The sequence below is a fragment of the Pseudomonas entomophila genome, assembly GCF_029478665.1.
In the GTDB taxonomy this organism is placed as follows: Bacteria; Pseudomonadota; Gammaproteobacteria; order Pseudomonadales; family Pseudomonadaceae; genus Aquipseudomonas; species Aquipseudomonas entomophila_F.
On the sequence record NZ_JARPQB010000014.1, the window covers coordinates 1 to 57,671 of the forward strand.

At 64.9% G+C, this 57,671-nt stretch carries 44 protein-coding genes, 2 pseudogenes and 1 riboswitch; of the genes and pseudogenes, 15 read left to right on the forward strand and 31 right to left on the reverse strand.

Going from position 1 to position 57,671, the window contains the following annotated elements; genetic code table 11:
- The 9 genes and pseudogenes from P5705_RS09495 to P5705_RS09535 all read right to left on the reverse strand — a co-directional run.
- Nucleotides 1-206: pseudogene (locus tag P5705_RS09495) on the reverse strand (hypothetical protein); the annotation flags it as partial.
- A 175-nt stretch (nucleotides 207-381) separates the two neighbouring features.
- A complete protein-coding gene (parC, locus tag P5705_RS09500; protein ID WP_277460569.1) occupies nucleotides 382-2,637 on the reverse strand; it encodes a DNA topoisomerase IV subunit A in 2,256 nt (751 codons plus the stop codon).
- Nucleotides 2,638-2,647: 10 nt separating this feature from the next.
- Nucleotides 2,648-3,166: a retropepsin-like aspartic protease family protein gene (locus P5705_RS09505; RefSeq protein WP_277460570.1), complete on the reverse strand. Its 519-nt coding sequence runs from the start codon at nucleotides 3,164-3,166 to the stop codon at nucleotides 2,648-2,650.
- Complete coding sequence (locus P5705_RS09510; protein WP_277460571.1) at nucleotides 3,163-4,149, reverse strand: esterase-like activity of phytase family protein; 987 nt, start codon at nucleotides 4,147-4,149, stop codon at nucleotides 3,163-3,165. Before P5705_RS09510 ends, P5705_RS09505 begins: the two co-directional genes overlap by 4 nt.
- Nucleotides 4,146-6,050: a DNA topoisomerase IV subunit B gene (gene parE, locus P5705_RS09515; protein WP_277460573.1), complete on the reverse strand. Its 1,905-nt coding sequence runs from the start codon at nucleotides 6,048-6,050 to the stop codon at nucleotides 4,146-4,148. Before parE ends, P5705_RS09510 begins: the two co-directional genes overlap by 4 nt.
- 33 nt (nucleotides 6,051-6,083) lie before the next feature.
- Complete coding sequence (locus tag P5705_RS09520) at nucleotides 6,084-6,692, reverse strand: YqiA/YcfP family alpha/beta fold hydrolase (RefSeq protein WP_277460574.1); 609 nt, start codon at nucleotides 6,690-6,692, stop codon at nucleotides 6,084-6,086.
- A gap of 196 nt (nucleotides 6,693-6,888) precedes the next feature.
- Entirely contained in the window at nucleotides 6,889-7,692 is an 804-nt protein-coding gene (gene cpdA, locus P5705_RS09525) for a 3',5'-cyclic-AMP phosphodiesterase (RefSeq protein WP_277460576.1), read from the reverse strand.
- Between the two features lie 85 nt (nucleotides 7,693-7,777).
- The gene (locus P5705_RS09530) at nucleotides 7,778-8,230 is read right to left on the reverse strand and encodes a DUF1249 domain-containing protein (RefSeq protein ID WP_011535973.1); all 453 of its coding nucleotides are present in this window, start codon (nucleotides 8,228-8,230) and stop codon (nucleotides 7,778-7,780) included.
- Nucleotides 8,221-8,838 (reverse strand): NUDIX domain-containing protein, encoded by a 618-nt coding sequence (locus P5705_RS09535; protein ID WP_240066954.1) that lies wholly within the window; start codon nucleotides 8,836-8,838, stop codon nucleotides 8,221-8,223. Before P5705_RS09535 ends, P5705_RS09530 begins: the two co-directional genes overlap by 10 nt.
- Nucleotides 8,839-9,023: 185 nt before the next feature.
- On the opposite strand from P5705_RS09535, the gene P5705_RS09540 reads away from it, so the two are divergent.
- Nucleotides 9,024-9,770, forward strand: a complete 747-nt coding sequence (locus P5705_RS09540) for an RsiV family protein (protein ID WP_277460577.1) — start codon at nucleotides 9,024-9,026, stop codon at nucleotides 9,768-9,770.
- Here P5705_RS09540 and cytX read toward each other — a convergent pair.
- Together cytX and thiC are read right to left on the reverse strand one after the other, a co-directional pair.
- Nucleotides 9,739-11,022: a putative hydroxymethylpyrimidine transporter CytX gene (gene cytX / locus P5705_RS09545; RefSeq protein ID WP_277460578.1), complete on the reverse strand. Its 1,284-nt coding sequence runs from the start codon at nucleotides 11,020-11,022 to the stop codon at nucleotides 9,739-9,741. The genes P5705_RS09540 and cytX overlap by 32 nt on opposite strands.
- 148 nt (nucleotides 11,023-11,170) lie before the next feature.
- Entirely contained in the window at nucleotides 11,171-13,051 is a 1,881-nt protein-coding gene (gene thiC / locus P5705_RS09550; protein WP_277460579.1) for a phosphomethylpyrimidine synthase ThiC, read from the reverse strand.
- A 160-nt stretch (nucleotides 13,052-13,211) separates the two neighbouring features.
- Nucleotides 13,212-13,318, reverse strand: a riboswitch (TPP riboswitch).
- Between the two features lie 160 nt (nucleotides 13,319-13,478).
- Here thiC and P5705_RS09555 point away from each other — a divergent pair.
- Nucleotides 13,479-14,915, forward strand: coding sequence for a TolC family outer membrane protein (locus P5705_RS09555; protein WP_011535978.1), 1,437 nt, complete (start codon nucleotides 13,479-13,481; stop codon nucleotides 14,913-14,915).
- A 120-nt stretch (nucleotides 14,916-15,035) separates the two neighbouring features.
- Here P5705_RS09555 and waaA read toward each other — a convergent pair whose 3' ends face one another.
- Nucleotides 15,036-16,307 (reverse strand): lipid IV(A) 3-deoxy-D-manno-octulosonic acid transferase, encoded by a 1,272-nt coding sequence (gene waaA, locus P5705_RS09560; RefSeq protein WP_277460580.1) that lies wholly within the window; start codon nucleotides 16,305-16,307, stop codon nucleotides 15,036-15,038.
- A gap of 38 nt (nucleotides 16,308-16,345) precedes the next feature.
- Nucleotides 16,346-17,236, reverse strand: a complete 891-nt coding sequence (locus tag P5705_RS09565; RefSeq protein ID WP_277460581.1) for a LysR family transcriptional regulator — start codon at nucleotides 17,234-17,236, stop codon at nucleotides 16,346-16,348.
- Between the two features lie 90 nt (nucleotides 17,237-17,326).
- Here P5705_RS09565 and P5705_RS09570 point away from each other — a divergent pair, with 90 nt between their 5' ends.
- The 4 genes from P5705_RS09570 (at nucleotide 17,327) to P5705_RS09585 (ending at nucleotide 20,803) form a co-directional block, all read left to right on the forward strand.
- Complete coding sequence (locus tag P5705_RS09570) at nucleotides 17,327-17,659, forward strand: DMT family transporter (RefSeq protein ID WP_011535981.1); 333 nt, start codon at nucleotides 17,327-17,329, stop codon at nucleotides 17,657-17,659.
- A gap of 153 nt (nucleotides 17,660-17,812) precedes the next feature.
- Nucleotides 17,813-18,988 (forward strand): NAD(P)/FAD-dependent oxidoreductase, encoded by a 1,176-nt coding sequence (locus P5705_RS09575; protein WP_277460583.1) that lies wholly within the window; start codon nucleotides 17,813-17,815, stop codon nucleotides 18,986-18,988.
- The gene (locus tag P5705_RS09580; RefSeq protein WP_277460584.1) at nucleotides 18,985-19,797 is read left to right on the forward strand and encodes an aldo/keto reductase; all 813 of its coding nucleotides are present in this window, start codon (nucleotides 18,985-18,987) and stop codon (nucleotides 19,795-19,797) included. Before P5705_RS09575 ends, P5705_RS09580 begins: the two co-directional genes overlap by 4 nt.
- 37 nt (nucleotides 19,798-19,834) lie before the next feature.
- Nucleotides 19,835-20,803, forward strand: coding sequence for a metal ABC transporter ATPase (locus P5705_RS09585; protein ID WP_277460585.1), 969 nt, complete (start codon nucleotides 19,835-19,837; stop codon nucleotides 20,801-20,803).
- Between the two features lie 88 nt (nucleotides 20,804-20,891).
- Here the strand turns inward: P5705_RS09585 and hldE are convergent, their stop codons facing one another.
- The 3 genes and pseudogenes from hldE to P5705_RS09600 all read right to left on the reverse strand — a co-directional run.
- On the reverse strand, nucleotides 20,892-22,313 hold the full coding sequence (gene hldE, locus P5705_RS09590) for a bifunctional D-glycero-beta-D-manno-heptose-7-phosphate kinase/D-glycero-beta-D-manno-heptose 1-phosphate adenylyltransferase HldE (RefSeq protein ID WP_277460586.1): 1,422 nt from the start codon (nucleotides 22,311-22,313) through the stop codon (nucleotides 20,892-20,894).
- Nucleotides 22,314-22,443: 130 nt separating this feature from the next.
- A complete protein-coding gene (msbA, locus tag P5705_RS09595) occupies nucleotides 22,444-24,252 on the reverse strand; it encodes a lipid A export permease/ATP-binding protein MsbA (protein WP_277460587.1) in 1,809 nt (602 codons plus the stop codon).
- Nucleotides 24,253-24,270: 18 nt separating this feature from the next.
- Nucleotides 24,271-25,442, reverse strand: a pseudogene (locus P5705_RS09600) (O-antigen ligase family protein); the annotation flags it as partial.
- Nucleotides 25,443-25,546: 104 nt separating this feature from the next.
- On the opposite strand from P5705_RS09600, the gene P5705_RS09605 reads away from it, so the two are divergent.
- Entirely contained in the window at nucleotides 25,547-26,152 is a 606-nt protein-coding gene (locus tag P5705_RS09605; RefSeq protein ID WP_277460589.1) for a toluene tolerance protein, read from the forward strand.
- A gap of 3 nt (nucleotides 26,153-26,155) precedes the next feature.
- On the opposite strand, the gene P5705_RS09610 is transcribed toward P5705_RS09605, so the two are convergent.
- From P5705_RS09610 to putP, 9 genes are all read right to left on the reverse strand, one after another.
- Nucleotides 26,156-27,244, reverse strand: coding sequence for a glycosyltransferase (locus P5705_RS09610; protein WP_277460633.1), 1,089 nt, complete (start codon nucleotides 27,242-27,244; stop codon nucleotides 26,156-26,158).
- 47 nt (nucleotides 27,245-27,291) lie between these two features.
- Nucleotides 27,292-28,065 (reverse strand): glycosyltransferase family 2 protein, encoded by a 774-nt coding sequence (locus tag P5705_RS09615; protein WP_277460590.1) that lies wholly within the window; start codon nucleotides 28,063-28,065, stop codon nucleotides 27,292-27,294.
- Between the two features lie 62 nt (nucleotides 28,066-28,127).
- On the reverse strand, nucleotides 28,128-29,084 hold the full coding sequence (locus P5705_RS09620) for a glycosyltransferase (RefSeq protein ID WP_277460591.1): 957 nt from the start codon (nucleotides 29,082-29,084) through the stop codon (nucleotides 28,128-28,130).
- Between the two features lie 16 nt (nucleotides 29,085-29,100).
- Nucleotides 29,101-30,504, reverse strand: coding sequence for a PIG-L deacetylase family protein (locus P5705_RS09625; protein WP_277460592.1), 1,404 nt, complete (start codon nucleotides 30,502-30,504; stop codon nucleotides 29,101-29,103).
- Nucleotides 30,501-31,397, reverse strand: a complete 897-nt coding sequence (locus P5705_RS09630) for an antimicrobial resistance protein Mig-14 (RefSeq protein ID WP_277460593.1) — start codon at nucleotides 31,395-31,397, stop codon at nucleotides 30,501-30,503. Before P5705_RS09630 ends, P5705_RS09625 begins: the two co-directional genes overlap by 4 nt.
- Nucleotides 31,397-32,527, reverse strand: coding sequence for a glycosyltransferase (locus P5705_RS09635; protein ID WP_277460595.1), 1,131 nt, complete (start codon nucleotides 32,525-32,527; stop codon nucleotides 31,397-31,399). Before P5705_RS09635 ends, P5705_RS09630 begins: the two co-directional genes overlap by 1 nt.
- Nucleotides 32,511-34,268, reverse strand: a complete 1,758-nt coding sequence (locus P5705_RS09640; RefSeq protein ID WP_277460596.1) for a carbamoyltransferase family protein — start codon at nucleotides 34,266-34,268, stop codon at nucleotides 32,511-32,513. The genes P5705_RS09635 and P5705_RS09640 overlap by 17 nt, the downstream gene beginning before the upstream one ends.
- Before the next feature lie 237 nt (nucleotides 34,269-34,505).
- A complete protein-coding gene (locus P5705_RS09645; protein WP_277460597.1) occupies nucleotides 34,506-35,342 on the reverse strand; it encodes a 23S rRNA (adenine(2030)-N(6))-methyltransferase RlmJ in 837 nt (278 codons plus the stop codon).
- 152 nt (nucleotides 35,343-35,494) lie between these two features.
- The gene (gene putP, locus P5705_RS09650; protein ID WP_277460598.1) at nucleotides 35,495-36,973 is read right to left on the reverse strand and encodes a sodium/proline symporter PutP; all 1,479 of its coding nucleotides are present in this window, start codon (nucleotides 36,971-36,973) and stop codon (nucleotides 35,495-35,497) included.
- A gap of 362 nt (nucleotides 36,974-37,335) precedes the next feature.
- Here putP and putA point away from each other — a divergent pair, with 362 nt between their 5' ends.
- The 8 genes from putA (at nucleotide 37,336) to yccS (ending at nucleotide 53,061) form a co-directional block, all read left to right on the forward strand.
- Nucleotides 37,336-41,289 (forward strand): trifunctional transcriptional regulator/proline dehydrogenase/L-glutamate gamma-semialdehyde dehydrogenase, encoded by a 3,954-nt coding sequence (gene putA / locus P5705_RS09655; protein ID WP_277460599.1) that lies wholly within the window; start codon nucleotides 37,336-37,338, stop codon nucleotides 41,287-41,289.
- A 475-nt stretch (nucleotides 41,290-41,764) separates the two neighbouring features.
- On the forward strand, nucleotides 41,765-43,561 hold the full coding sequence (locus P5705_RS09660; protein ID WP_277460601.1) for an acyl-CoA dehydrogenase: 1,797 nt from the start codon (nucleotides 41,765-41,767) through the stop codon (nucleotides 43,559-43,561).
- Nucleotides 43,562-43,591: 30 nt separating this feature from the next.
- The gene (locus P5705_RS09665; protein WP_277460602.1) at nucleotides 43,592-45,034 is read left to right on the forward strand and encodes a TldD/PmbA family protein; all 1,443 of its coding nucleotides are present in this window, start codon (nucleotides 43,592-43,594) and stop codon (nucleotides 45,032-45,034) included.
- Nucleotides 45,034-46,365 carry a TldD/PmbA family protein gene (locus P5705_RS09670; RefSeq protein WP_277460603.1) on the forward strand — a complete coding sequence of 444 codons (1,332 nt, stop codon included), beginning with the start codon at nucleotides 45,034-45,036 and terminating at the stop codon, nucleotides 46,363-46,365. Before P5705_RS09665 ends, P5705_RS09670 begins: the two co-directional genes overlap by 1 nt.
- A 106-nt stretch (nucleotides 46,366-46,471) precedes the next feature.
- Nucleotides 46,472-47,899: a multidrug transporter subunit MdtD gene (gene mdtD / locus P5705_RS09675; protein WP_277460604.1), complete on the forward strand. Its 1,428-nt coding sequence runs from the start codon at nucleotides 46,472-46,474 to the stop codon at nucleotides 47,897-47,899.
- A 112-nt stretch (nucleotides 47,900-48,011) separates the two neighbouring features.
- On the forward strand, nucleotides 48,012-49,349 hold the full coding sequence (dbpA, locus tag P5705_RS09680) for an ATP-dependent RNA helicase DbpA (protein ID WP_231845326.1): 1,338 nt from the start codon (nucleotides 48,012-48,014) through the stop codon (nucleotides 49,347-49,349).
- A 136-nt stretch (nucleotides 49,350-49,485) separates the two neighbouring features.
- Entirely contained in the window at nucleotides 49,486-50,667 is a 1,182-nt protein-coding gene (locus P5705_RS09685) for an NAD(P)/FAD-dependent oxidoreductase (RefSeq protein ID WP_277460605.1), read from the forward strand.
- A gap of 210 nt (nucleotides 50,668-50,877) precedes the next feature.
- Nucleotides 50,878-53,061 (forward strand): YccS family putative transporter, encoded by a 2,184-nt coding sequence (yccS, locus tag P5705_RS09690; protein ID WP_277460606.1) that lies wholly within the window; start codon nucleotides 50,878-50,880, stop codon nucleotides 53,059-53,061.
- A 96-nt stretch (nucleotides 53,062-53,157) separates the two neighbouring features.
- Here the strand turns inward: yccS and P5705_RS09695 are convergent, their stop codons facing one another.
- From P5705_RS09695 to P5705_RS09720, 6 genes are all read right to left on the reverse strand, one after another.
- Nucleotides 53,158-53,895 (reverse strand): substrate-binding periplasmic protein, encoded by a 738-nt coding sequence (locus tag P5705_RS09695; protein WP_277460607.1) that lies wholly within the window; start codon nucleotides 53,893-53,895, stop codon nucleotides 53,158-53,160.
- A 105-nt stretch (nucleotides 53,896-54,000) separates the two neighbouring features.
- Complete coding sequence (locus P5705_RS09700) at nucleotides 54,001-54,984, reverse strand: ornithine cyclodeaminase family protein (RefSeq protein ID WP_277460608.1); 984 nt, start codon at nucleotides 54,982-54,984, stop codon at nucleotides 54,001-54,003.
- Nucleotides 54,981-55,958, reverse strand: a complete 978-nt coding sequence (locus tag P5705_RS09705) for a threonine/serine dehydratase (RefSeq protein ID WP_277460609.1) — start codon at nucleotides 55,956-55,958, stop codon at nucleotides 54,981-54,983. Before P5705_RS09705 ends, P5705_RS09700 begins: the two co-directional genes overlap by 4 nt.
- Before the next feature lie 117 nt (nucleotides 55,959-56,075).
- A complete protein-coding gene (locus P5705_RS09710; RefSeq protein WP_277460610.1) occupies nucleotides 56,076-56,705 on the reverse strand; it encodes a helix-turn-helix transcriptional regulator in 630 nt (209 codons plus the stop codon).
- Between the two features lie 148 nt (nucleotides 56,706-56,853).
- Nucleotides 56,854-57,156 (reverse strand): winged helix-turn-helix domain-containing protein, encoded by a 303-nt coding sequence (locus tag P5705_RS09715; RefSeq protein ID WP_277460611.1) that lies wholly within the window; start codon nucleotides 57,154-57,156, stop codon nucleotides 56,854-56,856.
- Nucleotides 57,157-57,170: 14 nt separating this feature from the next.
- A complete protein-coding gene (locus P5705_RS09720; protein WP_277460612.1) occupies nucleotides 57,171-57,671 on the reverse strand; it encodes a M48 metallopeptidase family protein in 501 nt (166 codons plus the stop codon).

Sequence of the window (57,671 nt, forward strand, 5' to 3'; positions counted from 1 at the left end):
GCCTGGCGTTGCAGGAAAGTCTCGCGTTGCAGGTAGTCGGCCACCGAAACAGGGCCAAGCACCACCGCCATGCCCGCCGCCTGGGAGGGCTGGGCGGGATCACCGCTGTCGAGCTGGTACAGGGCGACTGGCTGGTGCATGCTGCACCCGCTCAGGCCCAGCAGGCCAGTCATCAGCAGCGCAAATGGAAGGCGCAGAAATTTCATTCATCCCATCCAGGCGGTCGTCACCAGACGGACCGCAGTGATACTCATGTAGATTCATACGGGCACTCGGCCACGCCGGCGCCACAAGCGCACTATCATCCGCGAAATGGCCTCCAGACTCCAGCATTTCCGCCTGAAGCGGCGCCGAAAGCGCCGCAGCAGACAGCCCATTCACTCAGGCGGGTGTCTCCACCATCAAGCCATCCACGCGCTGGAAGCCACGTGGCAATTTGCTACCACGACGGCCACGCTCACCCTTGTAGTGTTCGAGATCATCCGGTTTCAGGGAAAGGGTACGCTTGCCAGCTTGCAACACAAGGGTCGACCCCTCGCTGATTACCGCGAGATCGGAGACGAACTCTTCGCGGCTGGCCACCCGATCCCCCGGCACGCCGATGATCTTGTTGCCCTTGCCCTTGCCCAGTTGCGGCAGGTCGGCGACCTTGAATACCAACAGGCGGCCTTCGGTGGTGACGGCTGCCAGCCAGTCCTGTTCGCGGCTGGCCACCGGGCGTGGGGTCATGACCTTGGCACCGTTGGGCAGGCTGAGCAGGCCCTTGCCGGCCTTGTTCTTGGCCTGCAGGTCCTCGCCCTTGACCACGAAGCCGTAACCGGCGTCGGAGGCCACTACATACAAGGCGTCATCCTCAGGCAACAGCACGCACTCGAAGGTGGCGCCCGGCGGCGGGGTCAGGCGACCGGTCAACGGTTCGCCCTGGCCACGGGCCGACGGCAGGCTATGGGCAGCCAGCGAATAGCTGCGGCCGGTGGAGTCGATCAGCACGGCGAATTGATTCGAACGGCCAGCAGCAGCGGCCTTGAAGCCGTCGCCCGCCTTGTACGAGAGCCCGGTGGCGTCGATGTCGTGGCCCTTGGCGCAACGCACCCAGCCCTTCTCCGAGAGCACCACGGTGACCGGTTCGGTCGGCATCAGCTCGTTTTCCGACAAGGCCTTGGCCTCGGCGCGCTCGACGATCGGCGAGCGGCGGTCATCGCCATAGGTTTCGGCGTCTTCGAGCAGTTCGCTGCGCACCAGCTTGCGCAGCTTGGCGTCGCTGCCCAGCAGGGTGGTCAGGCGCTTCTGCTCCTTGAGCAGCTCGTCCTGTTCACCACGGATCTTCATTTCTTCCAGGCGGGCCAGCTGACGCAGGCGAGTCTCGAGGATGTAGTCGGCCTGGATCTCGGTAAGGCCGAAGCGGGCGATCAGCGCCTGCTTGGGGTGTTCCTCGGTACGGATGATGTGAATCACTTCATCCAGGTTGAGGAACGCGGTGAGCAAACCTTCCAAGAGGTGCAGGCGTTTCTCGACCTTGTCCAGACGGTGTTGCAGGCGGCGGCGAACGGTACCGATCCGGTACTCCAGCCACTCCAGCAGCAGCGCGCGCAGGTTCTTCAACTGCGGACGGCCATCGAGGCCGATGATGTTGACGTTGACCCGGTAGGTGCTCTCCAGGTCGGTGGTGGCGAACAGGTGCTGCATCAGTTCGGCGGCATCCACGCGGTTGGAACGCGGGATGATCACGATACGGCAGGGATTCTCGTGATCCGACTCATCACGCAGGTCGGCGACCATCGGCAGCTTCTTGGCCTGCATCTGCGCGGCGATCTGCTCAAGCACCTTGGCCCCGGAAACCTGGTGCGGCAACGCGGTGACGATGATGTCGCCATCCTCGACGCGGTAAACGGCGCGCATGCGGATCGAGCCTTTACCGGTCTCGTAGAGCTTGAGGATGTCGGCGCGCGGGGTGACGATCTCGGCTTCGGTCGGATAGTCCGGGCCCTGGATGTGCTCGCACAACTGCTCGATGGTGGCCTTGGGCTCGTCGAGCAGGCGCACGCAGGCGCTGGCCACTTCGCGCAGGTTGTGCGGCGGTACGTCGGTGGCCATGCCCACGGCGATACCGGTGGTGCCGTTGAGCAGGATGTTGGGGAGCCGCGCCGGCAGTACCGCAGGCTCCTGCAGGGTGCCGTCGAAGTTGGGTACCCAGTCGACCGTGCCCTGGCCTACCTCGCTGAGCAGCACTTCGGAATAGCGCGACAGGCGTGCCTCGGTGTAACGCATGGCGGCGAACGACTTGGGATCGTCCGGCGCACCCCAGTTGCCCTGGCCGTCGACCAGGGTGTAGCGGTAGCTGAACGGCTGGGCCATCAGCACCATGGCCTCGTAGCACGCCGAATCGCCGTGGGGGTGGAACTTGCCGAGCACATCACCGACGGTACGCGCCGACTTCTTGTGCTTGGAATCGGCGTCGAGGCCCAATTCGCTCATGGCATAGACGATGCGGCGCTGGACCGGCTTGAGGCCGTCGCCGATATGCGGCAGGGCGCGGTCCATGATCACGTACATGGAGTAGTTGAGGTAGGCCTGTTCGGTGAAGTCCGCCAGGGAACGGCGTTCGACGCCTTCGAGACTGTCCAGTAAGTCGCTCATGCGAGCCTCGTCATTTCAGGTTCTGGCGCAGCAGCATGGTGCCGCCGCGCTGGGTGAATTCAAGTTGTTTCAGGGCACTCATGCCCAGCAGCACGGCCTGCCCGTCCAGGCCGGGCACCACCAGCGCGCGCACGTCGCGCAGGTGGATGTCGCCCAGCTGCAAGCTGTTGAGCCGTGTGCGGTAGCCTTCGGTGCGACCGTTGGCCGTGCTCAACTGCACTGGCGGGCCACGATCCAGGTCCAGGTCGCGGGCCAACGCCTCGGGGATTGCCACGTCGGTGGCGCCGGTGTCGAGCATGAAATGCACCACCCGGCCGTTGATAGCACCGTCGGCGACGAAATGGCCCTGGCCATTGCTCAGCAGGCGCACTTCGATGAAGCCGTCGCCCTGCTCGCTTTGCACCACGGCATTGGGGTTCTGCTGGCGCTCCTCCCATTGGCCGAAAAAGCGCGTGGCGAGGAACATCGCCGCCGCCCAGGCGACGATCATCAGCACCCTGCCCGCGCGCTTGCCCGGTGGCTGGTTCATGGGTTGGCGCTCCAGCCGCCGGCCGGCGCATCGAAGCGCCAGACGATCGGCCGCGCTTCACCATCCACACGGGGGCGATCATTGTTGTCGACACCGATCCAGGCACCGCGCTTGTCGATCACCAGCGCCTCGGCCAGGCCGTAGGGCTGCGTGTAGCGCCGCGCCTCGACCAAGGCATCGGCGGCGAATGACCAGCAGCGTTCGACCTCACCTGTTTCAGTATCGCGGCGGCAAATCCGGTAGGCGTTGCGTTCGAGGGTGAACAGCTTGCCCTCGAACCAGGCCAGGTCGGCAAAGTCTCGCGATACCGGGCGAGCTTCGGGGAACTGCGACGGTTGCATCTCGACGCCGGCTTCACTGAGCAGCACGCAACTGCGCCCGCAGGTCCATACCGATTGCTGGCGCTGTACGGCAAGCAGGCCGCGACGTTCGCGCTCGGCGGCCAGCCACAGGCGGTCGCCCGCCGGGTTGATCGCCAGCCCTTCGAACAGTGCGTTGAAGTGCAGCAGCATGCCGCTGCCCCGTGCCTGGCGGACCATGGCCTGGTCGATCCTGAGCCAGTTCGGCTCGCCGTCGACCGGCAATTGCAGCACGGCGGCATGGGCCTCGCTGACCACATAGAGGTTGCCGGCCTGGTCGCAGGTAATGCCCTCGAGGTCCAGAGAGCCACCGCGGATATACGATGCCGCCCAGTTGCGCGACTTCAACCCCCATGGCAGGCCGGTGTCCGGCACGTCCGGCGGGGTGAAGACCAGTGGCTGGGCGCTCCAGGTCGCATTGTCCTGGTCCAGCCGATAGATGCGCTCGTCATCCCGGTCGGAGACCGCCCACAACGCGCCGCGGCACCAGGCCAGGCCCGAGAGGTTGCCGCCGCGCATGCCATCGACGGCGTGCTCACTGGTGAGCTTGAGCTCCGGCCAGTTGCCCGCCTGGGCCTGCAGGGCGAACAACGCCAGGCAGGTTGCCAGGAGCAGACGAATCAAACCATGACCTCGGCCAGGTTGCCCTTGGCCTCCAGCCAGCTCTTGCGGTCACCGGCGCGCTTCTTGGCCAGCAGCTTGTCCATCAGCTCGCAGGTGGCCTGCACGTCGTCCAGCGTGAGCTGGACCAGGCGACGGGTGTTCGGGTCCATGGTGGTCTCGCGCAGCTGCGGCGGGTTCATCTCACCCAGGCCCTTGAATCGGGTGACCTGGGGCTTGCCGCGCTTCTTCTCGGCGACCAGGCGGTCGAGGATGCCATCGCGCTCGGCGTCGTCCAGGGCATAGTAGATCTCCTTGCCCAGGTCGATGCGGTACAGCGGTGGCATGGCCACATAGACGTGGCCGGCCTCGACCAACGGGCGGAAATGCTGGACGAACAGCGCGCACAGCAACGTGGCGATGTGCAGGCCGTCGGAGTCGGCGTCGGCGAGGATGCAGACCTTGCCGTAGCGCAGTTGCGAGAGATCGGTGGCGCCTGGGTCGACGCCGATGGCCACGGCGATGTTGTGCACTTCCTGGCTGGCCAGGACTTCGCCGCCATCGACTTCCCAGGTGTTGAGGATCTTGCCGCGCAGCGGCAGGATCGCCTGGAACTCCTTGTCCCGGGCCTGCTTGGCGGAGCCACCGGCCGAGTCGCCCTCGACCAGGAACAGTTCGGCGCGCATCGGGTCCTGCCCGGCGCAGTCTGCCAGCTTGCCAGGCAGCGCCGGGCCCTGGGTGATGCGTTTGCGCTCGACCTTCTTGCTCGCCTTCAGGCGACGGCCGGCGTTGCTGATGGCCAACTCCGCCAGTTGCATGCCCAGCTCGGGGTGGGCATTGAGCCACAGGCTGAAGGCGTCCTTGACCACGCCGGAGACGAATGCCGCCGCCTCGCGGGACGACAGGCGCTCCTTGGTCTGGCCGGAGAACTGCGGCTCCTGCATCTTCATCGACAGCACGAAGCTGATGCGTTCCCAGACGTCCTCGGGCGCCAGCTTCACCCCGCGCGGCAGCAGGTTGCGGAACTCGCAGAACTCGCGCATTGCATCCAGCAGGCCCTGGCGCAGGCCGTTGACGTGGGTGCCGCCTTGCGCGGTGGGGATCAGGTTGACGTAGCTTTCCTGGATGCTGTCGCCACCTTCGGGCAGCCACAGCAGGGCCCAGTCGACGGCCTCCTTGTTACCGGCCAGGCTGCCGCAGAACGGCTCGTCGGGCAGGCGCGGGAACTCGCTGACCGAGTCGACGAGATACGAACGCAGGCCATCCTCGTAATGCCACTCGACCTTCTCGCCGGTGCCCTTGTCCTCGAAGCTGATGGACAGCCCCGGACACAGCACGGCCTTGGCCTTGAGCACATGCTTGAGGCGGCTGATGGAGAACTTCGGCGAGTCGAAGTACTTCGGATCGGGGGTGAAGTACACGCTGGTACCGGTATTGCGCTTGCCAACGCTGCCGACCACCTCCAGCTCGCTGGCCTTGAAGCCGTCGGCAAAGGTCATCTGGTACTCGTTACCGTCGCGTTTGACCCGCACGCGGACCTGGCTCGACAAGGCGTTGACCACCGAGATGCCGACACCGTGCAGACCGCCAGAGAACTGGTAGTTCTTGTTGGAGAACTTGCCGCCGGCGTGCAGCTTGGTGAGGATCAGCTCGACACCGGAAACGCCCTCCTCGGGGTGGATGTCCACCGGCATGCCGCGGCCGTCATCGCTGACTTCCAGCGAGTGGTCGGCGTGGAGAATGACCTGCACCGAACGGGCATGACCGGCCAGGGCTTCGTCGACACTGTTGTCGATGACTTCCTGGGCCAGGTGGTTGGGCCGGCTGGTGTCGGTGTACATGCCCGGCCGCTTGCGGACCGGGTCAAGGCCCGAGAGGACTTCGATGGCGTCTGCGTTATAGGCGCTAGCGCTGGGATTGGCCATGGGGTCTCGTCGTCAGTCAGGTGAATACAAAAGTCAAAATACAGAAAAATCCAGCGCCGCATACTGCCCACGGGCAATACCGGCGAAGGCCAGCAAGGCCGGGAGCTGTTCGGCGAAGCCCTGGTAACTGTGGTCGCCGCCGGCCTGGATGCGCAGGGCGCAGGCGCGGTAATAGCGCTCGGCCTGGCGATAGTCCAGTGTTTCATCGGCGGTCTGCAACCACACTTGATAGCGGCTGGCGTCCTGTGGGGGCGGCACTTCCAGTTCCGCCAGCGCGTCCACATGATCGTGGGTCAGCTCCCAGGCCTCGTCGGTATAGAGGTTGCGCTGGGTGCCGAGGTGGCCGTCGAACAGGCGATGCGGCGCGACCGCCGGGTTGACCAGCAAGGCCTTGAGCCCGTGGCGCTCGGCCAGATGGGTGGCATAGTAGCCGCCGAGGGAGCTGCCGACCAGCAGCGGCGCGCCCAGCTCACCGATGGCTGCCTCCAGCTGGGCGATAGCCTGGCGCGGGTGGTGGTGCAGCGCCGGGACGCGCAGTTGGCCAGACAGGCCGAGCTGCTGCATCACCGCCTCGAGCTGACGGGCTTTCTTCGACAGCGGCGAGCTGTTGAAGCCATGGATATAGAGGATGGAACCCGACATGCTGCCCCCGGACGCAAAGATGCGCAGTGTAGCGCGTTCGAAGGGCATTGGCGCAGCGCCTGGATTTTCGCGACAAAGGCTGCAAATGGTGCATCACGCTTCTGTAGGCGCGGGTTTACCCGCGAACACCGACGCTGCCGGTGCCAAGCACCGCGGTGCCTGCTTCGCGGGTAAACCCGCTCCTACAAGCAGCCGCTCAGTACCCCGGGCTGTCGAAGTCCAGCTTCACCTCGAAATCGAGCGCCCGTTCCACCCCGGTTTCCAACCGTCCGTCGTCATGCAACCGCAGCCAGCGATACCCCGGCTGCTCCTCGCTCACCTTGAAATCCTCGCTGCGGGGCGCGAACTGGATACAGGTCGAGGGTGTGGCGAGGTAACGGACGCCATCACGCAGCTCATCCCACTCCTGATGGATATGCCCCCAGAGCAAGGCTTTCACCTGTGGGTAGCGCTTGAGTCGCTGCAACAGTTCATCGGCATTGCGCAAACCGATCGGTGCGATCCAGGCGCAACCGATATCCACCGGCTGGTGATGGCAGCACACCAGGCAATGGCGTTCACCCGCGCCGGCCAGCGCCTGGTCCAGCACGGCCAGTTGATCGTCCGCCAACAACCCGAACGTGGCGCCGACCACCGCCGAATCGAGCATGACGATGCGCCATTGGCCAATGTCAGTTACCGCCTGCACCAGCTCTGGCGCCACGGTCTGCATGACCTGGGCTTCGTCATGGTTGCCTGGCAGCCAGCGCGAAGGTGCGCCGAACACTGCCGTCATTTGGCGGAAAGCGTCGTAGGAGGCCTCGCTGGCATCCTGGGACAGGTCGCCCGTGCATAGCAGCAAGTCAATGCGCGGCTGCTCGCGCAGGACCTGGCCGACCACATGCCCAAGGCTGTCGCGAGTAATGAGGCCCAGCAGGCTGCCTGCCGGATCGGCGAACAGGTGAGCGTCGGTCAGTTGCACCACGTGAACGGGTGACGGAGGCGAAAGTGGTTGCGGCAACGGCCGTCTCCTCGAACGGATTCAGCACGGATTATGGCGGGGGATCGGTTCCGAGCAAACACTCGGAACCGACCTGCATCACATTTCAGCGCACCGCTTCCAGTTCATGGCCGCAAGCCAGGCAGTGGCTCAGCCACTCACCGAGGAACAGGTTGAGCTGGGCTTTTTCGTCCGGCTGGTGCATCGCCGTGTTGGGGTACGGGTAGATGCTGCGCAGGCGGCGGGTGTGCTCGGCGCTGACCACTTCCGCCATGCGCGCGTCGTGATAGACCTGCACTTCCAGCGCCGGCACGGGCAGCCACGGCAGGCTGTGTTCCTGGCGCACCCGCAGCGTGGTGGTGTAGGGGCAGGCCAGCACCACGTCGAGCACCAGCACACCGAGCATCTGGTCACCCTGCGTCATGCCGATGCGCCGCGAACTTTGCGTGGTGCGCATGTCCGGCAGCAGGCGCATCAGGCGGGCATAGTTGGCCTCGCAGGCAGTCTGCAGCCCGACCAGGTCGACCCGATAGCGCTCGCGCAGCAGGTTCACTTCCACATACCTCGGACTTCGTCGCGGTTCAACGCCAGCCATTGCAACCCGATGATCGCGGCAGCGTTGCAGATCTTGCCATCACGCACGGCCTGCAGCGCATCCTCGAAAGACCAGACGCGAACACGGATGTCTTCGCTTTCTTCTTCCAGGCCATGCAGGCCACCCGCGCCCTCGCTGCTGCAACGACCGAGGAACAGGTGGACAAACTCATCGCTGCCGCCCGGGGACGGGAAGTAACGGGTCATCGGCCACAGTGCGCTGAAGACCAATCCGGCCTCTTCCTCGGCCTCGCGATGGGCGACCTCTTCGGGTTGCTCGTCCTTGTCGATCAGGCCGGCCACCATCTCGATCAGCCAGGGGTTGTCGACCTTGCCCAAAGCGCCGACCCGGAACTGCTCGATCAGCACCACTTCGTCGCGTTGTGGATCATACGGCAGCACACAGACGGCATCGTGCCGCACGAACAGCTCGCGGGTGAACTCACGGCTCATGCCGCCAGCAAACAGTTCATGACGCAGATGCAGCTTGTCCAGCTTGTAGAAGCCCTTGAACAACTGCTCGCGCCGGGCAATCTCAACCTGGGTGGGCACCGAATTCAACGTGTCCGTCATGCAAACTCCTCATTACCTCGTTTACCGCATCGCGCAATCCTACTCTGCGCGCCACGCGGTTTCACCCCTTTCCGCCGACCGTTCGGGCAGCCGGGACAGGCGCGCCACTCTCTGTTAGCTTAGTGGCGAACTGAAGGCCGCGCAGGCGGTCCAAGGCCGATCATCACCGTTGTGCAAGGATCAACATGAGGCTAGTCAAACTGACTTGCGTGGCCGCCCTGGCCCTGGCGCTCGGCGCCTGCCAGAGCCTGTTCACGCCCAATTACCGGGCTCCGCTGGAGGTCAAGCGCGACGCCTGGGAACACCTCAAGCCCGGCTGCAGCGAAAGCGACTGCCCGCTGGTCAACATCGACGTGGTGCACTTCCCGGCCCTGCCCAAGCTCGATGCCATCGTCGAAAAGCGCCTGTTGCAACTGACCGAAGACAACCAGCGCGGCACCCCGCCGACCTCGCTGCAGATGTACGAACAGCAGTACCTGGCCAAGGCCGACAAACGCAACAGCAGCTACCTGCAAGCCAAGGTACGCGAACAGCATGACGGCCTGGTGATCATCGAGCTGTCCAGCTACCTCGACAGCGGCGGTGCCCACGGCATGCCCGGGCGCGGCTTCATCAACTACTCGCGCAAGCTGGACAAGGTGCTGACGCTGCAGGACATGCTGGTGCCCGGCCAGGAAGCGACCTTCTGGAAGACCGCCGAGGAATCCCACCGCGCCTGGCTGATCAGCACCGGCATGGACAAGGACCCGGAGTTCGTCAAGACCTGGCCGTTCAAGCAGTCGCCGCACATCGCCCTGACCTACGGCGCGGTGGTGATCAAGTACGAGGTCTACGCCATCGCCCCGTACTCCATGGGCCACGTCGAGCTGAAGATCCCCTACCCGCGCCTCAACGGCGTGATCAAGCCCGAGCTGTTTCCCGGCCGCGGCTGAGCGCTAGCAGCAAGTGCAGCCCCCCTGCCAGCAGCAGTGCCGGCAGGGTCGCCCCCAGTTCCGGCGCCGCGTTCGCCATCAGGTGATAGGCCGCCACCCCCAACGCCCAGGCCAGCAGCGCCTGCCAGTGCACCCCCTCCACCACTGCTGGCAGGCGGCGGCGACGGACCACGAAGTGGTCCACCAGCACCACGCCGAACAATGGCGCGAACACCGAGCCGATCAGCAGCAGGAAGTTCTGGTACTGGGCCAGTGGCGCCAGCAGGGCGATCAGGGTACACAGTACGCCGATGGCCAGGGCCAGGTGCTCGACCTTGAGCTTGATCAACAGCCCGGTGGAAACCGCAGCGGAATGAATGTCGGCGAAGGCGTTCTCCGACTCGTCCAGCAAAATCAGCAGCAGCGGAATACCCAGCCCGGCGCCTGCCAGCGCCAACAGCAGCGCATTCACCTCACCGCTCGGCGCGAAGGCCAGGGTGTAGGCCACGCCCAGGCTCATCAGCCAGGCATTGCCGATGAAAAAGCCCAGCGCCGTGCCACCGAACACCCGGCTGGCGCGCTGGCCGAAGCGCGAATAGTCGGCGATCAGCGGCAACCACGACAGCGGCATGGCGATGACGATGTCGAAGCCCACGGCCTGGGACAGCGAACCATCCCCCGGGCGGCGCCACAGCTCGCCCAGGTCGGCCTTGGCGAACAGGTTCCAGGTCAGCCACAGGCAGGCGCCCAGCAGCAGCCAGATACCCCACTTGCGCAATACCTTGCGCACGAAAGCCAGTGGCCCGCTGACCGCCAGGAGCGTCGCCAGGGCGCCAAAGCACAGGGTCCACAACAGTGGGCTGCTCCAGTGGCTGCCTTCTCCGAACGCGCGCGTGCCCAGCAGGCTGGCGGCGTCGCGCATGACGATGATCTCGAACGAACCCCAGCCGATCAGTTGCAGCAGGTTGAGCAAGGCCGGCAGGCGCGCGCCGTGGCGCCCCAGGGTCAGGCGCAGGCTGCCCATCGCCGAGAGGCCGGTGTCGCTGCCGATCACACCGGCCGCCGCGAGCAATAGCACACCCACCGCCGTGCCAAGCGTGATCGCCAGGACCGAGCCGGCCAGGCCCAGGCCCGGCGCCAGCAGGCCGCCGACCTGCAGGACCATCAGGCCGATGCCGAGGGAGAACCACAGCGAGAACAGGTCACGGGCGCCGAACTGGCGGTGGTGGGAAGGGACCGGGTGGTCGGGGGAGAAATGGCTGGGTGATGTCATGGAAGGCTCGCCGGAATATTGGAATTGTTGCTGGCGAGGACGTTGTCCTCGATTCGCGGCACAAGGCCGCTCCTACAGAGACCTGCGCCGTCCCTGTAGGAGCGGCCTTGTGCCGCGAAAGGGCCGCGACGCGGCCCCCAAGGTTTACTTACACCTTCTGGTACAACTGGCTGCCTTCCTGGCGGAACCGCTCGGACTGCTCGCGCATGCCCTGCTCGACCGTTACGTCAACGGTTTCGATCTTGGCAGCGTACTCGCGCACTTCCTGGGTGATCTTCATCGAACAGAACTTCGGCCCGCACATCGAGCAGAAGTGCGCGACCTTGGCCGACTCCTTGGGCAACGTCTCATCGTGGAACGCGCGCGCGGTGTCCGGGTCCAGGCCCAGGTTGAACTGGTCCTCCCAACGGAACTCGAAGCGCGCCTTGGACAACGCGTTGTCACGAATCTGCGCGCCTGGGTGGCCCTTGGCAAGGTCGGCGGCATGGGCGGCGATCTTGTAGGTGATGATGCCGGTCTTCACGTCATCCTTGTTCGGCAGGCCCAGGTGTTCCTTGGGCGTGACGTAGCAGAGCATGGCGCAGCCGAACCAGCCGATCATCGCCGCGCCGATGCCCGAGGTGATGTGGTCGTAGCCCGGGGCGATGTCGGTGGTCAGCGGGCCGAGGGTGTAGAACGGTGCCTCGTCGCAGCACTCGAGCTGCTTGTCCATGTTCTCCTTGATCAACTGCATCGGCACATGGCCGGGGCCTTCGATCATGCACTGCACATCGTGTTTCCAGGCAATCTTGGTCAGCTCGCCGAGGGTTTCCAGCTCACCGAACTGGGCGGCGTCGTTGGCGTCGGCGATCGAGCCTGGGCGCAGGCCGTCGCCCAGCGAGAAGCTGACGTCGTAGGCCTTCATGATTTCGCAGATCTCATCGAAATGCGTGTAGAGGAAGTTCTCTTTGTGGTGCGCCAGGCACCACTTGGCCATGATCGAGCCGCCGCGGCTGACGATGCCGGTGACACGCTTGGCGGTCAGCGGCACATAGCGCAGCAGCACGCCGGCGTGGATGGTGAAGTAGTCCACGCCCTGCTCGGCCTGTTCGATCAGGGTGTCGCGGAACAGCTCCCAGGTGAGGTCCTCGGCGACGCCATTGACCTTCTCCAGGGCCTGGTAGATCGGCACGGTGCCGATCGGTACCGGCGAGTTGCGGATGATCCACTCGCGGGTTTCGTGAATGTGCTTGCCGGTGGACAGGTCCATGACCGTGTCCGAGCCCCAGCGGATGCCCCAGGTCAGCTTGGCCACTTCTTCCTCGATCGAGGAGCCCAGGGCGCTGTTACCGATATTGCCGTTGATCTTCACCAGGAAGTTGCGGCCGATGATCATCGGCTCCAGTTCCGTGTGGTTGATGTTGGCCGGGATGATCGCGCGGCCACGGGCGATCTCCTCGCGAACGAACTCGGGGGTGATCTCTTTCGGGATGCTCGCGCCGAAGCTGTGGCCAGCGTGCTGCTGGTCCAACAGGCCGGCGGCGCGGGCTTCCTGCAATTTCATGTTCTCGCGGATGGCGACGTATTCCATCTCGGCGGTGATGATGCCCTGGCGTGCGTAGTGCATCTGCGAGACGTTGGCGCCGGCCTTGGCGCGGCGTGGGTTGCGCACATGGGCGAAGCGCAACTTGGCAAGCTCCGCGTCGTTCAGGCGCTGCTGGCCGAAGTTCGAGCTCAGGCCCTCCAGGCGTTCGGTGTCGCCACGGGCGTCGATCCAGGCCGAGCGCACATCGCCCAGGCCCTTGCGTACGTCGATGACGACATTGGGGTCGGTGTACGGACCGGAGGTGTCATACACCAGCACCGGGGCGTTTTTCTCGCCGCCGAAGTCGGTAGGGGTGTCGTGCAGGCTGATTTCGCGCATGGGTACGCGGATGTCGGCGCGCGAACCTTCGACATAGACCTTGCGCGAATTGGGCAGGGGTTGCACGGACTGTTGGTCGACTTGGGCCGACTCGCTCAGACTGATCGCTTTTTCTTGTTTGCTCATCACAGGCTCTCCAGACAGCTCCCTCACGGGCGGAATGTCGGGGTGAACCTGAAAGGCGCGGACGCACCCGTGTCGACGAGTGCAGTGCCGGATACGTGGAGGTGCCTTGCGCTGCAAGCAGCTGAGACATTCCCGGACCTGGCACAAGAGGCTCCCGGGAAATGAGAGCAATCTTGTTCCCTACGCAGGCGCTAACCTGATCAGGTTCAACGGGATCCGCAACTTTGCGATCTCAGCCTTTGCTTCAAGGCACCCCGACAAGAACATGCGCAGTCTAGACTGGAGTGGCCGGCAAAGCCAAGCGGGTAAATCCGGGGGTGATAAATGGCACACGCGGCGGATTGTTGAGGACGGCGTGCGGCACTACACTGGCGCATCGCTCAATACCCGACAGTACAGTAAATAAAATTTGATCAAGGATTGCCCTATGCTGCGCAAACTCTCACTGGCAATTGCCGTGTCTTGTGCGTCCCACGGAGTGGCCTGGGCAGTGGATACGCCCACGACGGTGAAGACCGACCTGGTCAGCGTCTACCAGGAAGCGGTCGATAACAACGCCGACCTGGCCGCCGCCCGCGCCGACTATGGCGCCCGCCGTGAAGTGGTGCCCCAGGCCCGTGCCGGCCTGCTGCCCAACCTCTCGGCCGGTGCCGAGATGATGAACACCCGGACCAAGCTCGACGAACCGTCGATCACCTCCAACCGCAGCGGCAACGCCTGGAGCGCCACCCTGGCGCAACCGATCTTCCGCGCCGACCGCTGGTTCCAGTTGCAGGCCGCCGAGTCCGTCAACGAGCAGGCCGCGCTGGAACTGTCGGCCACCGAGCAGAACCTGATCCTGCAGACTGCCGAGAACTACTTCGCCGTGCTGCGCGCCCAGGACAACCTGGCCTCGACCAAAGCTGAAGAAGCGGCCTTCAAGCGCCAGCTCGATCAATCCAACGAACGCTTCGACGTCGGCCTTTCGGACAAGACCGACGTGCTGCAATCGCAAGCCAGCTACGACACCGCCCGGGCCAACCGGATCATCGCCGAGCGCCAGGTGCAGGATGCCTTCGAAGCCTTGATCACCCTGACCAACCGCCAGTACAGCGCGATCCAGGGCGTGGTCCACACCCTGCCGGTTCAGGTGCCGACCCCCAACGACGCCAAGGCCTGGGTCGAGACCGCCGGGCGGCAGAACCTCAACCTGCTGGCGACCAACCACGCCGTGACCGCCGCCGAAGAAACCGTGCGCCAGCGCAAGGCCGGCCACGCGCCGACCCTCGATGCCGTGGCGAAATACCAGAAGGGTGACAACGACAACCTCGGTTTCACCAACTCGCAACTGCAACCGAACGTGCACTACGGCCGTGACGTGGAGCAGACCAGCATCGGCCTGCAGTTGAACATTCCGATCTACAGTGGCGGCCTGACCAGCTCGCAGGTTCGCGAAGCCTATGCGCGCCTCACGCAGACCGAACAGCAGCGCGAAAGCTTGCGTCGCCAGGTGGTGGAGAACACCCGTAACCTGCACCGCGCGGTGAACACCGACGTCGAGCAGGTGCAAGCGCGCAAGCAGTCGATCATCTCCAACCAGAGCGCGCTGGAAGCCACCGAGATCGGCTACCAGGTGGGGACACGCAACATCGTCGATGTGCTCGATGCCCAGCGCCAGCTGTACACCTCGGTACGCGACTACAACAACAGCCGCTACGACTACATCCTCGACAATCTGCGCCTGAAGCAGGCCGCCGGCACCCTGAGCCCGCAGGACCTGCAGGATCTTGGGCGCTACCTGAAAGCCGACTACAACCCGGACAAGGACTTCCTGCCACCGGACCTGGCAGCGGCGGCGGCAAAGAACTTCGAACGCCGCCCCTGAGAATCTGGGGCAGCTTCGCTGCCCGTTCGCGGCACAAGGCCGCTCCTACAGGATTCGCGCAATCTGCTGTAGGAGCGGCCTTGTGCCGCGAACGGAGCGCAAAGCGCTCTCAAAACGTTTCTATTTCAACAGTCTTGCCAGCCCATCCAGCAAACGCTGCAGCGCGCCCTGATTGGCCTGCATCACCGCCCTGCCCGCCTCGCCCATGCGCCGGGCATCCTGGGGCAGCTCCACCAGTCGGCGCACTGCCCCCGCCAGCCCGTCGGCGTCATCCACCTGCTGCAACGCTCCCGCCTGGCGCAGCATCGCGCTGATCTCGAGGAAGTTGAACACGTGCGGCCCCATGAGCACCGGCAACGCCAATGCCGCTGGCTCCAACGGGTTGTGCCCGCCCGTGGGCACCAGGCTGCCGCCGACGAAGGCGATGTCAGCCAGGGCATAGAGGAACAGCAACTCGCCCATGGTGTCACCCAGCAACACCTGGGTCTGCGCCGCCACCGGCTCGCCTAGCGAGCGGCGTACCGTGGCGAACTGCTCGGCGCACTGGGCATGCACCGCGTCGAACCGCTCGGGATGACGTGGCACCAGGATCAGCAGCGCATCACTGTGCACCTGCAACAATTGCTGGTGGGCAGCGAGAATCAGCGCATCCTCACCGTCATGGGTACTGGCGGCGATCCACACCGGGCGCTGGGTCGCGCCCCACTGCCCACGCAGCTCACGGGCACGCGGCAACAACTGCTCGTCGACCTTCAGGTCGAACTTGATCGAGCCGGTCACTTGCACGCACTCGGCGCGGGCACCCAGGCTGCGAAAACGCTCGGCCTCGGTCTCGGTCTGCACCGCGATCAGGCTCATTTCCTCTAGCATCGGTCGGGTCAGGCCGGCGAAACGGGCATAGCCCCGCGCCGAACGCTCGGACAGCCGCGCATTGGCCAACGCCACCGGAATGCCGCGCTTCGCGCACTGATGGATGTGGTTGGGCCATAGCTCGGTTTCCATGATGACGCCCAGCTTCGGCCGCACATGGTCGAGGAAGCGCCCCGCCGCCCACGGCAGGTCATAGGGCAGGTAGCAGTGCTGCACCCGCGGCTCGTTGGCGAACATCGCGTGGATCCGCTCGGACCCGGTCGGGGTCATGCAGGTGAGCGTGATGGGCAGGTCCGGGTACTGCGCGAGCAGGGCGCGAACCATCGGTGCGGCGGCGATGCTCTCGCCCACCGAGACCGCATGCACCCAGATGCCCCCCTGGCGCAGCGGCGGCAACTGCCAGGCGAAGCGCTCGGCAATGCGCGCACGATAGGCCGGCGCCTTGCGCCCGCGCAGGAACAGGCGCAGCGCGACCAGCGGCAGGCCCAAGTGAAACAGCAGGGTATAGAGGGTTCTGTTCATGGCGGCGGAGTTTACTAGGAACCGCGCGAAAAGGCCTGTCAGCCAATCGCTTGCAAGTGCACGGCGAAGCGCTCGGCCAGCCATTGGGCGGCTGGGCCCAGTGGTTCGTCGCGGCGCCAGGCCAGCTCCGCGACCAGGGCCGGCGGGCGCCACTCGCTGTCCAGCTCGACCATCTGCGCCTGGTAGGTGGGGTACTGCACCACATGCCGGGGCAGCCAGGCCCACCCCAGGCCGCGCATCAGCAACTCGGCCATGGCGTAGAAGCTGTCGGCGCGCCAGACCTGCGGGCTGATCGCCTCGCCACCGGGGTAGCCGCTTTGCTGGGGAGTGATCAGCAACTGGCGATGACGCGCCAATTGCTGGCGGCTGACCTTGGCCAGGCTCGCCAGTGGATGGTCGACGGCACACACCGTGACCATCTCGACACTGCCCAGCGCGCGGCGCTCGAGCGAAGCCGGAATGCTTTCGTGATGGAAGAACAGGCCAAGGTCGGCGCGCCGCTCCACCAGCTTGCGTGCCACATCACCCTGGGCACCACTGGCCAGCTGGACCTCGAGATAGGGGTAGCGAGCCGCCAACTCGTCGAGGCTGTCGATCACCGGCTGGTACGGCATGGCCTCGTCCTGAGCCACTCGCAGCAAGGCTTCCTGGCCGCGCATCAACGCCAGCGCCCTACCATCGAGGCGTTCGCACTGGCGCAGCAGTTCGCGGGCATCCTCCAGCAGTGCCGCGCCGCTTTCGGTCAGCCGGGGCTGGCGTCCGCTGCTGCGCTCGAACAGCGCCACGCCCAAGTCCGCCTCCAACAAGGCGATGGCGTTGCTTACCGCCGACTGTGCCCTGCGTTGCTCGCGCGCCACGGCGGAAAACGAACGCAGTTCCGCCGTGCGCACGAACAGCCGCAGTTGTTCCAGGTTCCAATGCTCCGCCATGACCAACCCATCTCCAGATCAGATAGGTAATGACTTTACCGCACCTGGGCATCCTCTAGAATGCACAGCCAGCAACGGAGGACCCGCCCCATGAACGCCTATACCTATCTCGCCATCGCCATCTGCGCCGAAGTCATCGCCACCGCCTCCATGAAAGCGGTCAAGGGGCTGAGCACGCCGCTGCCGCTGCTGTTGATGATCTGTGGCTACGGGGTGGCGTTCTGGATGCTGACCCTGGTGGTACGCAGCATTCCGGTGGGCATCGCCTATGCGATCTGGTCGGGGCTGGGCATCGTGCTGATCAGCGTCGCGGCCCTGGTGATCTACGGGCAGAAGCTGGATGTCCCGGCGATGCTGGGCATGGCCATGATCGTCGGCGGCGTGGTAGTGATCCAGGTGTTCTCCAACACCGCCGGGCACTGACCCCGCGCCCCTGTAGGAGCCAGCCTTGCTGGCGAACGCACCCGCCCTCTGGCAAGGCTTGCGCCTTGCATCGCCAGCAAGGCTGGCTCCTACAAGCTGGTCGAGGGCTTAGCCTGTATACTGCGCACCTGTCCCAGCTTTCGAGGTGCCCGCATGCCATCCGCCATTTCCACTGACGTGCTGATCGTCGGCGCCGGGGTCGCAGGCCTCTGGCTCAACGCCCGCCTGCGCCGCCTGGGCTATTCGACAGTACTGGTGGAGCGTGCCAGCCTGGGCGGCGAGCAGACCATCAAGTCGCAGGGGATCATCCACGGCGGCACCAAGTACGCCCTGCACGGCGCCCTGACCGGCGCCTCCGAGGCCATCGCCGACATGCCGCGGCGCTGGCGCGAAGCGCTGGCCGGCAACGGCGAGCTGGACCTGGCGGGCACCCGCCTGCTGTCCGACGCCCATTATCTCTGGTCCCCCGGCACCCTGGCCGGCAACCTCACCAGCTTCTTCGCCAGCAAGGCCGTGCGCGGCCGGGTCGACCAGGTCAAGGGCGAGCAACTGCCCCCGGCGCTGCAGGACCGGGCATTCAAAGGCAAGGTCTACCGCCTGGCCGAACTGGTCATCGACGTGCCCAGCCTGCTGGCCAACCTCGCACAACTGGCCGGCGACAGCCTGCTGGCAGGCGAACAGATCGAGCCGCTGCGCGAGGGCGACGAACTGGCCGGGCTGCGTGTCGACGGTCGCGAGATCCGCGCCCAGCGCATCGTCCTCAGCGCCGGTGGCGGCACGGCGGACCTGCTGCATGCGCTGGGCCTCGAGCAGCCCGCCATGCAGCGCCGTCCGCTGCACATGGTCCTGGCCAAGGGGCCCAACCTCAAACCGCTGTACGCCCACTGCCTGGGCGGTGGCCCCAAGCCACGCATCACCGTGACCACCCACCCGGCCGCCGACGGCCAGTGGGTGTGGTACCTCGGTGGCGACATCGCCGAAGCCGACGGTGTGGCCCGCGAGCCCGCCGCGCAGATCGCTGCGGCGCAGAAGGAAGTCGCCGGCCTGTTGCCCTGGGTCGACCAGAGCCAGGTACGCTGGGCCACCCTGCGGGTCGACCGCGCCGAACCCGCGCAATCGGGCCTGGTTCGCCCGGACAACGCCTTCCTCGCCGAACAGCGTCGCCTGCTGGTGGGCTGGCCGACCAAACTGGCTTTGGCGCCGGACTTCGCCGACCGTGTGCTGGCCAGCTTCGAACGCGATGGCATCCACCCCTCGGCACAGCCGGACTTGGCCGGCCTGCCGCGCCCACCGCTGGGTGTACCGGCCTGGGAGCAACTGCTGCCATGAGCCTGCCAACCTTGCACGACCATCATCGTCCCCTGGGCAGTACCGGCCTGCGCGTATCGCCCCTGGGCCTGGGCACGGTCAAGCTGGGCCGCGACCAGGGGGTGAAATACCCCAACGGTTTCACCATCCCCGATGACGAAACCGTCCGTCTGCTGCTCGGGCAGGCGCGCGATCTGGGGATCAACCTGCTCGACACCGCCCCGGCCTATGGCCGCAGCGAGGAGCGCCTGGGCCCGCTGCTGCGCGGCCAGCGCGACGAATGGGTGATCGTCAGCAAGGTGGGTGAAGAGTTCGACGACGGTCAGTCGCATTTCGATTTCAGCGCCGCCCACACCCGCCGCTCTGTCGAGCGCAGCCTCAAGCGCCTGGAAACCGACCGTATCGAACTGGTGCTGGTGCACTCCGACGGCAACGACCTGGCGATCCTCGAGCATGAAGCCGTGTATGAAACCCTCGCCGCGCTCAAGCAGGAGGGCAAGATTCTCGGCTATGGTTTCTCCGGCAAGACCGTTGCCGGCGGCCTGAAAGCCTTGGAGCAGGGCGACTGCGCCATGGTCACCTACAACCTCAACGAGCAGGCGGAACGGCCGGTGCTGGACTACGCTGCCGAGCACGGCAAGGCGATCCTGGTGAAGAAGGCTCTGGCCAGCGGGCACATCTGCCTGGCGCCCGGCGTCGACCCGGTACAGGCCAGCTTCGAGCTGCTGTTTGCCCACCCAGGCGTCAACAGTGCCATTGTCGGCACCATCAACCCGGTTCACCTGGCCCACAACGTGGCCACCGTCGCCCGCATCCTGGGTCGCCACTGAGCCGCCCGGGCGGGGGCCCATCGCAAGGAGGAGCCTCGTGCCGCGTACGCTGATCCGCAAGAACCCGAGCAACTTCAAGACCCTGCCCCTGCATGTGGAGGCCACGCCAGATGGCCTCACCTACCAGAGCATCGGCATGCCGCTGAACTTCGCCCAGACGCTGCAGCGGCGCAAGGCGATTCAGTTGGAGAACAGCGACCACTTCGTGGCCGAGCTGGCCAACCTGGGCGTGTCGGTACGCCTGACGTTACATTGGCATGGCCGCGACTATTGGGTGCTTGTGCGTCAACGCCGCCAGGATCGCGGCGATGTGGTGCTGAAACTGATCTCTGGCTATGTGCCCGCCCACGAACTGAACCTACCCCTGCATACGGCGATTCAGGAAGTAGCCGAGGAGTGTCTGCTGGAAACCCCGGAAGGCTGGCTGGGTGGACGCTTCAATGACACCTGGTTGCCAGCGCCCTACTCCGACGCCCTGCATTATCGAGAGGCCCTGCCTTTCGTCCTGACACCGGCCTCGGGAGCAGCCCGCCCCGTGCACTGTGGCAACCTGATGTTGCTGGAGCGGCCACACGCCTATGTGCACTTGCCCACCGCCTCGTTGCAACTGATCTACGACTTGCGCCTTGAAATACCCAGGGAAGCCAAGTCACTGAGCTTGTTCCATGTCGACGAACGGCTGGAAGGTGATCAACTGGTGGCACGGCTCGATCGAAAGCGTCCGGACCTGTACCTGATGCCCTTGCAGGATGGCAAGCCACTGGCAGAGCTCTATACCGTGAAGAAGGACCAACTGTTACCGGCCAGCACGCGCGGGTTATGGCTGGCAGAGAGCTTTGCTCGCCAGGAAGGCTGGATCGTGCGGGATGAGCGGGTGCGCTGGAAGCAATGGTTGAAGGACCAAGGGCTGGTCGAAAGCAGGACGGCGCCGGCGTCGCATCTGGAGCGCTTCAGTGACAAGGCGCGGGCCCTGCTGGAGCGGGCGCGCACCTCGCTGCACAAGTAGGTCGCCCTCTGTAGGAGCCAGCCTTGCTGGCGAACGCTGCGCAGATGCCGGTTCGCCAGCAAGGCTGGCTCCTACAGGAAGGTCGATGTCAGTGCTTGCGGATCTTCTCGACGATGGCCGTGGTCGAGCTGTTTTCCACCAGCCCCAGCACCTTCACCGTGCCGCCATAGGCCTTGACGATATCGGCGCCGACCACCTGGTCGATGCCATAGTCGCCGCCCTTGACCAACACGTCCGGCTTGACCTGGCGCAGCAGGTTTTCCGGCGTGGCTTCGGGGAAGCTGATCACCCAGTCCACCGCCCCCAGGCCAGCCAGCACGGCCATGCGCCGGTCGACGCTGTTGATCGGCCGGCCTGGCCCTTTCAGGCGGCTGACCGAGGCATCGTCGTTGATCGCGACGATCAGGCGGTCGCCCTGGGCGCGTGCCTGCTCCAGGTAAGTTACGTGGCCCGCGTGAAGAATATCGAAGCAGCCGTTGGTGAAGACGATTGTCTCGTTGTGCGCGCGGGCATCGTCGATGGCCAGCAACAGCTGCTCCAGGCTCAGCACCCCACGCTCCGAACCCTCTTCGCGCTGGATGGCCCGGCGCAGTTCAGGGGCACTGATGGCGGCGGTACCGAGCTTGCCAACCACGATGCCGGCCGCCAGGTTGGCCAGGGCGACCGCATGGGGCAGGTCCTCGCCAGCGGCAATGGCGGCGGCAAGGGTCGAGATCACGGTATCACCGGCACCGGTCACATCGAACACTTCACGGGCACGGGCCGGCAGGTGCAGGGCGGGATGGCCGACGCGCAACAAGGTCATGCCATGCTCGCCACGGGTCACCAGCAAGGCGCCAAGGTCCAGCTCTTCCAGCAGCTTCAAGCCTTTGGCGACCAGCTCAGACTCGTCGGCGCAGCGCCCGACGATCGTTTCGAACTCGCTCAGGTTCGGGGTGATCAGGCTGGCGCCACGGTAGATCGAGAAGTCCTTGCCCTTGGGGTCGGCCAGGACCGGGATCTGCTTCTGGCGAGCGGCCTGGATCAGTGCCTGATGATTGCGCAGCGCACCCTTGCCATAGTCAGAGAGGACCAGGACCTTGACACCTTCGAGCAGCGCTTCGACTTCCTCCCCCAGCGACAAGGGGTCGGTGGCGAAAGGCTCTTCGAAATCGATGCGCAGCAACTGCTGGTGCCGGCTCATGACCCGCAGCTTGACGATGGTCGGCTGGTGGGCGATGCGCTGGAAGATCGAACGCACGCCGGCGGCCTGCAGGCTGTTGGCGAGGCTGTCGGCAGCCTCGTCCTGACCGGTGACACCGACCAGCGAGGCGGGCGCGCCGAGGGCGGCAATGTTCAAGGCCACGTTGGCCGCGCCACCGGGGCGATCCTCGATCTGGTCGACCTTGACCACCGGCACTGGCGCCTCGGGCGAAATACGTGAAGTACCGCCATGCCAGTAGCGGTCGAGCATGACATCGCCGACCACCAATACCGGGGCTTGATCGAAACGCGGCATGGACAACTTCATGGGCAACCCATATGAAAAAGTGAACAGGGGCAGGATATTAGCACAGGGGCGAGGATGGCTTTACGGCCACCTGCATCTGAACTCATCGTGGTGATGATCGGGGCCTTGCAGACCCCGAATATCGGAGGGGTCAGGTGATGTCGGCGTTTTCCGGCGCATCCAGCCCCATGGCGTGCAGGCGGGCATAATAGCCATTGGCCGCGAGCAGCTCGGTGTGGGTGCCGCGCTCCACCAAGCGGCCCTGGTCCATCACCAGGATCATGTCTGCCTTCTCGATGGTCGACAGCCGGTGGGCGATCACCAGCGTGGTGCGCCCCTGCATGACATGATCCAGGGCTGCCTGGATATGGCGCTCGGACTCGGTGTCGAGGGCCGAGGTCGCCTCGTCGAGGATCAGCAATGGCGCGTTCTTCAGCAGTGCCCGGGCAATCGCCAGGCGCTGGCGCTGACCACCGGACAGCAGCACGCCGTTCTCGCCCACTTCAGTGTCGAAGCCTTTGGGCAACTGGTCGACGAACTCCTTGGCATAGGCATCCGCCGCCGCGGCCTCGATGTCCTCGCGCGGCGCACCGGCAAGGTCGCCGTAGGCGATGTTGTTGGCTACCGTGTCGTTGAACAGGGTCACATGCTGGGTCACCTGTGACACATGCTGGCGCAAGTTGCGCAGGCGATACTGCTCGATCTCCACGCCATCGAGCAGGATCTGCCCTTCGCTATGGTGATAGAAGCGCGGGATCAATGCCGCGAGCGTCGACTTGCCACTGCCGGAGCGCCCCACCAGGGCGATCATCTGGCCCGGCTCGGCGGTGAAGCTGATATCGCTGAGTACCTGGCGCTCGGTACCGGGGTAGGTGAAGCTGAGGTTGCGCACCTCCAGGCGACCCTCGACTCGCTGCTTCTCGACAGTACCGCTGTCGACCTCGGGCTGTTCGTCCAACTGCTCGAAGATGCTCTCGGCACCCGCCAGGCCCTTCTGGATGGTCGAGCTGACCTCGGAAAGCTGGCGAATAGGCTTGGGCAGCAGGCCGGCGGCGGTGATGTAGGCGACCAGGTCCCCGGCCGAGGCTTCGCCACGCAGGAACAACACCAGGAACATCAACACGGCCATGGCGGTGTAGATCACCAGTTGCAGCAGTGGCGTGTACAGGGCGCCGGTCTTGGTCATGCGCAGTTGCTTGTCGGTGTTGCTCTGGCTGGCCTTGTTGAAACGGCCTTCCTCGTAGCGCTCACCCCCGAAGCTGCGCACCACCCGGTAACCCTGGATGGTCTCGGAGGCGACATGGGTCACGTCGCCCATGGCCACCTGGATCTTCTTGCTCTGCTTGCGGAATTTCTTGCTGGCCGTGCTGACCATCACCGCGATGACCGGCAGGATGGCGAGCATCACCAACGTGAGTTGCCAGTTCATCCACAGCAGGTAGAGGAACAGGAACACCACCGTCAGGCCTTCGCGGATCACGACCTTGATCGCGTCGGTCGCCGCGCCGGTGACCATCGTCACATTGAAGGTGATACGCGAGATCAGGTGGCCGGAGTTGTGGTTGTCGAAATAGCGGTTGGGCAGCACCAGCAGCTTGTTGAACAGTTCGACACGCAGGTCATGCACCAGGCAGAGCGATACCTTGGCCAGGAAGTAGTTGCCCAGGAACGAGCCCAGGCCCTGCCAGGCGGCGATCAGGATGATCAGCAGCGGCACCGCCTGCAGCAATTGCAGGTCGCGCAAGTAGGGCACATTGGGGAACAGCACGGCCTCCGGGTTGCTCAGGCCGTCGACGAAGTACTTGAGGATCCCGGCCAGCATGGGCTGGGTGGAGGCGAAGATCACGAAGCCCACGATGCTCAGCAGGAAGATGCCGATGTAGGGTTTCACATAGCTCAGCAGCCTGAAGTAGATCTTCAGGCTGGAGGAGTTTTCCGCAGGGCGCGGTGTTTCGGCCATCGTCAAGCTCGCTGTACAGGTTGAACCGGTGATTTTACCACAGGCTTGTCAGCCGGCCGCGCTCCGGGCAACAACATCGCCAACCCCACCGGCAGCCAGCTGATGAACCATTCGGCTCGTGGCGTGCCCGTCAGGCTTGCGGCGTCGAACTGCATCGCCAGGGTGGAGAACACCCACAGGCTCAACAGCACCTTGCCGAACGGCGTCGAGCGCGCGCGGATGATCTCGCCCAGGGTGAACAGCCATACCGCGATCCACAGCAGCATGCCCGGCAGACCGAGTTCGACGGCAACATGGGTGAACATGTTGTGGGTATGGTCGAACTGCAGGCCGGCAGCCTCGACCCGATAGAACGCCCCCAGACCAAGCCCGGCCCAGGGATGCTCGGCGATCATTTGCAGGGACACCTGGAATATCTCCGGGCGGTACGACGAGCCCCGCTGCATGATCAAGTCATAAGCCATGTAGGTTGCGGCACTCCCCGCGACCAATACGCCCACGGCAAGGGCACCACTGTAGCGACTACGCAACCAGAGCGGCGCAAGCAGGACAGTAAGCGCCACCGACAGGAGCGCGCCACGGCTTTGAGTGAACGCGACAAACGCCCCCAGGCACGCGAGTGCCGCCAACCACCCCAATTGCAGCCCCCGATTACGAGGGCAGTCGTACAACAACCAGATGATCGCCGCGCCGATGACATAGGCACCGAGAATCGGGTGGGAGATCTCCCCGATCCCCTCAAGCCGGGCATTGAACGGATAGCCAATCACACTGTAGAAGCGAATGATCGATACCAGCGCCGCGATGGCCAGCAGCACCCCGCCAACGCGCAAAAGCACGCGGCAACGCCCCTCCCCCAACTGCGCCAGCAACGGGAAAGCCATCAGAAATACCAGGATGTACAGCAGGCGCTTGACTTCGCGCGAGCCTTCCTCGGTGGAGGACCAGACCAGCGTCATGGCACTCCAGGCCAGCAACAAGGCAATACTGGCCCACAAGGCACGCTGTCGGCGCCACGCCTGGGCGAACACGTGCCGGGCCGGCCAGGCCAGCAACAAGGTCGGTAACCACAGGAACAGCACCAGCCCCTGCTGGTACAGCTTGTTGCTCGGTGCCAGCGCAATCGCCGCCAGGAACCAGGCAAGCCCCAACCCCAACCAGGCTTGCACCCAGCGCTTTTCGTAGAACATCAGTCTCCCCCCGATGAATCGAACTCACACCCGCATGGCGCGTCCAGGTAATTTTCGGCATTATGGCCGGTCATTTTGCTTGCCCAGAAGACAAGGCCACCCCAATGCAATGCTCCCGGCTAACTCAGGTCGACTTCGATCAGCTGACACACGGCGCCAAGATTCTTGAAGCAGACAGCCATGGCGCCAAAGTCTACCTGCTCGGGGATGGAAACATCCTCAAGGTTTTTCGTCGCAAGCGCCTGATTTCATCCGCATTGCTACGACCGTATTCGCAACGCTTCGTCGACAACGCCCTTCACCTCACACAACTGGGCTTTCCAACCCTGGAGGTGATCAGCCATCACAAGCTGGCGCTGCCAGGCCGCACGGCCGTGCTCTACCGCCCGCTCCCGGGGCGAACCCTGCTACAGCTGTCGCGCGAGGGCAATTTCGATTGGGAGCAGCACTTGCCACGGCTGGTGGACCTGGTTCGCCGGATGCACCGTTCAGGCATCTACTTCCGCTCGCTGCACCTGGGCAATGTGGTGGAAACCCCCGAGGGGGTCCTGGGGTTGATCGACGTCGCTGACATGCGCTTCCTGCGCGCCCCGCTGTCGTTGCGGATGGTAAGGCGCAACGTTCGCCACATGGTGCGTTACATCGAGCGTGAACGGCTCGCCAACGAGTTCCCTCTGGAAGCGTTCGAGGCGGCGCTCTCGCAACACTGAGCCTCAGCGCTTCAGCAGGCCGGCCGAACCTTCCTTGAAAGCCTCCCATCGCTCTTGCGGTGCCATGGCCCGCCACTGCTCGCGGGCCTGGGCAGCCGCATCGCGCCGGCCACATTGGCCGATCGCGTCGGCCCAGGCAGCCAGATCACCAACGGGCAGGTAGCATCCCGCCTCGCCCAACTGCTCGCGAAACACCGGCAAGTCGCTGCAGAACACCGGTACGCCTGACAGCACGGCCTCCTGCACCACCAAGCCAAGCCCCTCCGAGCGGGAAGGCACCAACAACCAGTCGAATGCCGGGTACAGCCGGATCAGGTCATCACGATGCCCGCCGAAGTACACGCTACTCTCGACACCAAGGGTCTTGACCTGCGCCTCCAGCCGAGCGCGTAGCGGACCGTCGCCAAGAATGGCCAGACGCAAATCGGGTTGACGCTCCCGCACCTGGGCGAATGCCTCGATCAGCATTTCGAAGCCCTTGCCCTCGACCAGGCGCCCCACAGCGCCCAGCAAAGGCCCTTGCAGCGGAAGCGCCAGCGCCTGGCGAGCCCCTTCCCGACCCAGCAACTGCTGGGTGAATACCTGAGGGTCCAGGGCCATGCGCAAGGTGCCCACCGGGCAACCAAGCCCCTGTTCAAGCGAATGCGCCAACGTCGCGGAGACGGCCGCGATACTCAGTTGCTCGGGTGGCAGGCTGCGAAACAGCCTGACATCGCGTGTGCTCAGACGCGTCTTGCCGTGGAACAGCACGGTGACCCGCACATCCGGCATTTGCCGGACGAGCGGCAACAGCAGCCGGGCCACACCCAGTCCATCCAGCACCAGCAACTCCACCGACGCCTCGACCAACGCCTTGCGCAGGCGCCAACGGAGCCACGGCATCGCCAGCACGTAAGGCATGCGCCCCTTGAGTAGACGCTGCGGCAAATGCCAACTACGCACCTGCCCGAAACTGCTGCACAGACCGTCACCGAGCAACAACCAGTTGCAAACCTGCGCGCCCGAGTGCGCATGAACCAGAAGATCCCGATGGACCTTGTGTATGGACATGTACGGCGAACCGCCCGACCACATCACATTGACGATATTCAACGGCATTGCGCCCCTTCCAGGAGTCCGTGGGCCTCGTATGAGCCGTATCAATGGGCCAGGAAACCGATCCCCAGCCCAACCACCAGCCCGAGCAACGACGATAGCGCAAACTTCAACCGATCCCGTTGCCGACGGCGGACCTTGCGTTGAACCTCTTCCGGCACGGTCACGTGCATGCCGAAGCCAGTATGCAACACCGCGTCACCCTCAAGGGTCACGGCTGTCAGGTTCAACTCGGCATAACGACGTGACAGCGCCTTCTCACCAGAATAGGCCGCGTATGGCGCACAGCTTTGATAATCGCTCAAGCGCCGCAACCCCGGGTTGAGCGAGAAGGCCTGCCACTCGGCTTTCTCCGAGATCAGAGGGTAGCAAGGCACGCCAGCGATCACCTGGCGATCACCCAGGTGGATGTACGGGCTGTGGATGGCCAGGTCGTGGGCGTGGCTGCGCAGCCAGACCTGAAGCAGGTGCGGGCTGACTTCAAGTATTGCGCGGGAATCCTCGACGAACCCCGGGCGATAGAAGCGCCAGTCATCCTCGCAATGGAAGATGTACGGTGTCCGCACACGGCTGTAGGCCAGGTCGATCGACGCCAGTTGGCCCAGCTTGGGGCGGTTCACGAACACTGTGCAATGCCCTTTCCAGTGCTCCGGCACAGCGTCATGCACCGCATCGTTGCCCGAGTCTTCGGTGATGAAGACCTCACGGACCGTCGCGGTGTTGTACCGGTCAAAGCTTTCCAGGGTTTCCTTGAGCAGGTCGAAACGCCCGCAACTCGTCACCACCAAGGTGACATCACTTACATCGGAAAAACGCACGGGGTTCCCTCCGCCTCGCGGCAGGCACACTTCATGCCCATCGTGGATGGGCGAATCAAAATTCAGAATCCGAGCTGCAGGCGCAGGCGCTGCCATGGGGTCAGCGGTGGGTGAGGCCGCAGCGCGGGGCTCATGTGTTCGACAATGCTACGGCCGACCTGGGCAAAACTGAAGCGGGAAGTCGCCAGTTCACAACCTTTTACAGCTATGCGCGCCGCCAGTTCCGGCTCGTCGCGCAACCGGCGCAACTTGGCCTGCAATACCGGGATGCTGTCGTAGAGCACGACGTTGTGCATGTCCTCGAGGCCCAGGGCGCGGTTTTCCTGCTCACCTTGGTCATAGGCCAGCAGCACGCAACCGCAGGCCATTGCCTCGAAGTTCTTGATCATGTATTCGCCCATGCCCACATCGGCACTGACGAAGAAGCGGATGCGATTGAGCGTGTTGCAGTAGTCTTCGCCCGACTTGGTCCGGGTGACCACCAGGTTCTCCACTCGCCCCAGCTCGTCCAGCAGCGCCTTGCGACCGCTGTAGGCGACGCTGTTGGTGCTGCCCACGAACGCCAGCTCGATGTCGCGCTCGCGGCCCTGGTCGGTCAGCAATTGCTCGTCATAGCCCTTGGGCACGAACACCGCGTCGAAACCTTCCTGGCGCAGGCGCTCGCTGACCATGTAGCCGGAGCTGATGACCCGCGCCCACGGCAGCTTGCGGTAGTGCGCGCTGAACTTGCCGGTGTACTTGCAGGGGATGTAGTTCTGGTAGGCGTCATGCTCGAGAATCACCAGGTTGGGGATGCTGCGGATGAACGCCACCTGGCGGATTTCCTGCTTGAAACGCAGGAAGAACACGATGCGGTCGTAACGCGTGACATCCACCTCGCGCTTGAAATAACGGCGCAGGTTGCGCTGGTCCTCGCTGGACAGCCAGCGCAGGTCGCAGTCGCAGTTGGCCGCGACGCCGTCGTACAGGCGGTCGAGAATCGCCCGTTGTTCCTTCTGCACCAGAAATAGGACTTTCATTGCTTTCCTTGGGCGCTCACAAGTCGCGACGCCAGAACAGTTCATGTCGGCGCACCGCCTTGCGGAAGAACTCGTTCTCCCCGTACGGCGATGGGCGGCGCCCTGCCAGCCAGCGTTGCAACGCTCGGCGCAGGCGACGCTTGAAAGGGGGGGCAGGTTGCAAGTCGTGCATCATGCCCAGGGCCATGGCCTTGTCACGCTGGGTGTCGATGTCCAGCACCAGGCTGCAGGGCGCCCAGGCTTCAACGGCTTCCAGTTGCGGCGGCAAGGCCACGCCATCACCGCTGTCACCCATTGGCCAGCGGTCGTTGTCATGCAGGTGGTTGGCGTAGCACAGCAAGGTTTCAGGCTGCCACGCCAGGCCTTGCAGCGCTTCGAGCACCGCGGCCTGGGCACAGATGTGGTCCGGGTGCGGATCCAGCATCGGATGCGGCATCACCAGCACCTGGGGCCGCGCCATCTCGAGCAGGGCGCGCAGGTCGGCCAGCAGGTTGTGCCAGGTCGGCGCACCATCGGCATCGGCTGGCAGCGGGAACGGATTGAATCGGCGGAACGGGCGAATATCGGCCATGTCGGCCTCACGCGAGCCCATCGACTGATCCGGCGCGGCCTGCATGGCCGGCAGTTGCAGACAGAAGTAGCCCAACTGCACGCAACGCGACGCCGGCACGCCGGCCCAACGCGGAACGGCGATGCTGTCCCAGGCACGCAGGCGGCCCTTCAGCCTGGCTGCCTCGGCCTTGGCCAGACCCATGGCCTGATAATGTTCGGCCTCGATCTCACCGGCGGTCAGGGTGACCACCCAGGTTTCGTCGGCCTGGCTGTAGAGGCCGTAGGCCGCCAGCTCGGCGTCGTCGGCATGGGGAGCGATGACCATCACCCGGCGTTTGCGCAGTTCGACCGCGGGGGTTATCCACAAGCGCGGCGCGCCCTGCAATCGGCAATGCCGACCACGCAGGCGCAACGTGCCGGCCATAAGCGGTTCGGCCAACCCCGTCAGGTTGAGGAAGCGCGCCCCTTTGACGCCACGCTCGAACGTTTGCATGTCGCTGGCGGCCCCCGCCAGCAGCTCGACGCGAGGGTCGAGGAAACGACCGAGCCAACTGCTGCGGACACCGACTTCAAGGATCAGTGTCTCGTCACCCTGCAGCGCAACATCGGTTTGCAGAAGATCGCCCTGCAGGCTTGCTGCGGCTTCGCGAGTGTCCTCAGCGAAACGGTAGGCGTAATCTTCACCCGGCGAGTAGAACAGGTGATCGGCGAACCACGCTTCGTGCACTGCCCACAGCAGCGGCAGCAGCACCAGCGGCAACCACCAGGCCACGAGCACACCCAGGGCGACCAGCATCAGCAGGCCCGCCAGCAACCCCAGGCGCTTGTTACGCCGGTGGCGCTTGAGCAACTGCTGCTTGCGGCTCACGACTGGAACACCGGCACAGCGTTGCACCAACGGTCCTTGTATTCGCGATCGGCACGACCGAACGAGAATCGCAGTGCCTTGCCGCGAGCGTTGGCATCCTCCCAGGCGGCCTGGGTGTTGAGGAAGCTCAGCACGCTGCCCGGGCTGAAGGCCTTGGTTTCAGGGTCGACACCGCCATTGACGTACTCCACGCTGATCCACTCGGGCGCCTCGACCCGGTATACCAGCTGGATGGCAATGGCCGCCCCGTCGAGGAACAACACCGAGCCGATCAGCAGCTCGCGCAGGCGCTCGACCACCTCTGCCATACGTGCCGCGCCAGTGGCCGGGAAGCCCCAGCGACGCTGGAACAGGTCGCAGTACAGGGTAGCGATTTCGGTGGCAGTGAAGTCACTGATCGGGCGCACCTGGCCGCCCGCCTCTTCCAGCAGGCGCAGCTCGCGTCGCTGGTTGTAGCGAAACTTCTTTGAAAGGTCTTCGTGCGCACGGGCCATGGCCAACTGCTCGGGTTGCGCCTTCAGGCCACTGAAGCGCCCCTGGTTCAGTTCCGACAGGTAACGCCCGGCATGGCGCAACGGCGCCGCCGCGTCGGTGGCGGCCGGCAGGATGATCTCGGCGTTACCCAGGTCGAACAGGCCTTTCTTGCCGTGACGCTTGAGCACGTCCTTGGACAGCGCCAGATGGCGGCCCCAGGCCGGCAATGCGGCCTTGAGCTCACCGCCCTGCACCCAGCCGAGATAACGCACCGGGATCTGCGCGAGGTCGGCCAGTTGCTCGATTACCAGCGGATGCGTGGCCACGCTGCCACCGAAACGCTGCCAGGCCTCGTTGTAGGCGGCCGCGTCGATGACCTGCCAGCCGCGCTCGCGCCAGGCTTGAATGTGCTTGAGCATCAGGCCTCCGCCACCAGCGTGCGCACGTGCGGCAATTGCCAGAAGGCATCGCGTACCGCCTGGTCACTGAAGCGTTCATGCAGGCGCTGGAGCATATGCTGGGTGCACAACGCGCGCTGCTGCTCATCAAGCCCGGCCATATGTTTCAGGGCCTGAGCCAGGTGCGCGGCGTCGCCCAACGGGAACAACACGCCCACGCCCTCGACGACTTCGCGGGCGCCGCCGCAAGCGGTGGCCAGCACCGGCACGCCAGCGACCATCGCCTCGAGCAGGACCATCCCGAACGGTTCGTGGTCGGAGCTCAAGGCGAACACATCGAAGGCCTGGAAATAGCGACGGGCATCCGGCACCTGGCCGAGAAAGTCGACTTGAGCGGCAACCCCCAGCTCAGTTGCCTGTGCCTTGAGCTGCGCCTCCAGGCGCCCTTTGCCGAGGATCGCCAGGCGCGCACCGGCAGGCAGCCCCGGCAGCGCTTCGGCAAAGCCGCGCAGCAAGGTGGCCTGATCCTTGTCCGGGTGCAGGCGCCCGACATTACCCACGACCCAGGCCTGCTCATCCAGCCCCAGGGCCCGCCGTGCCTCGTCGCGCGGCACGAGGGTGGCCTGCAACGCCGCGACATCGATACGGTTGTACAGGGTCTGGATACGCTCGGCCGGCCACTGCGCCAGGCAACGGCGCATGTCGTCACGCACCGCATCCGACACCCCCAGCAGGCTCAGGCGCTTGCGGAACAGGTTGGCGAACAGGCGCCGCCCCTTGCGCTGGTAGTCGCCGAAGGCGTGATGTACGCCGATCACCGGCAAGCCGGTGGCCAGCAGTGCCACGTAGATCGGCTTGAAGCGATGAGCGATGCAGAAACTGAAATTGCGCTGCGCGGCGATCTTGCGCAGCGCCCGGATCGCGCCCAGCTTCAGGCCGCGCACGGCCTTGGAGCTGAACTCAAGAAACAGCACCTCGTCCGAGGCGCAGCCTGCCGCGACCTGCGCGTCGGCTGCTCCGGTGAGGAAGACGGTGGTGACCTTGTAGCCGCTGCCCTGGAACAGGCTGGCATATTGACGGGCGCAATCGAGGAACGGCCCGTCATAGCCATGGCAGAACTGCAGGATCCGTGGTTCAGAGCGGCTGGTCATACGGCGCCGCGCCATCCTTGACCACCAGGATATCTTCCATGATCAGGTACTGCAGGTCCGAGCCGAAGAACATGTTCAGGGCGTCGGTCGGCGAGCAGATCATGGGTTCGCCACGGCGGTTGAGCGAAGTGTTCAGCGACACGCCGTTGCCGGTCAGGTCTTCCAGCGCCTTCATCATGTCGTAGTAACGCGGGTTGTACTCGCGCTTGAGCACCTGGGCGCGGGACGTGCCGTCCTCGTGCACCACTTCCGGCACGCGGGTCTTCCACTCTTCAGCCACTTCGAAGGTGAAGGTCATGAACGGTGCCGGGTGGTCGATCTTGATCATCTGCGGCGCCACGGTGTCGAGCATCGACGGGCAGAAAGGCCTCCAGCGCTCGCGGAACTTGATCTGGTGGTTGATGCGGTCGGCCACGCCTTCCACGCTTGGGCAACCAATGATCGAGCGACCACCCAGGGCACGCGGGCCGAACTCCATGCGGCCCTGGAACCAGGCCACCGGGTTGCCATCGACCATGATCCTGGCGATCTGCTCAGGCATGTTCTCGAGCTTGCGCCATTTCGGTTGGCTCGGGTGGCGGGCACAGGCGGCGACCACGTCTTCGTTGGAGTATGCAGGGCCGAGGTAGACATGTTCCATCTTCTCGACCGGCACACCACGGGCGTGAGAAACGTAGGCTGCGGCACCCACCGCGGTACCGGCGTCACCGGAAGCCGGCTGGACGAACAGCTCTTTCACGTCGTCACGGGCGATGATCTTCTGGTTCAGCTTGACGTTCAGCGCACAGCCGCCGGCGAAGGCCAGCTTGCCGGTTTCCTTCAACGTGTCGCCCAGATAGTGATCGATCATCTGCAGGGCGAGTTTCTCGAACAGCGCCTGCATGCTCGCCGCGTAGTGGATGTAAGGTTCGTCGGCGATGTCGCCTTCGCGTTTCGGGCCCAGCCACTCGATCAGCTTGGGCGAGAAGTAGAAGCCCTTGCCTTTCTCTTTATAGCGACGCAGGCCGATGACGTTGGCGTACTCGGTGTTGATCACCAGTTCGCCGTTTTCGAAGCTGGCCAGGCGCGAGAAGTCGTACTTGCTGGCATCGCCGTACGGTGCCATGCCCATGACCTTGAACTCGCCGTCGAGCATCTCGAAGCCGAGGAATTCGGTGATCGCGCCATACAGGCCGCCCAGCGAGTCCGGGTCGAAGAATTCCTTGATCTTGTGGATCTTGCCGTTTTCGCCGTAGCCGAAGAAGGTGGTGGCGTACTCACCCTTGCCGTCGATACCGAGGATCGCGGTCTTCTCCTTGAAGCCCGAGCAGTGGTAGGCGCTGGAGGCGTGGGCGAGGTGGTGCTCGACCGGCTCGATCTTGATCTTCTTCGGGTCGAAGCCCAGTTGTTCCAGGCACCAGACGATCTTCTTGCGGTAGCGCTTGTAGCGACGGTTGCCCATCAGCAGCGCGTCGAGGGCGCGGTCCGGGGCGTACCAGTAGCGCTTGGCATAGTGCCAGCGGGCCTTGCCGAACAGGCTGATAGGCGCGAAGGGAATCGCCACCACGTCAACGTCCGATGGCTTGATGCCGGCCTGCTCCAGGCAGAACTTCGCCGACTCGTAGGGCATGCGGTTCTTCGCATGCTTGTCACGCACGAAGCGCTCTTCTTCGGCGGCGGCGATCAGCTTGCCGTCGATGTACAGGGCCGCGGAAGGGTCATGGCTAAGGGCGCCGGACAGGCCAAGAATCGTCAGTGCCAAGGGTCTAGCCTCTCAAATCGGTAGAAATGCGCCAGCGGCCTCTTGGGCGGATGGCGGCTAAAGGGCGGGATTATAACGCAAAGATCAAGGACACACCGCCCCCTTGTAGGAGCGGCCTTGTGCCGCGAAAGGGGCGCGAAGCGGCCCCAGGCTTTCAGCTTCGCCATCGAAATCGCGGGGCTGCTGCGCAGCCCTTTCGCGGCACAAGGCCGCTCCTACAAGAGCACGCGCCGCGGTTTATTCCGCGATCAGCCAGTCCATGCGGAAGCTGCCATCGGTCTGCGCCAGCTCCTTGGCGAGCCAGGGCAGCAGCGCCTTGAGTTCGTCCTCCAGGCCCCAGGGCGGGTTGGCGATCGCCAGGCCCGAACCGTTCAGGCCCTGCGGGCTGTCCTGGTGATGCACATACAGTTCGACCCGCAGCAGTTTGGGTGCGCCCGTGCTGGTCAGGTCCTGGTAGAAGCGGGTCAGCGAGCGCTGGTCCTTGATCGGGTACCAGATAGCCGCGACGGTCTGGCGCATGCGACCGATCGCCTCTTTCATGGCCACGGTGCAACGCTTGAGCTCGTCGGCCTGCTCGAACGGCGGGTCGATCAGCATGATCGCGCGCTTTTCCTGCACCGGCAGCAGTGCCCGCGGAATATGCCAGCCTTCACCCAGGTGCACGGTCACCCGTGGGTCCTTCTTCATGTTTTCCTTGAGCAGCGCCCCGTCTTCAGGGTGCTTCTCGTTGAGCAGGGCACGATCCTGCTGACGCATCAAGCGCCGGGCCAGCTCAGGGGAACCAGGGTAGTAGCGCAGCTCACCGTCCTGGTTCAGGCGCTTGATGATGCGCAGGTAGTCGGCGGTCATTTCCGGCAGATCGTCGCGATTCCACAAGCGGGCGACACCTTCGAGGTATTCGCCGGTACGGCTCGCCTGGTCGCCTTGCAGGTCATAGAGACCGAGGCCGGCATGGGTGTCGATGTAGGCGAACGGCTGCTCCTTGCGCGACATCAGGGCGATGAGGCGGGTGAGCACGATGTGCTTGAGGACGTCGGCGTGGTTGCCGGCGTGGAAGGCGTGACGATAGTTCATGGCGACTCCTGCGGGGGCGGCAAGTTTACCTTGTCGCGACGGCGTCGTCAGGTGCGGCGGTCGATCGGTACTGAAGCGTTCGCCGGCAAGCCGGCCCCTACAAGCACAGCGTCATCTTGTAGGAGCCGGCTTGCCGGCGAACCGCTCGAAGATCACTTGTCGGCGTGATAGGCCGCGTCAGCGGTTTCAAAACGCGAAACCATGCTCTTCGACGGGCTGCCCAGCTTGCTCACCACCAGGATGGCAATGCTGGCGAACAGGAAGCCCGGAATGATCTCGTACAGGCCCAGGCCCACGTAGTTCTTCCACAGGATCACGGTCAGCGCACCGACCACGATGCCGGCCAGCGCGCCGTTGCGGGTCATGCCTTTCCACAGCACCGAGATCAGCACCACCGGACCGAAGGCGGCACCGAAGCCCGCCCAGGCGTAGGCCACCAGGCCCAGCACGCGGTTTTCCGGGTTGGCGGCCATGGCGATGGCGATCAGGGCTACGGCCAGCACCATCAGGCGACCGACCCAGACCAGTTCCTTCTGCGAGGCATTCTTGCGCAGGAACGACTTGTAGAAGTCTTCGGTCAGGGCGCTCGAGCACACCAGCAGCTGGCAGCTCAGGGTGCTCATCACCGCTGCCAGGATGGCCGACAGCAGAATACCCGCGATCCATGGGTTGAAGAGGATCTTGGCCAGCTCGATGAACACGCGCTCGTGGTTCTCGGTGACCGGACCCGCCAGATCAGGGTGCGCCGAGAAGTAGGCGATACCGAAGAAGCCGACGGCACAGGTGCCGCCCAGGCACAGGATCATCCAGGTCATGGAGATACGGCGGGCATTGGCGATCGATTTCACCGAATCAGCGGCCATGAAGCGCGCCAGGATGTGCGGCTGGCCGAAGTAGCCCAGCCCCCAGCCCATCAGCGAGATGATGCCGATGAAGGTGGCACCCTTGAACATGTCGAAGTGAGCCGGGTTCACCGCCTCGATCGCCATGAACGTGGTGTCGAAGCCACCAGTGGAGATCAGCACGATCACCGGAGTCAGGATCAGCGCGAAGATCATCAGCGAGGCCTGCACGGTGTCAGTCCAGCTCACCGCCAGGAAGCCGCCGACGAAGGTGTAGGCGATGGTTGCCGCGGCACCCGCCCACAGGGCGGTCTCGTACGGCATGCCGAAGGTGCTTTCGAACAGGCGGGCGCCGGCGACGATGCCGGAGGCGCAGTAGATGGTGAAGAACACCAGGATGACGATGGCCGAGATGATGCGCAGCAGGCCGGTCTGGTCTTCGAAGCGGCTGGAGAAGTAGTCCGGCAGCGTCAGGGCGTCACCGTTGTGCTCGGTCTGCACGCGCAGACGGCCGGCGACGAACAGCCAGTTCAGGTAGGCGCCGACGGTCAGGCCGATGGCGATCCAGGCCTCGGAAAGGCCCGCGAAATAGATGGCGCCCGGCAGGCCCATCAACAGCCAGCCGCTCATGTCCGATGCGCCGGCGGAAAGCGCGGTGACCACGCTGCCGAGGCTACGGCCGCCGAGAATATAGTCGGAAAGGTTCTTGGTGGAGCGATAGGCGGCGAAGCCGATCAGCACCATTGCCGCAATGTAGATCACGAAGGTGATCGTTAGTGGATTGCCCATGAGTTGTGCCCTGGCGTTGTTTTTATCTCTTGCGAACCGCCGTGCACGACGACGGTTGCACCCAGGCGGCGCATCCTATGCAACAACATGAACGAGGTGCAACCATTTTTCATTTGCAAGTTGCACCCAGTCATGATTTTTCAGACAAAGCCTCTTTTTTGCTCCTTTTCGGAGCAAACATCGCGTTTTACATAAGCAAATGCACCAAAACAGCCCCTTTGAGCTATCCAAAAACGCCCTTCAGACGAGTTGCACCTTTGCCGCGAAGATTTCGGGTTGCACCCGGTTGCACCCGAATTGTCCTACAGGCTAATCTTGCCTCCAGCTTAGGCCACGCCCGTGGCCAATAACGAGGATAAGAAATGGCGACGACCACCCTTGGGGTCAAACTCGACGACCCGACCCGTGAGCGACTCAAAGCAGCTGCGCAGTCCATCGACCGCACGCCGCACTGGTTGATCAAGCAAGCGATCTTCAACTATCTCGAGAAGCTCGAGGGTGGCGCCACCCTGAACGAACTCAACGGCCACGTTGCCAGCCTCGGCGACGACGCTGGCGAAGTAGCCGCCGACCATGCCCACCAGTGCTTCCTGGAGTTCGCCGAAAGCATCCTGCCGCAGTCGGTACTGCGCTCGGCGATCACCGCCGCCTACCGCCGCCCCGAGCAGGAAGTGGTACCGATGCTGCTGGAGCAGGCACGCCTGCCCGCCGCGCAAGCTGAAGCCACCAACAAGCTGGCCGCGAGCCTGGCCGACAAGCTGCGCAACCAGAAGAGCGCCGGTGGCCGCGCCGGCATCGTCCAGGGCCTGCTGCAGGAATTCTCACTGTCCTCGCAAGAAGGCGTGGCACTGATGTGCCTGGCCGAAGCCCTGCTGCGCATCCCCGACAAAGGCACCCGTGACGCGCTGATCCGCGACAAGATCAGCACCGGCAACTGGCAGCCGCACCTGGGCAACAGCCCGTCGCTGTTCGTCAACGCCGCCACCTGGGGCCTGCTGCTGACCGGCAAGCTGGTCAGTACCCACAACGAATCCGGCCTGACCTCCTCGCTCACCCGCATCATCGGCAAGAGCGGCGAGCCGATGATCCGCAAGGGCGTCGACATGGCCATGCGCCTGATGGGCGAACAGTTCGTCACCGGCGAAACCATCGCCGAGGCCCTGGCCAACGCCAGCAAGTTCGAAACCAAAGGCTTCCGCTACAGCTATGACATGCTCGGCGAAGCGGCCCTGACCGAACACGACGCGCAAAAGTACCTGGCCTCCTACGAGCAGGCGATCCACTCGATCGGCAAGGCGTCCCACGGCCGCGGCATCTATGAAGGGCCGGGCATCTCGATCAAGCTCTCGGCCCTGCACCCGCGCTACAGCCGTGCCCAGTACGAGCGCGTGATGAACGAGCTGTACCCGCGCCTGCTGTCGCTCACGCTGCTGGCCAAGCAATACGACATCGGCCTGAACATCGACGCCGAGGAAGCTGACCGCCTGGAGCTGTCGCTGGACCTGCTCGAGCGCCTGTGCTTCGAACCGTCGCTGGCCGGCTGGAACGGTATCGGCTTCGTTATCCAGGCCTACCAGAAGCGCTGCCCGTACGTGATCGACTACGTCATCGACCTGGCCAAGCGCAGCCGCCACCGCCTGATGATCCGCCTGGTGAAAGGCGCCTACTGGGACAGCGAGATCAAGCGCGCCCAGGTCGAAGGCCTGGAAGGCTACCCGGTCTACACCCGCAAGGTGTACACCGACGTCTCCTACATTGCCTGCGCGCGCAAGCTGCTGTCGGTACCGGAAGCCATCTACCCGCAGTTCGCCACCCACAACGCCCACACCCTGTCGGCCATCTACCAGATCGCCGGGCAGAACTACTACCCGGGCCAGTACGAGTTCCAGTGCCTGCACGGCATGGGCGAACCCCTGTACGAGCAAGTGGTAGGCAAGGTCTCCGAAGGCAAGCTGAACCGTCCGTGCCGCGTGTACGCGCCAGTCGGCACCCACGAAACCCTGCTGGCCTACCTGGTCCGCCGCCTGCTGGAAAACGGCGCCAACACTTCGTTCGTCAACCGCATCGCCGACCACTCGATCTCCATCCAGGAACTGGTCGCCGACCCGGTCGCCAGCATCGAGCGCATGGGCACCCAGGAAGGCAGCATCGGCCTGCCGCACCCGCGCATCCCGATGCCGCGTGAGCTGTATGGCAGCGAGCGAGCCAACTCGGCCGGTATCGACATGGCCAACGAACACCGCCTGGCGTCGCTGTCCTGCGCCCTGCTGGCCACCGCCCACAACGACTGGAAAGCCACCCCGCTGCTGGGTTGCACCGCCAGCGAGCAGCCCGCCGCCGCGGTGCTCAACCCGGCCGACCACCGCGATGTCGTGGGTCACGTGCAGGAAGCCACCGTCGCCGACGTCGACAACGCCATCCAGTGCGCGCTGAACGCCGCGCCGATCTGGCAGGCCACTCCACCGGCCGAGCGCGCTGCGATCCTCGAACGCGCCGCCGACCTGATGGAAGCCGACATCCAGCCGCTGATGGGCCTGCTGGTGCGCGAAGCCGGCAAGACCTACGCCAACGCCATCGCCGAAGTGCGCGAGGCCGTGGACTTCCTGCGCTACTACGCGGTGCAGGCACGCAACGACCTGCGCAACGACAACTGCCGCCCGCTGGGTCCGGTGGTGTGCATCAGCCCGTGGAACTTCCCGCTGGCGATCTTCTCCGGCCAGGTGGCCGCAGCCCTGGCCGCCGGTAACCCGGTGCTGGCCAAGCCGGCCGAACAGACCCCGCTGGTCGCTGCCCAGGCCGTGCGCCTGCTGCTGGAAGCCGGCATCCCCGAAGGCGTGCTGCAACTGCTGCCAGGCCAGGGTGAAACCGTCGGTGCCGGCCTGGTCGGTGACGAGCGCGTCAAGGGCGTGATGTTCACCGGGTCCACCGAGGTCGCCCGCCTACTGCAGCGCAACATCGCCGGCCGCCTGGACAACCAAGGCCGTCCGATCCCGCTGATCGCCGAAACCGGTGGCCAGAACGCCATGATCGTCGACTCCTCGGCGCTGACCGAGCAGGTGGTGATCGACGTGGTGTCCTCCGCGTTCGACAGTGCCGGCCAGCGTTGCTCGGCCCTGCGCGTGCTGTGCCTGCAGGAAGACTCCGCCGACCGCGTGATCGAAATGCTCAAGGGCGCCATGGCCGAAAGCCGCCTGGGCAACCCCGAGCGCCTGTCCGTGGACATCGGCCCGGTGATCGACGCCGAAGCCAAGGCCGGCATCGAGAAGCACATCCAGGGCATGCGTGACAAAGGCCGCACGGTCTACCAGGTGGCCATCGCCGAAGGCGAAGAGATCAAGCGCGGCACCTTCGTGATGCCGACCCTGATCGAGCTGGAAAGCTTCGACGAGCTCAAGCGCGAGATCTTCGGCCCGGTGCTGCACGTGGTGCGCTACAACCGCAAGGACCTGGACCAGCTGATCGAGCAGATCAACGCCTCCGGCTACGGCCTGACCCTGGGCGTGCACACCCGCATCGACGAGACCATCGCCAAGGTGGTGGACAACGTCAACGCCGGCAACATGTACGTCAACCGCAACATCGTCGGTGCCGTGGTCGGTGTGCAGCCGTTCGGTGGTGAAGGCCTGTCCGGCACCGGCCCGAAAGCCGGTGGCCCGCTGTACCTGTACCGCCTGTTGTCGACCCGCCCGGCCGACGCCATCGCCCGCCACTTCCAGGCCGACGATGCGCGCAGCCAGGCCGACACCACCCTGCGCGACCAGCAGATCAAGCCGCTGACCACCCTCAAGACTTGGGCGGCCGGCAGCCAGATGAGCGACCTGGCCGCCCTGTGCGAGCAGTTCGCCGAACAATCGCAGAGCGGTATCAGCCGCGTGCTGCCAGGCCCGACCGGCGAGCGCAACACCTACACCGTGCTGCCGCGCGAACACGTGCTGTGCCTGGCCGACAACGAAGCCGACCTGCTGGCGCAACTGGCGGCGGTACTGGCGGTGGGTAGCTCGGCGGTGTTCCAGGACGGCGAGCCGGCCAAGACCGTGCGCGCCCGCCTGCCGAAAGAGTTGCAAGCGAAGATCAAGCTGGTGGCCGACTGGAACAAGGACGACGTGGCCTTCGACGCGGTTATCCACCACGGTCACTCCGACCAGCTGCGCGGTATCTGCGAGCAGGTGGCCAAGCGTGCCGGGGCGATCGTCGGCGTGCACGGGCTTTCGAGTGGCGATCACCAGATCGCCCTGGAGCGCCTGGTGATCGAGCGGGCGGTGAGCGTGAACACTGCGGCGGCAGGTGGTAACGCCAGTCTGATGACCATCGGCTGACGCTGACGGTTGTTGAACAGAAAAAGGAGAGCTCAGGCTCTCCTTTTTTGTGCTCGCCACAATCTTTGCGGCGCCTAGCAGATCGAGCGCCGCCCGCGCGGCGCATCGCGGATGAATCCGCTCCTACATCTGTTGCAACGTGCCTATGTCTGATAGGCCATGGTTGTTCGCCTTGTTGGCACGACGCAATTTTTCGTTTGGCGCATCTGCCGCCCCACCTGCCTTAAGCCTTGCGCCAAGGCTGACAACTATGGCCTCACGGTTGTGGCACGTTGCAATAAATGTAGGAGCGGATTCATCCGCGATGCGCCGCGCGGGCAGCGCTCGATCTCAAAGGCGCTGCAACGCTAACCTCAAACACCGTTTACAGCCCGCCGCTAGCGACTTCTGAACCCATATCACTCAGACCAATTAACCTGTCCCACCCGCCGCCACCCCGCCTAGACTCGCTGCATCCCGAACCAGGAATGCCGCCATGTCCGAGCAACTTCTCAGCAGCCGCAACCTCGCCTTCGAACTCTACGAGGTCCTCGACGCCGAGGCCCTGACCCAGCGCCCGCGCTTCGCCGAGCACAGCCGCGAGACCTTCGACGCCGCATTGACCACCGCCCGCACCCTCGCCGAAAAATACTTCGCCCCGCACAACCGCAAGGGCGACGAGCACGAGCCACGCTATGTGGACGGTCGCGCCGAGCTGATCCCGGAGGTGAAGCCTGCGGTGGATGCCTTCCTCGAAGCGGGCTTCCTCAACGCCAACCGCGACTTCGACGTCGGCGGCATGCAGTTGCCCAGCCTGGTATCGCAGGCCTGCTTCGCCCACTTCCAGGCCGCCAACGCCGGCACCACGGCCTACCCGTTCCTGACCATGGGCGCGGCCAACCTGATCGAAAGCTTCGGCAGCGACGAGCAGAAGCGGCTGTTCCTGCAACCGATGATCGAGGGCCGCTATTACGGCACCATGGCCCTTACCGAGCCCCATGCCGGCTCGTCGCTGGCCGATATCCGTACCCGCGCCGAACCCGCGGGCGACGGCAGCTACCGGCTCAAGGGCAACAAGATCTTCATCTCCGGCGGCGACCACGAACTGTCGGAGAACATCGTGCACATGGTCCTGGCCAAGCTGCCGGACGCCCCACCCGGGGTGAAGGGCATCTCGCTGTTCATCGTGCCGAAGTACCGGGTCAACGCCGACGGCAGCCTGGGCCCGCGCAACGACGTGCTACTGGCCGGCCTGTTCCACAAGATGGGCTGGCGCGGCACCACCTCCACTGCGCTGAACTTCGGCGACAACGGCCAGTGCGTCGGGTACCTGGTCGGCCAGCCGCACCAAGGCCTGGCCTGCATGTTCCAGATGATGAACGAGGCACGCATCGGCGTCGGCATGGGCGCTGTGATGCTGGGTTACGCCGGCTACCTCTATTCGCTGGATTACGCCCGCCAACGTCCACAGGGCCGCCTGCCGGACAACAAGAACCCGCACAGCCCCGCCGTGCCGATCATTGAGCACAGCGATGTGAAGCGCATGCTGCTGGCACAGAAAGCCTACGTGGAGGGCGCTTTCGACCTGGGCCTATACGCGGCCCGGCTGTTCGATGACACCCATACTGCCGCAGATGCAGACGCACGCCGGCAAGCCCTGGAACTGCTCGACCTGCTTACCCCCATCGTCAAGTCCTGGCCCTCGGCGTTCTGCCTCAAGGCCAATGAACTGGCTATCCAGGTCCTCGGTGGCCACGGCTATACCCGCGAGTACCCGGTCGAACAGTACTACCGCGACAACCGCCTCAACCCGATCCACGAAGGCACCGAAGGTATCCAGTCCCTCGACCTGCTCGGGCGCAAGCTGGCGCAGCACAACGGCGCCGGCCTCAAGCAGCTGACCCGCCTGATTGCCGGCACCTGCGAACGCGCCAGCCATAACCCGAACCTCGACCCGCTGCGTCAGCCACTGGAGCAACTGGTCAACCGCCTGCAAGTGGTGACGCTCACCCTGCTCGGCGACCTGGCCAGCGGCGAGGTCGCAGGCGCGCTGGCCAACTCGGCGCTGTACCTCAAGGTGTTCGGCCACTGCGTGATCGGCTGGCGCTGGCTGGAGCAGGCCATTCATGCCGAGCTCGGCCTGCTCAAGGGCAGCGACCGCGACTTCTACCTGGGCAAGCTCCAGGCCGCGCGTTATTTCCTCACCTGGGAAGTGCCGGGCTGCCATAATGACCTCGCGTTGCTCGAGGCCCGCGACGACACGTGCCTCGCCATGCAAGAGGGGTGGTTCTAGGGGGAGCCACCGCACACACGGAGGTTTCCGATGTTCGACTCCAGCACCCTGCTGCGCCAGCGCTTCAAAGCGCTGCGCAGCACGGCCGAACTGTTCTCGCTTCGCCACGTGAAGCAATCGCACCAGTCACTTTCGGTTCGCCGCAATGTCGCCGAACCGCCCTATTTCAGCCAGGACGAGGGCGCCATGCTCACCGTGCGGGTCGCCGGCGTCGAGGCCTACGCGGCCACCGCCGACCTCTCCCAGGCAGGCCTGCAACGTGCCCTGGAACAGGCCGAGGCGCTGGCCCGGCGGATCAAGGCCCGCAGCCTGCTCGACCTCAGTGGCCAGCCAGCGCCAAGCGGTCGTCACGATCACGTCTCACCCAACTTCGAACAGGCGCTGCCCAGCCTCGCCGACTGTCTTGAACTGCTGGCCAGCGAATCGGCCAGCGTGCCGAAGGACACTCGCCTGGTGGACTGGCAGGCGAGCCTGGGCATCAGCCTGGTCGAACAGACCTACCTGAACTCCGCTGGCGCCGAACTGCGCCACGCCCAGCGCTTCATCTACCCAGGCCTGGGCGTCACCGCCAGCGACAGCCAGGACAGCCAGAGCCGCAGCCTGGGCCGGGAGAACTTCGGCCAGCAAGGCGGCTTCGAGGTGATCGAGCGCTGCGGCCTGGTCGGCGCGGCCCGGCGCGTGGCCGACGAGGCCCTGCAACTGCTGCTGGCCCCCAATACGCCGAGCGGCAAGCGCGACCTGCTGCTGATGCCCGACCAGATGATGCTGCAGATCCATGAATCCATCGGTCACCCGCTGGAGATGGACCGCATCCTCGGCGACGAGCGCAACTACGCCGGCACCAGCTTCGTCAAAGCCGCTGATTTTGGCCATCTGCAGTACGGCTCGACATTGCTCAACGTGACCTTCGACCCGACCATCGGCGAAGAGCTGGCCAGCTACAGCTTCGACGACGACGGCACCCCGGCCAGCAAGCAGTACCTGATTCGCGATGGCCTGTTGGTCCGCCCCCTGGGCGGCGCGCTGTCGCAGTTACGCTCGGGCCTGGACGGTGTCGCCAACAGCCGCGCCTGCGGCTGGAACCGGGCGCCGATCGACCGCATGGCCAACCTCAACATCGAACCGGGTGACCAGTCGCTCGAACAACTGATCGGGGGGATCGAGCGCGGCATCCTGATGCGCACCAACCGCTCCTGGTCCATCGACGATGCGCGCAACAAGTTCCAGTTCGGCTGCGAGTGGGGGCAGCTGATCGAGAACGGCGAACTCAAGGGCGTGGTGAAGAACCCGAACTACCGCGGCATCTCCGCCGACTTCTGGCGCAACCTGTCGGCAGTCGGCGACCGCGGCACCTTCCAGGTGCTCGGCACGCCCAACTGCGGCAAGGGCGAGCCCAACCAGGTAGTGCGGGTCGGCCATGCCTCACCGGCCTGCGTGTTCAGCCAGATCGACGTCTTCGGAGGGGATGCCTGATGAGCTCCGTGTATCAACAACGCTTCGAAAGCCTGCTCGACAGCCTGAACGCCGCCGTGCAGCCGGGCGAGCAGTTCACCCTCGGCTACAGTGCCGAACAATCGCAATTCGTGCGCTTCAACCACGCCAAGGTGCGCCAGGCCGGCCTGGTCAGCCAGGCCAGTGCGCAACTGCGGTTGGTGCGTGACGGGCGCCAGGCTGAACAGCAGATCACCCTGGGCGATGACGCCGAACTCGATCGCCAGCGCCTGCACGAGGCACTGGCGCAATTGCGCCAGACCTTGCCTCTGCTACCGCTGGACCCTTACCTGAGCCTCGACGAAAGCGCGTGGCACAGCCATAGCCTGCTGGAGACGCCGCTGCCCGAGCTGGACGAGGTACTGGCCCTGATCGAGCGCGAAGCGGGTGATCTGGACCTGGTCGGGATCCACGCCGCCGGCCCCATCTGCCGTGGTTTCGCCAGCTCTTTCGGCGCCTTCGGCTGGCACCAGGCCAACAGCTTCAACATCGACTGGAGCCTGTTCCACGCCAACGGGCAGGCGGTCAAGGCCAACTATGCGGGGCAAACCTGGCGTGGCGAGAAATTCGCCGCGCGCCTGCGTCAGGCCCGTGAGCAGCTGGAGCATCTGGGGCGCCCGGCCATCACCCTCGAACCCGGCAGCTATCGCGCCTACCTGGCGCCCGCAGCGATGGACGAAATCGCCGGCATGCTCTGCTGGGGCAGCTTTTCCGCGCAGTCCCTGGCCACCGGCAACAGTTCGCTGCAACGCCTGTACAACGGCGACGCGCGGCTGAGCCCGCTGGTGAGTTTCAGCGAACAGGTCAGTGGTTCGCTGAGCCCGGCGTTCTCCGACGAAGGCTCGCCCCGTCGCGACCTGTTGCTGATCGGCGAAGGGCGTGGGCTGGAGCGGTTGGTGAGCGCCCGTAGCGCCGCCGAGTTCAAGCTTGTGGCCAACGGCGCCGACAGCCATGAATCACCCTGCGCGATCAGCCTGGCGCCAGGTAACCTGCCCAGCGCGCAGATCCTCGAACGCCTCGGCACCGGCCTGTACATCAGCAACCTCTGGTACCTGAACTATTCGGACCTGCCAGCGGCACGCATGACCGGGCTGACCCGCTTCGCCACGTTCTGGGTCGAGAACGGCAGGATCCAGGGGCCAGTGAGCACCATGCGTTTCGACGACAGCCTGTACAACCTGCTGGGCAGCCAGTTGGAAGACCTGACCCAGGAGCGCGAGATGATCCTGTCGACCAGCACCTATGGGCAGCGCAGCACCGGGTCGAGCCACCTGCCGGGGGCGTTGGTCAAAGGGTTGACCCTGACATTGTGATTGGCAGGTCCGGCCTGTTCGCCGGCAAGCCGGCTCCTACAGGGGGTTGCACGTAGGAGCCGGCTTGCCGGCGAACAAGTCCGACTGCAGAACAAAGAGAAGCCCCATGCCCGACCGTGCCCCGCCGGACCCCGTCACCGCCCGCTGGATCCCCTGGGTGGTGGCCATCGCCTTCTTCATGCAGTCGCTGGACGGCACCATCCTCAACACCGCATTGCCGGCCATGGCCCGCTCCCTGGCCGAGGACCCGCTGCGCATGCAGGGGGTGATCATCGCCTACATGCTCACCGTGGCCCTGCTGATCCCGGCCTCGGGCTGGATCGCCGACCGTTTCGGTACCAAGCGCATCTTCTTCAGCGCCATCCTGCTGTTCAGCTTCGGCTCGTTGCTGTGCGCCATGGCCAACAGCCTGGGCTTGCTGATCCTGGCCCGGGTGATCCAGGGCCTGGGCGGCGCGCTGATGCTGCCGGTCGGGCGGCTGGTGGTGCTGCGCGCCTACCCACGCACCGAGCTGGTGCGGATCATGAGTTTCATCACCATCCCCGGCCTGCTCGGGCCGTTGCTGGGGCCAACGCTCGGCGGGTGGCTGGTGGAGATCCTCACCTGGCACTGGATCTTCCTGCTCAACCTGCCGGTGGGCGCACTGGGTTGCTACGCGGTGTGGAAGTTCATCCCCGACCTGCGCGGCGCCGAACGCACCACCTTCGACGGCCCGGGTTTCCTGCTGTTCGGCGCGGCGATGGTGCTGATCACCATCGCCATGGAGGGCCTGGGCGAACTGCACCTGCCGCACCTGCGGGTGATGCTGTTGCTGTTCGCCGGCATGGCCTGCCTGGCTGCCTACTGGCTGCGTGCCGGGCGTGATCCGGAGCCGCTGTTCTCGCCGTCGCTGTTTCGCGTGCGCACCTTCGCCATCGGCATCCTCGGCAACCTGTTCGCCCGCCTGGGCAGCGGCGCCCTGCCCTTCCTCGTGCCCCTGCTGCTGCAGGTGGCGCTGGGCTATTCGCCGGCCCAGGCCGGCATGAGCATGATCCCGCTGGCGGCGGCGGCAATGGTCGCCAAATCCATCGCCCGGCCACTGATCGAGCGCCTGGGCTATCGCATCGTGCTCACCGGCAACACCCTGCTGCTGGGCCTGTTGCTGGCCAGCCTGGGGCTGGTCGACGCGCAGACACCCTACGCCTTGCTGCTGGTGCAACTGGCGCTGCTGGGGGCGGTGAACTCGATGCAGTTCACCGCGATGAACACGGTGACCCTGATCGACCTCGATGACGCCAGCGCCAGCAGTGGCAACAGCTTGTTGTCGGTGGTCGCGCAACTGTCGCTGAGCCTGGGCGTGGCCTGCGCCGGTGCCTTGCTCGGCGGCTTCACCGCGGCAGGCAGCGCCGAGGGCGTGGAAAGCACGCTGGGCGCGTTCCAGCTGACTTTCGTGACGATCGGTGTGATGGCCATGCTGGCGGCGGCGATCTTCCTGCAACTGGCACCGACGGACGGAAGGCGCGCCCGTCGTCCGGAACATCACGTCGAGTCGTAGGGCGAATGGCCACGAGGCTGGTAGACTGTGCGGCATTTTTCGCTTCGCACCGCAGGCCCGCCTCGTGACCGTTGAAACCACCGCCTTTGCCACCCTCCCGCTGTCCACCGCCATGCTGGCCAACCTGGACGCCCTGGGCTACGCCTCGATGACCCCGATCCAGGCCCAGAGCCTGCCGGTCATCCTCAAGGGCCAGGACCTGATTGCCCAGGCCAAGACCGGCAGCGGCAAGACCGCTGCCTTCGGCATCGGCCTGCTCAACCCGATCAACCCGCGCTACTTCGGCTGCCAGGCGCTGGTGCTGTGCCCGACCCGGGAGCTGGCCGATCAGGTGGCCAAGGAGCTGCGTCGCCTGGCCCGCGCCGAGGACAACATCAAGATCCTCACCCTGTGCGGCGGCGTGTCGCTCGGCCCGCAGATCGCTTCGCTGGAGCACGGCGCGCACATCATCGTCGGCACCCCGGGGCGCATCCAGCAGCACCTGGACAAGGGCACTCTGGTACTCGACGGGCTCAACACCCTGGTACTGGATGAAGCCGACCGCATGCTCGACATGGGTTTCTTCGACGCCATCGCCAGCATCATCGGCAAAACCCCGTCGCGCCGCCAGACCCTGCTGTTCTCCGCCACCTACCCGGCTGGCATCGAGCAGTTGGCCAAGGACTTCATGCGCCAGCCGCAGCAGGTCAAGGTCGAGGCGCTGCACAGCGACAGCCAGATCGAGCAGCGCTTCATCGAGATCGACCCGCAGCAGCGTCTTGAAGCCGTGACCCGTGTGCTCGGCCACTACCGCCCGCAGTCCTGCGTGGCGTTCTGCTTCACCAAGCAGCAGTGCGAGGACCTGGTCACCCACCTGACCGCCAAGGGCATCGTCGCCCAGGCCCTGCACGGCGACCTGGAGCAGCGCGACCGCGACCAGGTGCTGACGATGTTCGCCAACCGCAGCAGCTCGGTGCTGGTGGCCACCGATGTGGCCGCCCGCGGCCTGGACATCGACGGCCTGGACCTGGTGATCAACGTCGAGCTGGCCCGTGACGCCGAGATCCATGTACACCGTGTCGGCCGTACCGGCCGTGCCGGCGAAAAAGGCGTGGCGATCAGCCTGGTGGCCCCGGCCGAAGGCCACCGCGCCCAGGCCATCGAGGACCTGCAGAACAAGCCGCTGCGCTGGGAACAGCTGGACAACCTCAAGAGCAAGGGCGGCGAGCCGCTGCTGCCGACGATGACCACCCTGTGCATCGGCGCCGGGCGCAAGGACAAGCTGCGCCCGGGCGACATCCTCGGCGCGCTGACCGGCGATGCCGGGCTGCCGGGCAAGCAGGTGGGCAAGATCGCCATCTTCGACTTCGTGGCGTTCGTCGCCGTGGAGCGGGCGGTGGCCAAGCAGGCCATGCAGCGGCTGAACAGCGGCAAGATCAAGGGCCGTGCCCTGAAAGTCCGCATCGTCTGACCTAATTTGGGGCCGCTTTGCGGCCCTTTCGCGGCACAAGGCCGCTCCTACAGGGAATCGCGCACATCCTGTAGGAGCGGCCTTGTGCCGCGAAAGGGCTGCAAGGCAGCCCCGGCAATTCTGAAGAGGTAACACCGTGCAATCCACCGACGTGATCATCCTCGGCGCCGGCGCCGCCGGCCTGATGTGCGCCCTGCTCAGCGCCCAGCGCGGGCGCCGGGTGCTGGTGCTCGACCACGCCAACAAGCCGGGCAAGAAGATCCTCATGTCCGGCGGCGGGCGCTGCAACTTCACCAATATGTACACCGAGCCTGCCAACTTCCTGTCGCACAACCCGCACTTCTGCAAGTCAGCGCTGGCCCGCTACACCCAGTGGGACTTCATCGAACTGGTGTGCAAGCACGGCGTGCCGTACCACGAGAAGAAGCTCGGCCAGCTGTTCTGCGACAACAAGTCCAGCGACATCCTCGACATGCTGCTGGCCGAGTGTGATAACGCAGGCGCCGAATTGCGCATGAACACCAGTATCGAACAGATCGAGAAAACCGAGGCTGGCTACACCTTGCAGACCAGCGCCGGGCCGTTCGCCTGCCAGTCGCTGGTGATCGCCACCGGCGGCCTGTCGATCCCGACCTTGGGCGCCACTGGTTTCGGCTACCAGGTCGCCCGCCAGTTCGGCCATGAACTGCTGCCGACCCGCGCCGGCCTGGTGCCGTTCACCATCACCGAGCCCCAGCTCAAGGCACTGTGCACCGAGTTGTCCGGCACCTCGCTGGATTGCGTCGCCAGTTGCAACGGCACGAGCTTCCGCGAAAACCTGCTGTTCACCCACCGCGGCCTGAGCGGCCCGGCGATCCTGCAGATCTCATCGTTCTGGGAGGCCGGCGACACGGTCGAGATCAACCTGCTGCCCGACCGCGATGCGCTGGAGTGGTTGCAGGGCCAGCAGGTCGAACGCCCCAACAGCGAGCTGAAGACCGTGCTGGGCGAGGTGTTCACCCGCAAGCTGGCCAACCTGCTGGCCGAGCAGTGGTTCGTTTCGAAACCCTTGAAACAGTACACACCGGCAGAGTTGACCCAGATCGCCGAGAAACTGTCGGCCTGGCAGGTGGTGCCAGCGGGCACCGAGGGCTATCGCACCGCCGAGGTCACCCTGGGAGGCGTGGATACCCGCGAAGTGTCGTCCAAGACCATGGAGTCGCTGAAGAGCCCGGGGCTCTACTTCATTGGCGAGGTGCTGGACGTGAGCGGGCACCTGGGCGGTTTCAACTTCCAGTGGGCCTGGGCTTCGGCCAACGCCGCGGCACAGTTCGTGTAGAGTAGAATCCATTCAGCAGCACGGAACGCTTCTTGCTGGTCTGTGCTCGGAGTGCCATTTCTGGGGCTGCTGCGCAGCCCTTTCGCGGCACAAGGCCGCTCCTACAGAGGTACGCGATCTCCTGTAGGAGCGGCCTTGTGCCGCGAAAGGGTCGCACAGCGGCCCCAGACGGCCTCGAAGCTACTCAACCGATCTCAGCCCAGGGCCATCATGTCATCGAGCTCGTTCCGCCATTCATTGCGTCGCCTGTGGGGCCAAGACAAGTTCAGCTACGCCATCCGCGTGACCATTGCCCTCACCGGCAGCATGGCCTGGTGCTGGTACCAGAACGAGATGAGCCTGCTGATCCCACTGTTCCTCGGCATCATCGCCAGCGCCCTGGCCGAGACCGACGATGGCTGGCAGGGCCGCCTCAGCGCCCTGGCCGTCACCCTGGTGTGTTTCGCCATCGCCGCCCTGTCGGTGGAACTGTTGTTCCCCTACCCCTGGATCTTCGCTGGCGCCCTGGCCCTGGCGGCCTTCGGCCTGACCATGCTCGGGGCCCTGGGCGAGCGTTATGGCGCGATCGCCTCGGCGACGCTGATCCTGTCGGTGTACACCATGATCGGCGTGGACCAGCGCGGCGGCGAAGTCAGCGACTTCTGGCACGAACCCTTGCTGCTGGTGGCCGGCGCGGCCTGGTACGGGTCGCTGTCGGTGCTGTGGCAGGCGCTGTTCTCCAACCAGCCGGTGCAACAGAGCCTGGCCAAGCTGTTCTTCGAGCTGGGCAGCTACCTCAAGCTCAAGGCCAGCCTGTTCGAGCCGGTGCGCACTCTCGATGTAGAAGCCACGCGCCTGGAGCTGGCCAAGCAGAACGGCAAGGTGGTGGCCGCGCTCAACGCCGCGAAGGAGATCATCCTGCACCGGGTCGGCAACAGCCAACCCAACTCCAAGGTCAGCCGCTACCTCAAGCTGTACTTCCTGGCCCAGGATATCCATGAGCGGGTCAGCGCCTCGCACTACCCCTACAACGCCCTGACCGACGCCTTCTTCCACAGCGACGTGATGTTCCGCTGCCAGCGCCTGCTGCGCAAACAGGGGGCATCCTGCCAGGAGCTGGCCCGCTCGATCCGACTGCGCCAGCCGTTCGTGCTCGCCAGCGGCTACCCCGAAGCCCTGGAAGACTTGAACGCCTCACTGGAACACCTGCGCACCCAGAACAACCCGGCCTGGCGTGGCCTGCTGCGCTCGCTGCGGGCATTGGCGGCCAACCTGGCAACCCTTGATCGCCTGCTCAGCGCCGCCAGCAACCCCGACAGCCTCGCCGACGCCAGCGACAGCAGCCTGCTCGACCGTTCGCCACGCACGCTGAAGGATGTCTGGACGCGCCTGCGCACCCAGCTCACCCCGACCTCGCTGCTGTTCCGCCATGCCCTGCGCCTGCCGCTGGCGCTGTCGATCGGCTACGGCATGGTGCACCTGATCCACCCGACGCAGGGCTACTGGATCATCCTCACCACCCTGTTCGTCTGCCAGCCCAACTATGGCGCCACCCGACGCAAGCTGGTGCAGCGGATCTTCGGCACCGCCATCGGCCTGACCGTGGGCTGGGCGCTGTTCGACCTGTTCCCCAACCCGTTGATCCAGTCGACCTTCGCCGTGGTGGCCGGGGTGGTGTTCTTCGTCAACCGCACCACCCGCTACACCTTGGCCACGGCGGCGATCACCCTGATGGTGCTGTTCTGCTTCAACCAGATCGGCGATGGCTACGGCCTGTTCCTGCCGCGCCTGTTCGACACCTTGGTCGGCAGCCTGATCGCGATTCTCGCGGTATTCCTGTTCCTCCCCGACTGGCAGGGCCGACGCCTGAACAAGGTGCTGGCCAATACCCTGGCCTGCGCCAGCCAGTACCTGCGCCAGATCATGCAGCAGTACGCCCACGGCAAGCGCGACGACCTCGCCTACCGCCTGGCCCGGCGCAATGCGCACAATGCCGACGCGGCGCTGTCGACCACCCTGGCCAACATGCTCATGGAGCCCGGGCATTTCCGTAAGGAGGCCGACGTGGGCTTCCGCTTCCTGGTGCTGTCGCACACCTTGCTCAGCTACCTCTCGGGGCTGGGGGCGCACCGCGACACGGCGCTGCCGGCCGAGGTGCACGAGCAATTGATCGAGGGGGCCGGGCAAGCGTTGGCCGCGAGCCTCGACGAGATCGCCAATGGCCTGGCGGCACGGCTGCCAGTGGCAATTCACAGCGATGCCGAGGAAGCACTGGCCAACAGCCTGGAGCAGATGCCCGAGGAGCTGGATGAGCATCAGCGCCTGGTGCAGTCGCAACTGGCGTTGATCTGCCGGCAGTTGGGGCCGTTGCGGACCTTGGCGGGGCATCTGATCAAGGAAGGCGAACCGGCTTGAGGTGAATGCCTTTTCGCCGGCAATGCCGGCGCCTACAACTGCAGCGAATACCCGCAACCTGTAGGAGCCGGCTTTGCCGGCGAACGGGCCCTCACGTCAAAAACCATGCTGGCGCAACAAGCGGTCATAGCTCCCGTCGGCCTTCATCGCCGCAATGGCCTTCTCGAAGCGCTTGACGATCTGCTGGTGCTCGGGATGCTTGAGGCTCACCAGGATATGCAGGCTGTTCTCCGCCAGCGGCGGCTCGACAAAGGACACCGCCTCGCGCACCTGCGGCGGCTCGCGCTGCAGGTTGTAGCGCGCCACATACTCGTCCTCCACCGCCAGGTTGACCCTGCCCGCTGCCAACATGCGCACTGCCGACGAAAAGCTGCGCACCGGTACCTTGTTCAGCCGGGTGTCACTGTCGAAAGCCGGTGAATAGGCGTAGTCACGCACCACGGCAATGCTATAGGGGTAAAGGTCGGCAAGCTTCTGGTAGCCGAAGGTTTCACCTTCGTGCTTGAGCAGGCGGATGCGGTTGGTGAGGTAGGCATTTGAGAACTGGCCGATGCGTGTGCGCTCGTCATTGAACCACGCGTTGATCAACACGTCGTAGCGCCCTTCCCCCACCCCCATCAGCGCCCGGGCCCAGGGCACCTCTTCGAACTCGGTGGCATAGCCGGCGCGTGTGAGGGCAGTGGTGACGATGTTGGTCGCCAGGCCGCCGCCGGGCATCCCGCTATCGGTGAAGGGCGGCCAGCTGTCCGCCACCAGACGCAGCTTCTCGAGGCCGGAGGCCGGACCTGCGCACAACACACTCAGCAATCCAAGAACGCAAAGCAGTGGCCGCATGCTCAAGTCCTTTCGCAGTGGGGGGCACACGCTGGAAATGGCGATCTTCGCTACAGACTTTGCAGATTACACAAAGCCTGCGGCCGACGGCAGCGGCCAGTAATATCAAATAGCCTCTATTTTGGTCGAACTAGAGGATCCTCCGTGCCGCAAGGCGTGGTAAGCGTAGCAAGCGATCTGCGCGTCCTGGACCGCGACACCGGTCAGGTCCGCCACGGTCAACTGGTCGTCACTGGCGCGCCCCATGCTGGGATTGCCGAGCAAGGTGCCAAGTTCCAACAAGCGCGAACGCTCGAGCAACCCGGCCTGCAATGCATGGGAAACCTCGCCGTACTGGCTGCATTGACTGAGCGAATCGACCACGACCAGGTCGGCCTTCGCCACCAGACGTGCAGCGAGCTCCTGCTTGCCAGGTGCATCGGCACCGACCGCAGTGATATGGGTGCCGGGGCGGACCCAGTCGGGTTCGAGCAGGGCTTGGCGCGAAGGCGTTGCGCTGATGATGAGGTTCGCGGCCTCTGCCACGGCCCGCGGCTCACGTTCCAGGCGCACCGTGAAACCCAGCCGCTCGGCGAAATCACGGTAACTGGCCAGCCCCGCTTCGCTGCGGCCCCAGACACTCAACTCGCGACAGGGGATAACCGGCATCAGTTGCTCAAGCTGCATGCGTGCCTGGGTGCCGGTGCCCAGGATGCCAATGCGCTCGACCTGGCGTGGCGCCAGCAACCGCGCCACGATGCGCCCGGCCAGGGCGGTGCGCATGCCGGTCAACCAGCCCTGGTCAGCCAGCAGGGCCAGCGGTTGGCCCGTGCGCGCGCTGAACACCAGCATCAGGCCGTCGTTGCTTTCCAGGCCCTGCGCGGGATTGTCGTAGAAACCCGTGGATACCTTGACGGTGAAAGTGTCGCCGCCTTCGAGGTACGCGGACTTCACGCAACAGTCGCCATTGGCCTGGGCGAACGCGAAAGCCTGCACGGGGGGCGCCTGCACCCGCCCCTGCGAGTAGGCCGTGAAGCCCTGTTCCAGCCAGCGCACGGCCTCGTCGAGGTCAAGGCTGGTGATGATCGCGTCACGTTCATGGATTTTCATGCGATGGCCTCGAGGAAGGTCTCCAGCTTCACGTTGCGCCCACACAGGATAACGGCCACTTTCTTGCCCTGATAATCCCTTGCGACCTGCTTCATGCCTGCCAAGGCCACCGCGGCGGCACCCTCGATGATCCAGCGCTCACAAGCGGCGACGTCGCGCATGGCCTGCTTGATTTCGTCTTCACTGACCAGCACGGTTTTCTTCAGCAGCCGCTGCAGAATCGGGAAGGTGACGGCGTCCTGCTCCACGCCTCCGGCGGTCCCATCGGACAGCGTGGGCTGCTCCTCCATGTCGATGATCCGGCCAACTTCGAGCGAGCGCTGCAAGGTCGGCGCATTGGCTGGCCAGCAGCCGATGATTTCGGTCGAAGGGGATAACGTGTGCAAGGCGGTGGCGATACCAGAGACCATGCCGCCGCCACCCACGGCGACGAACACCGCGTCCAGGTCCGGCGCCTGGTCGAACAACTCCATGCCGATGGTGCCCTGCCCGGCGATCACTTCGAGGTCGTTGTAGGGCGAGACGAACGTCTTGCCCTGGCGCTCGGCTTCGTGGCGGGCCTGCATTTCGGCGCCCAGGGAGTCGACGTCCAGCACCGACACCTCGGCGCCGAGCTGGCGCATGGCATTGATCTTCACGGGCGAGGCTTCATGGCTGACATGCACGGTCACCGGCACGCCAAGCAGCTGCCCGGCCAGCGCCAGCCCCTGACCATGATTGCCGGAAGAGGCCGCGATTACGCCCTTGGTGCGTTGCTCGGCATCCAGCAGCCGCAGCTTGTTGCTGGCGCCGCGAAACTTGAAGGAGCCGGTGAGCTGAAGGTGTTCGCACTTGAGGTGGACGTCGCATCCCGTCATGGCGCAAAGGCCGGGGCTACGCGTCAGCGGCGTCACCGGCACCTGGGGGCGCAGGGCGGCATGGGCCAGGCGGATGGATTGGTACAGCTGATCGAGCGCAATGTCGTCTATTGCCACGGGTGGATGCTCCTGGATCAGACGGCGGGTACAGGCCACCGCCTATGGAATAAAAATCCACCGTAGAATATTTTTCCATTTAACACAAGCCGGCAACAGACCACCGGCGCGCAGGCCTCAAGCCTCCCGGGCAATCTTCACGTACTTGTAGATCGTCGCCCGGCCCATGCCCAGGACATTGGCCACGTAGTCGTAGGCGCTGCCACCGCGGAACGCCCCTTCACCGTGCAGCGCCTCCACCAGCTCGCGCTTGTGCTCGCGGGTGAGGCCATCGAGGCTCAAGCCACGCTCCCTGAGCCAGCCATGCAGGAAGGTGTTGATGCGCTCCTGCCAATCGTCGCGGAACAGCACGTCGGGCTGGGGCAGCAAGCGGTTGGCCTGGAAGAACAGGTCCAGCGCCTGCTTGGCCTGCTCCAGCACCGAGACATTGAAATTGATGCACAACAGCGCTTCAGGTACCCCGGCGTCATTGAGCATGACACTGCTGATCGAGCGAACTTTCTGACCGTTCCAGTTGAGCTTTTCGTAGGGCCCCAGCGGCGTGGCAGCACTCAGTTCGCCCGGCAAGTCTTCGAGCGCCGAGTCGTCGCCCAACTGCCGCTTGGAAATGTTGTTGGCGATATGCACCACGGTCTGGCTGCGCAGGTCATGGACCACGACTTCGGCGTGGGGGAACAGCAGGGTGGCGACACCATCGGCCATGGCGGCGTAGTTGCTGAAACGTGCGTTGATGGCCTTGGCAGACATCGGAACATCCTGAAAATGGGGTGTGGTGTAAGGGCCCGGCACGGCCCCTGTAGGAACGGCTTCAGCCGCGAAGCAAGCGACGCGCTGCATGGCACCGGCTGCGCCGGTGTTCGCGGCTGAAGCCGCTCCTACAGAGACTGCGCCCCTTTCAGGGGTAACCCAGCACTTCGCGGATCTGGCGCAGGTGCTGGATGATCCACTGCTTGTCGATGGCGCCCCAGTCACGGATACGGTAATGCCCGGCGTGGTTGCGCGCCCCAGCCTGCTGCTCGAACTCGCAGATGATATCCAGGTCGGCCAGGGCGGTGATGGTGTCCTGGGCGGTGCGCCGCGGCATGCCGGTGGCCTCCATCAAGGCCGGTACGCTGGTGGCGGTCTGGCTGTCGATCAGCCAGGCCACGTACAGGCGGCGGTAGAAGCTGCTGCGGGTCTTGCTCACTTCCGTGGTCATGGGGTGCTTGTCCCTCAGGTGTTGCCCGGCAGTTCCCGATAGGTCAGGTAGACGCGCAGGTCGAATTCCAGTTGGTGGTAGTCCGGCTCCATGTGCTGGCAGAGCTGGTAGAACGCCTTGTTGTGGTCGCGCTCTTTCAGGTGCGCCAGCTCATGCACCACGATCATGCGCAGGAACTGCGGCGCAGCCTCCTTGAACAGCGAGGCGACGCGGATCTCCTTCTTCGCCTTGAGCTTGCCGCCCTGCACACGCGACACCGCGGTGTTCAGCCCCAACGCGCGGTGGGTGAGGTCCAGGCGGTTGTCGAACAACACTTTATCCAGCGGCGGCGCGCTGCGCAGGTACTGTTGCTTGAGGTCCTGGGCGTAGGTGTACAGCGCCTTGTCGTTCTGCACCGCGTGACGCTCGGGGTAACGCTGCCGCAGATAGTCGCCCAGGCGTTGGCTGGCGATCATCTGGCGCACCTGTTCCTGGAGGTGAGGCGGGTAGGCTTGCAGATAGCGAAGTGCGGTCAT

Coding starts and splice junctions, on each gene's coding strand:
- parC (WP_277460569.1), bottom strand. CDS start 2,637: ATGAGCGACTTACTGGACAGTCTCGAAGGCGTCGAACGCCGTTCCCTG.
- P5705_RS09505 (WP_277460570.1), bottom strand. CDS start 3,166: ATGAACCAGCCACCGGGCAAGCGCGCGGGCAGGGTGCTGATGATCGTC.
- parE (WP_277460573.1), bottom strand. CDS start 6,050: ATGGCCAATCCCAGCGCTAGCGCCTATAACGCAGACGCCATCGAAGTC.
- P5705_RS09520 (WP_277460574.1), bottom strand. CDS start 6,692: ATGTCGGGTTCCATCCTCTATATCCATGGCTTCAACAGCTCGCCGCTG.
- P5705_RS09535 (WP_240066954.1), bottom strand. CDS start 8,838: ATGACGGACACGTTGAATTCGGTGCCCACCCAGGTTGAGATTGCCCGG.
- P5705_RS09540 (WP_277460577.1), top strand. CDS start 9,024: ATGAGGCTAGTCAAACTGACTTGCGTGGCCGCCCTGGCCCTGGCGCTC.
- cytX (WP_277460578.1), bottom strand. CDS start 11,022: ATGACATCACCCAGCCATTTCTCCCCCGACCACCCGGTCCCTTCCCAC.
- thiC (WP_277460579.1), bottom strand. CDS start 13,051: ATGAGCAAACAAGAAAAAGCGATCAGTCTGAGCGAGTCGGCCCAAGTC.
- P5705_RS09555 (WP_011535978.1), top strand. CDS start 13,479: ATGCTGCGCAAACTCTCACTGGCAATTGCCGTGTCTTGTGCGTCCCAC.
- waaA (WP_277460580.1), bottom strand. CDS start 16,307: ATGAACAGAACCCTCTATACCCTGCTGTTTCACTTGGGCCTGCCGCTG.
- P5705_RS09565 (WP_277460581.1), bottom strand. CDS start 17,236: ATGGCGGAGCATTGGAACCTGGAACAACTGCGGCTGTTCGTGCGCACG.
- P5705_RS09570 (WP_011535981.1), top strand. CDS start 17,327: ATGAACGCCTATACCTATCTCGCCATCGCCATCTGCGCCGAAGTCATC.
- P5705_RS09575 (WP_277460583.1), top strand. CDS start 17,813: ATGCCATCCGCCATTTCCACTGACGTGCTGATCGTCGGCGCCGGGGTC.
- P5705_RS09580 (WP_277460584.1), top strand. CDS start 18,985: ATGAGCCTGCCAACCTTGCACGACCATCATCGTCCCCTGGGCAGTACC.
- hldE (WP_277460586.1), bottom strand. CDS start 22,313: ATGAAGTTGTCCATGCCGCGTTTCGATCAAGCCCCGGTATTGGTGGTC.
- msbA (WP_277460587.1), bottom strand. CDS start 24,252: ATGGCCGAAACACCGCGCCCTGCGGAAAACTCCTCCAGCCTGAAGATC.
- P5705_RS09605 (WP_277460589.1), top strand. CDS start 25,547: ATGCAATGCTCCCGGCTAACTCAGGTCGACTTCGATCAGCTGACACAC.
- P5705_RS09620 (WP_277460591.1), bottom strand. CDS start 29,084: ATGAAAGTCCTATTTCTGGTGCAGAAGGAACAACGGGCGATTCTCGAC.
- P5705_RS09630 (WP_277460593.1), bottom strand. CDS start 31,397: ATGCTCAAGCACATTCAAGCCTGGCGCGAGCGCGGCTGGCAGGTCATC.
- P5705_RS09635 (WP_277460595.1), bottom strand. CDS start 32,527: ATGACCAGCCGCTCTGAACCACGGATCCTGCAGTTCTGCCATGGCTAT.
- P5705_RS09645 (WP_277460597.1), bottom strand. CDS start 35,342: ATGAACTATCGTCACGCCTTCCACGCCGGCAACCACGCCGACGTCCTC.
- putP (WP_277460598.1), bottom strand. CDS start 36,973: ATGGGCAATCCACTAACGATCACCTTCGTGATCTACATTGCGGCAATG.
- putA (WP_277460599.1), top strand. CDS start 37,336: ATGGCGACGACCACCCTTGGGGTCAAACTCGACGACCCGACCCGTGAG.
- P5705_RS09660 (WP_277460601.1), top strand. CDS start 41,765: ATGTCCGAGCAACTTCTCAGCAGCCGCAACCTCGCCTTCGAACTCTAC.
- P5705_RS09665 (WP_277460602.1), top strand. CDS start 43,592: ATGTTCGACTCCAGCACCCTGCTGCGCCAGCGCTTCAAAGCGCTGCGC.
- P5705_RS09670 (WP_277460603.1), top strand. CDS start 45,034: ATGAGCTCCGTGTATCAACAACGCTTCGAAAGCCTGCTCGACAGCCTG.
- mdtD (WP_277460604.1), top strand. CDS start 46,472: ATGCCCGACCGTGCCCCGCCGGACCCCGTCACCGCCCGCTGGATCCCC.
- dbpA (WP_231845326.1), top strand. CDS start 48,012: ATGCTGGCCAACCTGGACGCCCTGGGCTACGCCTCGATGACCCCGATC.
- yccS (WP_277460606.1), top strand. CDS start 50,878: ATGTCATCGAGCTCGTTCCGCCATTCATTGCGTCGCCTGTGGGGCCAA.
- P5705_RS09695 (WP_277460607.1), bottom strand. CDS start 53,895: ATGCGGCCACTGCTTTGCGTTCTTGGATTGCTGAGTGTGTTGTGCGCA.
- P5705_RS09700 (WP_277460608.1), bottom strand. CDS start 54,984: ATGAAAATCCATGAACGTGACGCGATCATCACCAGCCTTGACCTCGAC.
- P5705_RS09710 (WP_277460610.1), bottom strand. CDS start 56,705: ATGTCTGCCAAGGCCATCAACGCACGTTTCAGCAACTACGCCGCCATG.
- P5705_RS09715 (WP_277460611.1), bottom strand. CDS start 57,156: ATGACCACGGAAGTGAGCAAGACCCGCAGCAGCTTCTACCGCCGCCTG.
- P5705_RS09720 (WP_277460612.1), bottom strand. CDS start 57,671: ATGACCGCACTTCGCTATCTGCAAGCCTACCCGCCTCACCTCCAGGAA.